Here is a 57,671-nt window from a genome sequence, read left to right as displayed (position 1 = left end):
CCACAGCGGGCTGGAGATTGTCATGTGCGGACTGGACGTCACCAATCGGGCGCTGCTGACGGCGGATTATCTGGCGACCCTGCCGACGCTGAATCAGACCGGTAAAATGCTCCATGCGCTGTTTAGCCACTATCGTAGCGGCAGCATGAGTAGTGGTCTGAGAATGCACGATCTCTGCGCTATCGCATGGCTGGTCCGCCCGGAACTGTTCACCCTACAGCCGTGTTTTGTGGCGGTGGAGACGCAGGGAACCTGGACCGCCGGCGCCACGGTGGTGGATATCGAAGGGCGACTGGGCCAGCCGGCCAATGCCCAGGTGGCGCTGGATATCGATGTCGACGGGTTTCAGCGCTGGGCGGCGGAGGTGATCGCCCTGGCGCCGTGATCGTTGATGGCGTGCGGTTCATACCTGTTGATGCGGATCCACCACGTTACACCACAGTTCGCTCGCTTCATCCGTCCACATCAGGAGTAACAGCGAAGCGAAGCGTTCTGCGGCGGCGGAAAGTGGGCGATTTTTTACACGGATCATGCCAAGCGTCCGTCTGATGACGGGTTCCACGAGCGGTACGCTTACCACTGTGCCCTTAGTATTTTGCGGCATAGCCAGACAGGGCAGTGCCGATACGCCAAGTCCCGCTTCCACCAGACCCAGGGAGGTGGATAAATGTCTCACTTCATAAAACCAGTCCAGCTTCCACGGCTTATCCGCCAGGCAACTTTCAATCAGCTGCCGATTACCGCTCGAACGCCTGACGCCAATTAACCTTTGCGAGGTGAGCTCCCGCCATTCCACCAGTTTTTTACTGGCCAGCGGATGATCCATTCTGCAGGCCAGGACAAAGGGTTCGTTGACCAGTGGACTAAATTCGATATCGGGATGTGTGATGAAGTTCATATTTATACCAAAATCGACTTCCCCCTTTCTCACCGAAGCCATGCAATTTTCTATACCTTGTTCATAAATTTGTACTTTGATATGCGGATAGCGCTGATTAAATTGAACGATAGCGCGAGGTAAAAAATAAAAGACGGCGGTGGGAATACAGGAAAGTGTAATCGTATCCTGGACATGAGAAGTCAGGTTGCTGACATCAAAGATGGCGGCATCCAGACTGGCAATCAGCGATTTTGCTTTCGGTAACAACATTGCTCCCGCCTGCGTAAGCTGGATTTTTCGGGTGGTACGCTGGAACAGGGCAGTATTGAGATTGCTTTCTAATTTTTTTATTTTTCGCGTCAATGCTGGCTGTGTCAGATTAAGGATCTCGGCGGCTTTACTAAACGAGCCAAGTTCAGCCACGGTAACAAAGGCTTTCATACCGGATAGTTCATTGTGCATTATGACTCCCTAAGCGTAAAGAGGCTTTAAACCTTATAGTAAGGCAGCGTTAATTATCATAGTGGTGATATTTGTTATTCATGTTTTGTAGGAATAAATCTTATTTTTTAATGTTATCAATCACCAAAACCCTTGCAAGTAGAATTCTCGGGTAAACGGTTTGGCGAACAATGAAATAATAAAGTTAATAAAAAACTTTAAATTCATTAAGTGTATTAAATACGCGCCTGACGTTTATTTGATTTCATCTTCTCTATTTGTAAGGAGCGTGTTATGAAAAAAATTCCGTGCGCACTCATGCGTGGCGGCACATCAAAAGGGGCCTTTCTGTTAGCGGACGATCTCCCTCAGGATACGCAGCAACGTGACGAGGCGTTATTAACCATTATGGGTTCTGGCCATGAGCTGGAAATCGATGGTATTGGCGGCGGGAGCCCGCAAACCAGTAAGGTGGCGATTGTCAGTCAATCAGCCAGTCAGCAGGCGGATGTGGATTACCTGTTTGTTCAGGTCATTGTCAATGAGCGGCGAGTGGATACTACGCCAAATTGCGGCAATATGCTCTGCGCCGTGGGGGGATTTGCCATCGAAAAAGGACTTGTCGCGGCAACCTCTCCGATAACACGGGTGCGCATTAGGAACGTGAACACCAATACCTTTGTTGACGCAGATATTCAGACCCCGAATGGACAGGTGGTTTATGAAGGAAGCACGCATATTGATGGCGTGCCGGGACACGCCGCGCCCGTTAGCCTGACTTTTCTGAACGCTGCAGGGGCAAAGTCCGGCCAGCTTTTCCCCACCGGCAATCGGGTGGATATTTTTGATAATATTCGCGTGACGTGTATCGATATGGCTATGCCGATGGTGATTATTCCGGCGCATAGCCTGGGCAAAACAGGATATGAGTCAGCAAATGAATTAGATCAGGATAAAGACTTTTTTCAACGTCTTGAATCAATCCGTAAACAAGCCGGCGCGGCAATGGGATTTGGCGACGTATCAAATATGGTAATCCCTAAACCTGTGCTGGTGGCGCCGCCACTGCAGGGCGGAACCTTAAGCGTGCGTTATTTTATGCCGCATAGTTGCCATAAATCGTTAGCGATCACCGGCGCCATCGGCCTGGCGAGCGCCTGCATTATTGCGGATACCGTGGTTAACGAAATGACCCGCATGGCGGGGGATGGCTTAATTAAAGTTGAGCATCCCAGCGGGAGCATTGATGTGAGTCTGAGTAATACTGATGGGCAGCCAGAAAGCATTCGCGCATCGGTTATTCGTACGGCCCGTAAGATCCTTTCGGGAATGGTTTACCTGCCTGATTAATCATCTTTCCAGACAATTTACAGGTTATTTGAACGGGAAACTCTCTCTTCACTGACGTTTTATCAATGTCTTAATATGATTAATTCTGGGATGGAATTAAAATGGATAAAAAATCGTTATGGAAGTTAGTCGTTACTATAGCCATACCGCTACTCATTAGTTTATTTCCCGCGCCAGAAGGGTTGACCGAGCTGGCCTGGATACTGTCAGGTATTTATCTGGCAGCGATCGTTGGGTTAGTGATTAAACCCTTTTCCGAACCGGTTGTCTTGTTAATCGCCGTTGCGGCCTCCATGGTGGTAATCGGTAATTTAGGTGATGGCACCATAAAAACATCGAGTGTCTTAAGCGGCTATGCTTCCGGCACCACCTGGCTGGTTTTCTCGGCTTTCACTCTCAGTGCTGCATTTGTCATTACCGGTCTGGGCAAACGCATCGCCTATATTCTCATTGGCAAGATAGGCAGCACCACGCTGGGATTAGGCTATGTCACCGCTTTTTTGGATCTGATCCTGTCGCCCGCGACGCCATCAAATACCGCGCGCGCCGGCGGTATCGTTTTACCGATCATAAATAGCGTGGCCGTGGCTCTGGGCTCGGAACCTGAACATAGTGCGAAGCGCGTTGGTCATTATCTGATGATGAACGTCTATATGGTCACCAAAACCACCAGCTATATGTTTTTTACGGCGATGGCCGGCAATATTCTGGCGCTCAAGATGATTGAAGATATTTGTCATATCAAATTAAGCTGGGGCGGATGGGCGCTGGCCGGCGTGTTGCCAGGCATCATAATGCTGTTAGTGACGCCGCTGATTATCTATAAGCTTTATCCACCTGAGCTGAAGAAGGTCGATAACAAAGCGATAGCCAAAGCCGGGATTGAAGCCTTAGGGCCGATGACGTTACGGGAGAAAATGCTCTCCCTCCTGTTTGTCATGGCGCTGGGCGGTTGGGTATTCAGTAAATCGCTGGGCGTGAACGAATCAACGGTCGCTATTTGTGTGATGGCCTTGATGTTGGTGTTAAAAATCGTCAGCTGGGATGACGTGATTAAGAACAAAGGTGGCTGGAACACCTTAATTTGGTACGGCGGGATTATCGGCTTAAGCTCATTGTTGTCCAGCGTGGGTTTTTTCTTATGGCTGGCGGATTTGCTGAAAAATAACATTTCTTTTGGCACACACAGCACGCTTGCCTTCATCATCATCGTTGCGTTGAGCATTGTGGTCCGTTATTTCTTTGCTTCCGGTAGCGCCTATATTGTGGCGATGGTGCCGGTTTTCGCTATGCTGGCTAATGTCTCTGGTGCGCCGATTATGCTCACAGCTCTTGCCCTGCTGTTTAGTAATTCCTATGGCGGAATGGTCACTCATTATGGCGGTGCGGCAGGTCCGGTTATTTTTGGCGTGGGATACAATGATATTAAGTCGTGGTGGATTATTGGCGGTATATTGACCCTGCTGACTTTCCTCTTACATATCACCGTAGGCGTGTGGTGGTGGGAGATATTAATGTACTGGAAAATAATCTAATTTGGATTTGAAGCGTTAAGCGCCTGTGAGTTATTTGCATCACCTGCTTTTAATAATGTATATCTTTTGAATAAGGAATTATCTATTGATGTCACCAGTCGCAATTACCTTGTCACTGCTGTTATTTTCAATTGTGATGTTTATTTGGGAAAAGATTCCGCTGGCTGTCACGGCAATGATTGTGTGCATTGCTTTAGTCGTAACCGGCATTTTTGATGTGAAAATGGCGTTTGCCGGATTTATTAATCAAAACGTCATTTTATTTGTGGCGATGTTCGTGGTCGGTGGCGCCCTGTTTGAAACCGGGGTCACCGATAAGATTGGCGGCATAGTGACGCGTTACGCCAGGTCTGAGAGGCAGCTCATCGTTATTATTATGCTGGTGTGTGGCATTCTTTCCGGGTTTTTATCCAATACCGGAACGGCTGCGGTATTGATACCGGTGGTCATCGGTACCGCTATCAAATCTGGCTATGCGCAATCTCGTCTGCTTATGCCGCTGGCGTTCGCTTCGGCGCTGGGGGGAAACTTATCCCTGATCGGCTCGCCGGGAAATTTGATTGCGCAGTCGGCGCTTGAGCAAGTTGGGCAACGCTTTGATTTTTTCGAGTATGCCAAACTCGGTATTCCCATGCTGCTTTGCGGGATCATCTACTTTTTGACTATCGGCTATAAACTGCTACCGGCAAAATCGGGCCATAGTAGTGCAAATGCCAGCAAGAGCAAAAAAGTTAGCTGCCCAAAATATAAGCAAGTGATTGCCGTGCTGGTCCTGGTATTTACTGTGCTGGGAATGATTTTCGAAAATATCATCGGCTTACCCATTGCGGTTATTGGCTCCGTTGGCGCTTTACTGCTGGTGATCAGCGGTGTGATTACGGAAAAGCAGGCTTATCAGTCTATCGACTCGCAGACTATTTTTCTGTTCGGCGGAACCTTAGCGTTAGCGAAAGCGCTTGAAACCACCGGCGCTGGAGAAATCATGGCGCGCTCTGTTATCGATCTGCTTGGCCAGCAGGCTTCGCCATTCTTACTGTTAAGCGCAGTATTGATTATCTCCTGCCTGTTAACCAATTTTATGTCAAATATGGCAACGGCCGCCTTACTTATCCCGATTGGTTTGTCTATTGCCAATTCAATGGGGGCTGACTCGCGGGCGGTGCTGATGGCCATCGTGATCGGCTGTTCATGCGCCTATGCGACGCCAGTAGGCACCCCGGCGAATATGATGATTTTTTCCGCAGGAGGCTATCGGTTTATCGATTATGTACGGGTTGGTCTGCCGCTAATAGTCATATCGATTATTGTGAGTTTTATTTTACTCCCCCTCTTTTTCCCCTTCTATCCGTAGGCGTAGAGAGGTAGGGAAACTTTATCATTTTGTCTACAGCAAAGGACGCAAGTCATGATTACATTACACGAGCATGGGGTTTATTTATCCCAGCAGCACGGTATTATTGCGGAACAATCATGTTCATTTCCCGTCGAAAAGGAAATTGCACGCAAGGGAACTATTTCGTGGTCAATTTTGTCATCCCACAGTCGTTCAGGCGATGAACGGAAGTTAAAAATTAAATTTGATTCCATGGCCTCCCATGATCTTACCTTCGTTGGCATTATTCAGACAGCGAAAGCGTCCGGGATGACGCGCTTTCCGCTGCCATATGTTTTAACCAATTGCCATAATTCACTTTGCGCGGTGGGCGGCACAATAAACAGTGATGATCATATTTTTGGCTTAACGTCGGCACAGAAATACGGCGGAATTTATGTTCCGCCACATATTTCCGTTATTCACCAGTATATGCGTGAGATGATGGCTGGCTGCGGTCAAATGATACTGGGGTCGGATAGTCATACCCGCTACGGCGCTCTGGGCACGATGGCGGTGGGCGAAGGGGGCGGGGAGTTAGTCAAACAGCTGCTCGGCAGTACCTGGGATATTGATTACCCTGAGGTTGTCGCAGTGTATTTAACCGGCAAACCGGCGGCTGGGGTCGGGCCGCAGGATATTGCATTAGCGATTATCGGCGCGGTGTTCAAGAGCGGCTATGTCAAGAATAAGGTCATGGAGTTCGTCGGCCCCGGCGTGGGCAGTATGTCGACTGATTTCCGAAACAGCATTGATGTGATGACCACCGAGACCACCTGTCTGTCCTCTATCTGGCAGACGGATGATGAGACGCACCATTTCTTACGCCTTCATGGCAGGGAGAAAGACTATCGGGCGCTGTCGGCAAAAGATATGGCGTACTACGATGGTTGCATTGAGGTCGATCTAAGCGCCATTAAGCCGATGATCGCGTTACCGTTTCATCCTGCCAATGTTTATGAAATCGCCACGCTTAATGAAAACCTGACGGACATTTTACGTGAAGTGGAAGTGGAGTCGGAGAAAATTTCTCTTGGCCGCGCAAAGCTGTCGCTGTTAAACAAAATTGAGAACGGCAAATTACGCGTCCAGCAGGGGATCATTGCCGGTTGCGCCGGAGGTAACTATGTCAACGTGGCCCAGGCGGCTCAAGCTCTGAAGCACCACGCCTGTGGGGATAATATTTTCTCGCTCTCTGTTTATCCCTCCTCGCAACCGGTGCTGATGGCGTTAAATAAAAAGGGGTTAATTAACGATTTAATGAGCTCAGGGGCAATTGTTCGCACGGCATTCTGCGGCCCTTGCTTTGGCGCCGGCGACACGCCGATGAATAATGGCTTAAGTATCCGGCACACGACGCGTAATTTTCCCAACCGTGAAGGCTCTAAACCGGGCAATGGCCAAATGTCCGCGGTGGCATTAATGGATGCCCGCTCGATTGCCGCTACGGCCATCAACGGCGGGTTGTTGACGTCTGCAGCAGAGCTCGATTGCTGGCAGGACGCGCCAGAATATGAATTTGATGCTTCGTCCTACAAGAGCCGGGTTTATCAGGGCTTTGTAAAAGGGGTGACGGATCAGCCAATGATCTATGGCCCGAATATTAAAGACTGGCCGGAAATGAATGCGCTAACGGAAAATATTCTGCTGGTGGTGGCGTCAAAGATAATGGATCCAGTGACCACCACTGACGAACTGATCCCATCCGGTGAAACGTCATCGTTTCGTTCTAATCCGTTAGGGCTGGCTGAATTTACGCTGTCCCGTCGCGATCCTGACTATGTTGGGCGCAGCAAAGCTATTGCCGCTATGGAGCAACAGCGCGTTAACGGTGAGGATCTGTATAGCAGCTGTCCGCAGCTGGGCAATATTTTCTCACAACTGCGACTGCTACCTGGCCAGGAACAGATTTCCGTTGAACAGACGGAGATTGGTAGCATGGTCTATGCCGTCAAACCCGGCGATGGCTCGGCGCGCGAACAAGCCGCGAGCTGCCAGCGGGTACTCGGGGGCCTGGCCAATATCTGTCAGGAATATGCGACCAAGCGCTATCGCTCGAATATCATTAACTGGGGAATGCTGCCGCTGCAGATGAAGCAGGCGCCAGACTTCGAGGTCGGCGACTTTATCTTCATTCCGGGAATAAAAAGCGCGCTGGCGGGCGAGCTGAGCGATATCACCGCTTATGTCGTCAGTGAGAAAAAGCCGATTCAGCAGATTAGCCTCTATATGGAGAAATTAACTGCCGACGAGCAGGCGATTATTCAAGCCGGCGGACTCATTAATTATAATAAAAAACAATTAACTACTGGTCATTAATTGGTTTTCTCCCGTGCTGGCAGCCTGCTCGCTGCCAGCCATTCTTTGTCGCCAAAACCCGCTTTTTTGTGCCAGCACAGGAATCGCAGCTGGATAATCATTTAATCTGCCTTTTATTTCGTGGGGCTAAGGCGCTCAATCAGGCCTGCGACCAGTGACGTTATTCTCATGGAGAGAGGCAATGACCTATGGACAGGCGTATTTAAGCGGCTGGAAAGAGACCTTTAATTTTAGCGGCCGGGCCAGCCGACAGCAGTTCTGGACGTTTTTTCTTATCAATCTACTGATCGCCAGCGCGCCGCTGGCCGTCTGGTGGCTGGCAACCAGCTTTAACCCTCAATACGGCATCCTCAGTTTTGTTGTTATTCCCTTTGCTGCGCTGTGGTTGCTGCTGATGACTCTCCCTCTGCTGGCGATCGGCTGCCGGCGGATGCATGATATCGGCCGCTCCGGGCTCTGGTTCGTGCTGGGGGTTATCATTCCGTGGTTTGCGGTTATTTCGCTGGCGCTATGCTGCCTGCGTTCAGCGCCGGCACCGTCTCGCTGAGATAATCAATCATCGCCCGCATTCTGGCGGGCATATGCTTATCTCCCGCCCAGAGCAGCCACAGATCGCCAGAGTAGCTGCTGATAAATTCCCATTCGGGCAGCACCTGCACGATGTCGCCATTCGCCAGCGCCTCGCGGGCGGTGAACAGCGGCAGGCTGCCGATCCCTAAATGCTGCCTGACCGCGTCGAGGCGCACGGCGGTATGGTTGGCGGCGTACCGCCCGTATGTTTGCACCGTTTCGGTTTTCCCTTCCCGACGGAACTTCCAGCGCGCGTCGGCGGGCGTTTCGCCAAGGCTGATGCAGCTGTGCGCGCGCAGTTCCTGCGGCGTGCGCGGCATACCGTGGCGCTGTAAATAGACCTCAGTGGCGCAGATAACGTGCGTGACTGGCATCAACGGTTTGCCATGCAGACCGGGCGAGGGGGTATCGGTGATGCGTAACGCCAGATCGATACCGTCATCGATAAAATCCAGAGGGCGATCTTCCAGCCGCAGGCAGACGTCAACCTGCGGGTAACGCTGAAAAAACGCCATCATCAGCGGATGGATCACGAAGCGGCCGACGGCTTTCGGTACGCTGAGCGTCAGCTTTCCCTGGGCGACCGTTTGGCGACTGCCGGCGGAATTCATCGCCTGTCGCGCCGCTTCAAGCATCTGCTGGGCATGCTGATACACCATTTCCCCGGCATCGCTCAGACGCAGCTTGCGGGTGGTACGCTGCAGCAGTTTGCAGCCCATCTCTCGCTCCAGCCGCGACACGCTGCGGCTAACGGCGGAAGGGGTAATGCCGCTCTGGCGGGCGACGGCGGAGAAGCTGCCCTGGTCGACGATCTGGACGAAAAGGGCAAGGTCGGGCAGGAGGCTGAGATTCATTTGTGCTCCCGGAGCAAGAGTGCATTGGCTGGTGATAGGATTATCGCTGTCGGTATTAATAATATACTGGGCGGACAGAGAGGAGAATCACTATGACTGAACGGGTTTATTACACCAGCGACGCTACCGATGGGCGCGCCCAGATCATCGCCTGCACCGCTGAAGCGGATGGCCGCTACGCCATCGAACTGGATCGGACGCTGTTTCACCCGCAAGGGGGCGGTCAACCGGCGGATCGCGGCTGGATTGCCGGACAGGCCGTTGAGACGGTGGTTGTGCGCGGCGACAGCGTGCTGCATATTCTGTCGCAACCGCTTCCCCTCGGTGAAGTGGAGATGAGAATAGATGCCTCCGCGAGACACCTGCATGCCCGCCTGCATTCCGCCGGCCACCTGCTTGGCCTGGCGGGCGAACAGCTTGGCTGGCAACCGGTGAAAGCGCACCACTGGCCTGGCGAGGGGCGGATCGCTTTCACCGGCGGGAACCACGCCGTGATACCCGACGCCAGCGCGCTGCTGAGCCAGGTGAAGGCATGGCAGGCGCAGGACCTCCCGCGTCAGGTGATCTTCGCTGAGGGTTCGCGCATGGTGGGGTTTGGCGAACTGCCCGCCTATCCCTGCGGTGGCACACATGTCGCCCGCCTGGCGGAGCTGGGCGACATTCTTATCAGTCAGATTAAGATGAAGAAGGGGCAGCTGGTGGTCAGCTATTCCCTGGCGTAAACGTTTCAGACCTGCTCAGGGGAGGTCTGTTTGCCGCGATAAATACGCTCCGGTCGACCAACCTTGCCGTAGCTGATTTCCGCTTCCAGAAAGTCGTTCTTCACCCCTTGTTCCAGATAACGGCGGGCGGTGGTTTTGCTGCTGCCAAGGATACGCGCCAGCGAGTCGGCGGTATGCACCACCGCCGGGTCGGCAAACAGCTGGAGTACGCGCTGAAAGGTGCTTTCATCAATCCCGCGTAGCGGTGCGCTGGCCGGTTCCGTCTGTTCCCGAGCCTGAATATTAAACAGCGCATCGACGTGGATCTGGCTGGCCTGTTCGCTGGAACGCAGCGAGCTGCGATAGCGAGCGAAGCGCTCCAGGGTGTGCTGCAGGCGCTGGTAGTGCACCGGCTTAATCAGATAGTCGAACACCCCCAGGCGCAGTGCTTCGCTGATGGTATCCATATGATTATCAGCGGTAATAAAGATAATCCGCCCCTTGTAATGGGTACTGACCGCATGGCGGATCAGGTCGATACCTTTGCCGTCAGGTAAGAAATTATCCAGCAGGATCAGCTGCGGTTGATACAGTCTGAGTTGTTTCCTGGCGCTCTCGAGTTTATCCGCAATGCCAATGACGTCGAACTGGGGAAACTGTTTGATGTTATCCACCAGGATCTCCGCCAGCATAGGTTCGTCTTCAACGATAAGAGTGGTGATGCTATCCATGATGTTCATCTCGGGTCAGGGGAATATAAAGAGTAAAGATGGTGCCAAAAGGTATGTTATTTTCGACGACGATGCTGCCGCCTGCCTGTTCCACGTAGCTGCGAACCAGCCAGAGTCCGATGCCATGATCTTTGCTGACGCTGCTGGTGACGCCGCGCTCGAAGATCCGATCGCGCAGCGTCTCGTCAATGCCGCATCCCTGATCGGCGACCTCGATAATCACCTCGTGGCCGTCACTGTTGATCAGGCACTCTATCTGCCTTGAGCCCTGCGGCTGTTGCAGGCTGGCATTGTAGGCATTATCAAGCAGATTCCCCACGATCGAGATCCATTCGTTGTGAGAAAGGGCGGTGGGTAATCTGTCGACGAAGCAGGCCGGATCGAAAATCAGCTCAAGTCCAAGCTCTTTGGCCCGGTAATATTTGCCGATCAACAGCCCGGCCAGGTGGTTGTCCTGGAAATTACGCGCGATAAAATCGATGACCTTCTGGTGACTTTCCGACTGCTGTTGGATCAGATCCAGCGCATGATCGTAGCGTTTAAGAAACAGCAGGCCGGCGATGGTGGAGATCAGATTGCGATGCTCATGCTGCACGGCGCGCAGGTTATCGGCATATTGTTGTACCTGGCTAAGCTGCAGGCTGAGGGTGTTGATATCGTCTTTACTACGAAAGCTGATCACCCAGCCCTGTGGCTCATTATTTAAGATCACCGCCATCCGGCTGGCGATCACTTTGATCTGATTGAAGGTGACGATCTCGTCTTTTTTATTGGTCTGCGGCGCATCGTAGAAGAAAGCCTCCTGCGAAATCACGCTGCTGATCCCTTTACCGATAAGCGTCGTTTCCGGTTGGCTCAGGTTGAGCAACCGGCGGGCAGTCTGATTAATCGCGGTGATCTTGTAACGGGAGTCGATGGCGATAAGCCCTTCGAACACGGATTCAAACAATACGCTTTGCTGGATCAACAGCTGCGACAGCTGTTGGGGTTCCATATTCAGCATCTGCTTTTTGATATGCAACGAGAAGCGGCGGGCGCAGTAGAGCAGGAGCAGTAACATGATCGCCATCGGGATCAGCAGCGAGCTTATCTGCAGGCTGAGCCAGTTCTCTAACTGTTCAATGGTATAGCCTACCGACACAATGCCGATCACCTTGCCGGTCTCGTCCTGAATCGGTGATTTACCGCGCAGCGAGGAGCCCAGCGAGCCTTTGCGCACTGACACGTAGCTTTTCGCGTTTAATAGTGCTTCATCGCTATCGCCGCCCTCCATCGATTTGCCGATTTCATCAGGGTTGACGTGATAGAGGCGCTGGCCGTTAGCATCACCGACGGTGATATAGGTGGCGTCGGAGAACGAACGCATGGGGTCGATAAGCGCTTTGATTCTGGCGAGGTCGCGTTTCTGAACCGCCTCGACCAGCTCCGGCATCGCCGAAATCTGCATTGCCTGAATCAGCGCCCGCTGCCCGACCTGGTAATGCAGACGCTCTTCGGTAATGTCGGTCAGATACCATGACATCGCCAGCATAACGATCGTCGAGGTGAATAAGATCAGCAGGAAGATGCGATTCTGAAACGATCGCCTGGCAAACCAGTGGGTGATTTTTCGGGTATACATAGCGCCAATAGACATTAAATGATTAGTTTCCCCGTTTCGCGGCCCGAGAACCCGCAGATGGCGCACAGAACCGCTAATTTCAGAAAAGTGATCGATGGCAAAGGGGCGTTGTTAATCCTGACCCGGAGGCGGGGCAACGGCCACGCCTCCGGGGAGGACGCCGGCCTACATCGCCAGCACGTACTTGAGCATCACCCCGGCGGCGATCGCCGAGCCGATCACCCCCGCCACGTTCGGGCCCATCGCGTGCATCAGCAGGAAGTTCTGCCCGTCCGCTTCCAGACCCACCTTGTTCGACACCCTTGCCGCCATCGGCACCGCCGACACCCCGGCTGAACCGATCAGCGGGTTGATCGGGTTCTTACTGAACCTGTTCAGCAGCTTCGCCATCAGCACCCCGGCGGCGGTCCCCACGCAGAAGGCGATCACCCCCAGCAGCAGGATCCCCAGGGTCTGCGGCTGCAGGAACTTGTCCGCCACCAGCTTGGCCCCCACCGACAGCCCGAGGAAGATGGTCACGATGTTGATCAGCGCGTTCTGCACCGTATCGCTCAGCCGCTCCACCACCCCGCTCTCGCGCATCAGGTTGCCGAAGCAGAACATCCCCAGCAGCGGCGCGGCGTCCGGCAGCAGGAGCGCCACCAGCAGCAACAGCACCGCCGGGAAGAGGATCTTCTCCCGCTTACTCACCGTGCGCAGCTGCACCATGCGGATCTTCCGCTCCTTATCCGTGGTCAGCGCCTTCATGATCGGCGGCTGGATCAGCGGCACCAGCGCCATGTAGGAGTAGGCGGCCACCGCGATGGCCCCCAGCAGCTCCGGCGCCAGCTTGCCCGACAGGTAGATGGCCGTCGGGCCGTCGGCGCCGCCGATAATGCCGATGGCCGCCGCCTGCGGCAGGGTGAACGAAATCAGGCCGAAGTAGTTCAGCGTCAGCGCCCCGAGGACGGTGGCGAAGATACCGAACTGCGCCGCCGCCCCCAGCAGCAGGGTCCGCGGGTTGGCCAGCAGCGGGCCGAAGTCGGTCATCGCCCCGACGCCCATAAAAATCACCAGCGGCGCGATGCCCGAGCCAATCGCCACCTTATAGAAGATGGCCAGCACCCCGGCGGAGTAGCCCATGTCCACCGCCAGGCTCTCCATCTGCCCCTGCACCGACGGCAGGGCCAGGGCCAGCGCCTCCTTAATGGCGTGGACGTCCGGCGCGCAGTGGAGCTTCGCGGCAATCACCGCCAGCTGCGCCGGGTCGTGGTGGGCCAGCAGGCTCTCCAGGGCGCTCAGCGCCAGGCCGGCCTCCGGGATGTTCGACAGCAGGCCGCCGAAGCCAATCGGCAGCAGCAGCAGCGGCTCGAACTTCTTCGCAATCGCCAGCCAGAGCAGCAGCAGGCTGACCAGCAGCATCACCGCCTGGCCGAACCCCAGGTGCATCAGCCCCATCCCCTGAATCAGGGCGTTCAGACTTTCCATTTCCGCTCCTCGTCGTTACGCCAGCTGCAGCAGGGTGTCGCCGACCGCCACCGCATCGCCGGCTTTCACCGCGATACCGCGGACGGTCCCGGCCCGGGCGGCGCGGATTTCGGTCTCCATCTTCATGGCTTCCAGAATCAGCAGCACCTCGCCTTCGGCCACCGTCTGGCCCTCGCCGGCAATCACTTTCCAGATAGTGCCCGCCAGCGGCGCGGTGACCGGGGTGCCGGCGCCGGCCGGGGCGGCGGCAGGAACCGGTGCGGAAGACGGGGTGGCCGCCGTCAGCTGGCTGACGTCGCCGCCGTCGCTGACCTTCACCACAAAGGCTTTGCCTTCCACTTCCACGGTGTAGATACCGGAGGCGGCAGCTTTTACCGGGGCAGGAGCAGGCTGCGCGGCTTCCACCTGCGGCACCGGTTCAAAGGCCGCCGGGTTATGGCGGTTTTCTAGGAACTTCAGGCCGGGCTGCGGGAACAGGGCCACGGTGAGCACGTCGTCGATGGCGTTCTCCGCCAGCTGAATATTCTTCTCCCGCGCCTGGCGCTTCACATCGGCTTCCAGCTGCGCCAGCTCCGGCTTCAGCAGGTCCGCCGGGCGGCAGGTGATGGCTTCAGCGCCGTCCAGTACGCGGGCCTGCAGGGCGGCGTTCACCGGCGCCGGGGTGCGGCCGTATTCACCTTTCAGAATACCGGCGGTCTCCTTCGCGATGGTTTTATAGCGCTCGCCGGTCAGCACGTTGAGCACCGCCTGGGTGCCGACAATCTGCGAGGTCGGGGTGACCAGCGGGATGAAGCCGAGGTCCTCGCGCACGCGGGGGATTTCCGCCAGCACTTCATCCAGACGGTGGGCGGCATTTTGCTGCTTCAGCTGGCTTTCGAGGTTGGTGAGCATCCCGCCCGGCACCTGGGCGACGAGGATACGGCTGTCGGTGCCTTTCAGCTGGCCCTCGAAGGCGTGGTACTTCTTACGCACCTCGCGGAAATACGCCGCGATGCTCTCCAGCTTGTGGATATCCAGCCCGGTGTCGTGCTCAGTACCCGCGAGGGTGGCCACCAGCGCTTCGGTGGCCGGGTGGCCGTAGGTGGCGCTCATCGAGGAAATGGCGGTATCGACGCCGTCGACGCCGGCTTCAATGGCCTTCAGCAGGGCCATCTCTGCCATGCCGGTGGTGGCATGAGCATGCAGGTGCAGCCTGACGTCATAGCGTTTCTTGATTTCGCTGACCAGCTCAAAGGCGGCGCCGGGGGTGAGAATGCCGGACATGTCTTTAATCGCGATGGAGTCGACGCCGGTCTCCAGCAGCTGTTCGGTGAGGTCGAGCCAGGTCTGCAGGGTGTGGGCCGGGCTGGTGGTGTAGCTCAGGGTGCCCTGGGCGTGGGCGCCGTGGCTGCGGACCGCCTGCAGGGCGGCCTGCATGTTGCGCGGGTCGTTCATGGCGTCGAAGACGCGGAAGACGTCCATGCCGTTTTTGACGGCGCGCTCCACGAAGCGTTCGACCACGTCGTCGGCGTAGTGACGGTAGCCGAGCAGGTTCTGGCCGCGGAGCAGCATCTGCAGCGGGGTTTTCGGCATCGCCTTTTTCAGCTCGCGCAGGCGGACCCACGGGTCCTCGCCGAGGAAGCGGATGCAGGCGTCAAAGGTGGCGCCGCCCCAGCACTCCAGCGAGCGGTAGCCGACGTCGTCAAGCTGAGCGGCGACGGGGAGCATATCGTCGAGACGCAGACGGGTGGCGAACAGGGACTGGTGGGCGTCGCGCAGGACGACATCGGTAATGGCAACGGTCATGAATTCCTCCGTGAATTAAGGGTGAAGACGGCGGTGGTGGTGAATGGCGGCGACAATCGCCGGCGTTAAGCGGGCGAAGTCGTCGGCGGGCGCAACGGCGGGCAGTGGCGTCGCTTTTGGCGCCGCAGCCGGTTCGGGGAAGAAGCGGTTGACGGCGGCGGACATGCCCTGGATGGCGAAAATCAGCAGAAACAGAAACGCCAGCACGAACCCCATGCCGAGGCACATCAGGGTGAAGCCTTCACCCAGCAGTACAGCTTCAGTCATTGAAAGACCCTAAAGTAAGGGCACGACGGCGTGTTTGAAGGTTAACCAAACGATACTTCCGGCTAAGGAGTAGGGGGGATTTCCCGAAGCCGCCCCCGGCTCTGGCCCCTAACTGGCATCGCTGTGGTTGACGCTCAAACATCGCCATCGTGCGTGTTGGTTACATCATCATGCCGAACACAATGCTGGCGATGACCAGCACAATACCGCCGCCCAGACGGGAGGAGATTTGCGCATAAGAGATAAGATTCATACGGTTACAGGCAGAGAGCACTTCCAGGTCGCCTGAGCCGCCGCGGTTAGCCATGCACAGGCCTGCGGTGATGGCGGATTCGATCGGGAAGAAGCCAATCATCCAGCCGCCGATGGCCGCCCCGATGACAGCACCCACGACGATTACCGCAGCGATGATGACGTTCGCGAAGGTAATCGCGTCGATAATTTCCTGCAGGTCGGTGTAGCACACGCCGACCCCGACCATCAGTACCCACAGCAGCTGCTTAGAGAAGAAGTCAGACAAGCGTTTGGCCCCGGCTTTGATCTCCGGCGAGCAGAGGCCGGAAGCGTTCAGCGCCGCGACGATCAGCACCATCCAGGCGAAATAGTGGATTGAGACACCGCCAATGCTTGGCAAAATTTTCTTGGCAATGACGTAGGCCAGCAGGAAACAGGTGGTGGCGAGCACCAGGCCGACTGCCGTTTCGCGATGGGTAATCTGGCCTGCTTTTTCATCATCATCAACTTTAAAGGAGGCTTTACGTACCAGTTCGCCTTCCCCGCTCAGCCAGGTGTGTTTTTTACCGATAATATCGAGCAGCGCGGCAAAAACGATGGCGAAGATATTGGCGATGGTCAGAATGGCAATCGCGGTGGAGTAGTACTCTTCACGGGAGCGGCCGGTGACGGAGTGATAAATTTCAGACAGCGGAACCGCGCCTGCGCCGTTGCCGCCGCCCATAATCGGCAGGACGTACAGCATCATGATGCGGTCTACGGAAATACCGAAGCACAGGCCGATGATAATCCCGAAGATAGATGCGCCGAGGATCCCCATAAGGATCGTCGGAATATAACCCAGCAGCGATTTCAACAGTAGTTTACGGTTAACCGAGAGAATGGCGCCAGTTATCAAAACTGCGATGAATAAGTTCAGGAAGTTGCTTTTATCCATCACATTAGTGATTGCATCAATTTCTTTTTGAGTAAAAATGCCTGCGTAAACGAAATAAGCGGCTACGAGGAAGATCATCACCGGCGCGCCGCCAATATATTTATTAAATATCGGCAGCCGTTTGCCAATCTCGCCAAAGATGGCGCCGATAATAAACATAATGGCAAAGCCGCCAACCAGGTCGGTGGGTAACGCATTAAAGAAGTGGGAAAGTAATAGCGTAATTAACGCAAACGCATAAAGAGGTAACGGCATGCCGAAGATTTTAAATCCCAGCAGGTCGCTTACGCCCTTTTTCTCCGTCGCCGGAGCCTGGCTCATGTTAGTCATAAACGTTATCCTGTTTATCAATGAAGTAATAAGACCAGCGCATAGTAATAAATAGATTCAGTGTTAAGGTGTGATAACCTTCACTGAATACTCGTGTTTTTAATTAATTTAATTATTTTTATTATGCTGAATGAATTAACAACATAAAAACCATAAAGCCAATTAAGCGACGGGAAAAATTGTGATTTAAATACAAGAATCGATAGCCGAACGCTGGCGAAATACAGGTCGTTTTGGAATAACGAAGCGCTAAAAAATGACTCTGATATTAAAACGCGTTCTGCTACGGAAGGATAAATCGCGGCGAGAGGCGATTGACCTCTTTCTCCGTCAGCATCAGCTCTCATTAGAGGCTGATTGCGAAATGGCCATTGTCGCCGAGTATCAGCAGCGGCTGGTCGGCTGCGGCGCCATCGCCAGCAACGTCCTGAAGTGCATCGCTATCGACCCCTCGCTGCAGGGGGAGGGGCTGAGCCTTAAGCTACTGACAGAATTACTCACCCTGGCCTACGAGCTGGGGCGCAGTGAACTGTTTTTATTCACTAAGCCCTGTAACGCCGCGCTCTTTGCCGGCGCCGGATTCTGGCCAATCGCGCAGGCCGGCGATCTCGCCGTGTTACTGGAAAATAGCCGCGAACGGCTGACCCGCTACTGCCGCCAGCTGGCGATGTACCGTCAGCCGGGACGCAAAATAGGCGCTATCGTGATGAACGCCAACCCGTTCACGCTCGGCCACCGCTGGCTGGTGGAGCAGGCGGCCCGTCAGTGCGACTGGCTACACCTGTTTGTGGTGAAAGAGGATGCCTCCCGTTTCACGTATCAGGATCGCTACACGCTAATCGAAAAAGGGATTGCCGGCATCGACAAGGTAACGCTGCATCCCGGTTCGGCATACCTCATCTCGCGGGCCACCTTCCCTGGCTACTTCCTCAAAGAACAGGGGGTGGTGGACGACTGCCACAACCAGATCGATCTCCAGCTGTTCCGCGAACATTTAGCCCCGGCGCTGAAGATAACCCATCGTTTTGTCGGCACTGAGCCGCTGTGTTCGCTGACCCGCCATTACAACCAGCGTATGAAAGCGTTGCTGGCAGCGCCAGGCGACGCGCCGCCTGTTGAAGTGGTTGAGCTGGCGCGGATCGAAAAAAACGGCGGGCCGATATCGGCTTCCAGGGTGCGCGAACTGTACCGGCAGCGCAACTGGCAGGCGGTGGCGGCGCTGGTGCCGCCGGGAACCCTCTCTTTTCTGATGCAACTGGCGGAAAGCGAACATCAAATCGCCTGATTTTTACGCCATAACAAAGGATTTGCCTCTATGGAAATGAAGATTGACGCCCTGGCCGGCACGCTGGAGTCCAGCGATGTGATGGTCAGGATTGGGCCGGCGACGCAGCCGGGCATTCAACTGGAGATCGACAGCATTGTGAAGCAGCAGTTTGGCGATGCGATTGAGCAGGTGGTCAGAGAAACCCTGACGCAGCTCGGCGTTAGCCAGGCCAACGTGGTGGTGGATGATAAAGGGGCGCTGGAGTGCGTTCTGCGCGCCCGGGTTCAGGCTGCGGCCCTGCGCGCGGCGCAACAGTCTCAATTGCAATGGAGCCAGCTATGAAACCACGTCGCAGTATGCTGTTTATCCCCGGCGCCAATGCCGCCATGTTAAGTACTTCATTCGTTTACGGCGCCGATGCGGTGATGTTCGACCTTGAAGATGCCGTTTCGCTGCGCGAGAAAGATACCGCTCGCCTGCTGGTGTATCAGGCGCTGCAGCATCCGCTGTATCAGGATATCGAAACCGTGGTGCGCATTAACCCGCTAAATACGCCGTTTGGTCTGGCCGACCTGGAAGCGGTGGTACGCGCGGGTGTGGACATGGTACGTCTGCCGAAAACCGACAGCAAAGAAGATATTCATGAACTGGAAGCCCACGTTGAGCGGATTGAACGCGAGTGCGGCCGGGAAGTGGGTAGCACCAGGCTTATGGCGGCCATCGAGTCGGCGCTGGGGGTGGTAAACGCGGTCGAGATCGCCCGCGCCAGCCCGCGTCTGTCGGCCATCGCGCTGGCGGCCTTCGACTACGTTATGGATATGGGCACCTCCCGCGGCGACGGCACTGAGCTGTTCTATGCCCGCTGCGCCGTGCTGCATGCTGCGCGGGTCGCCGGCATCGCCGCCTATGACGTCGTGTGGTCGGATATTAATAATGAAGAGGGCTTCCTCGCGGAAGCGAATCTGGCGAAGAACCTCGGCTTCAACGGGAAATCACTGGTCAACCCGCGCCAGATCGAACTGTTGCACCAGGTCTATGCCCCGACGCGAAAAGAGGTCGACCATGCGCTGGAGGTGATTGCCGCGGCGGAAGAGGCAGAGTCGCGCGGTCTGGGCGTGGTGTCGCTGAACGGCAAGATGATCGATGGACCGATTATCGACCACGCGCGCAAAGTGGTGGCGCTTTCAGCTTCCGGTATTCGTGATTAAGGGGAATAAGATGAAAGAGACAGTAGCAATGCTCAATCAGCAGTATGTGATGCCGGAAGGATTGACCCCTTACAGCGGCGTGACGGCGAAAAGCCCATGGCTGGCCAGTGAGACGGAAAAGCGGCGGCGTAAAATCTGCGACTCGCTGGAAACGGCAATCCGTCGTTCCGGCCTGCGAAACGGCATGACCATCTCGTTCCACCACGCGTTTCGCGGCGGTGACAAAGTGGTCAATATGGTGGTGGCGAAGCTGGCGGAGATGGGCTTTCGCGATCTGACCCTGGCGTCCAGTTCGCTTATCGACGCTCACTGGCCGCTGATCGAGCATATTAAAAACGGCGTGATCCGCCAGATCTACACCTCCGGCCTGCGCGGGAAGCTCGGCGAGGAGATCTCCGCCGGGCTGATGGAAAATCCGGTGCAGATCCACTCTCACGGTGGTCGCGTACAGCTGATCCAAAGCGGTGAGTTGTCTATTGACGTGGCGTTCCTCGGCGTTCCCTGCTGCGATGAGTTTGGCAATGCCAACGGCTTTAGCGGTAAGTCGCGCTGCGGCTCGCTGGGCTACGCGCGCGTTGATGCGGAACATGCCAAATGCGTCGTGCTGTTGACCGAAGAGTGGGTGGACTACCCTAACTACCCGGCCAGTATCGCCCAGGATCAGGTGGATCTGATCGTTCAGGTGGACGAAGTAGGCGATCCGGAAAAAATCACCGCTGGCGCCATTCGTCTGACCAGCAACCCGCGCGAGCTGCTGATCGCCCGCCAGGCGGCGAAAGTGGTTGAACACTCCGGTTACTTTAAAGAGGGTTTCTCACTGCAGACCGGCACCGGCGGCGCCTCGCTGGCGGTGAGCCGCTTCCTGGAAGACAAAATGCGCCGCAACGGTATCACCGCCAGCTTCGGCCTTGGCGGCATCACCGGGACGATGGTCGATCTGCATGAGAAAGGGCTGATTAAAACGCTGCTCGACACCCAGTCGTTCGATGGCGATGCGGCGCGCTCGCTGGCGCAGAACCCGAACCACGTCGAAATCTCTACCAATCAATATGCCAGCCCGGGTTCCAAAGGGGCCTCCTGCGAGCGCTTAAACGTGGTAATGCTCAGCGCGCTGGAAATTGACACCGACTTTAACGTCAACGTGATGACCGGCTCCAATGGCGTGCTGCGCGGCGCGTCAGGCGGCCATAGCGATACCGCCGCCGGCGCGGATTTGACCATCATTACCGCGCCGTTAGTTCGCGGCCGCATTCCCTGCGTCGTGGAAAAGGTGCTGACCCGCGTGACGCCGGGAGCCAGCGTGGATGTGCTGGTCACCGACCATGGCATTGCGGTAAACCCGGCGCGCCAGGACCTGATCGACAATTTACGCAACGCTGGTATTGCGCTGATGACCATAGAGGAACTGCAGCAGCGCGCGGAGTTGCTGACGGGCAAACCGAAAGCGATCGAATTTACCGATCGGGTGGTGGCGGTAGTCCGCTATCGCGACGGTTCGGTCATCGATGTGATCCATCAGGTGAAAAACAGCGACTAAGCGCAGAGGGGAAAGGCCATGAGCGACGTGTTAATTCAACCTCCGCGTGTGCTACGCGGAAAACCACTGAGCGCCGAAGAGGTGGTCAGCGCGGTAGAGCGCGCGCTGTTGACCGAAGTTCGCCTGACCCCTAAGCCCGGGCTGGTGGATATTCGTAACGCTGGCGCGCACCGGGATATGGATCTGGCCTCGTTTGAGGCCAGTACCGCGGTGGTGGCGCCGTGGATGGAGAAGTTTTTTATCATGGGCCACGATACCGCGGCGGTCGCGCCGGAGCAGGTGTTGATGATGCTGCGTCCGGTGGGAATGGCCTGCGAGAACGATATGCTGGAGGTCACCGGCGGGGTGAATACCCATCGTGGGGCGATCTTCGCTTTTGGCCTGCTCAGCGCGGCAGCGGGCAGGCTGGTCTCGAAAGGCGAGCCGATAGAGCAGCACCGGCTTTGCGACCAGGTGGCGCGCTTCTGTCGCGGCATGGTTATGCAGGAATTGTCCTCCGCCAGTGGGGAACGGCTGAGCAAAGGCGAGATGCATTTTCTGCGTTACGGCTTCTCCGGCGCCCGCGGCGAGGCGGAGAGCGGATTCCTGACTGTGCGCACCCAGGCATTACCGGTCTTTAACCGCATGATGGAGGAGACCGGCGACAGCAATCTGGCGCTACTGCAAACCCTGCTGCATCTGATGGCATGGAATGATGACACCAACCTGGTGTCACGCGGCGGGCTGGCCGGATTGAACTATGTCCAGCAGGAGGCGCAGCGGCTGCTGTGGCAGGGCGGCGTGCTGGCTGACGGTGGGCTGGAGGCGTTGCGCCAGTTTGATGACGATCTGATTGCCCGCCATCTTAGCCCCGGCGGTAGCGCCGATCTGCTGGCGGTGACCTGGTTTTTATCCGCGTTTCCCGCCGGCGCGCTTTTCCCGCTGTAACCCTCTGCAACATCGTCCTCGCCCGCACCGTGCGGGCGGGGCATCATCATTCGCATCCTGGTTCTCACTGCGTAAACGAGGAATTGCGGCACAATCATATAGTTTTTACTGATATCGTCCGCCGTTTGTCATAAATTTCTAATTATCGGCGTTTTTGAGTAGCGGCCCGCTGACGGGCTGGTTACTCTGAAAACAATTTACGTAATGTTAACAAAAGAGAATAGCTATGCATGATGCACAAATCCGCGTGGCCATCGCCGGCGCGGGCGGCCGGATGGGACGCCAGTTAATTCAGGCTGCGCTGCAGATGGATGGAGTGGCGCTGGGCGCGGCGCTGGAGCGTGAAGGATCCAGCCTGGTGGGCAGCGACGCCGGCGAGCTGGCGGGCGCCGGCAAAGCGGGCGTCACGGTGCAGAGCAGCCTGACGGCGGTAAAAGATGATTTCGACGTGTTGATCGATTTTACCCGCCCGGAAGGCACGCTGAACCATCTGGCGTTTTGCCGCGACCACGGCAAAGGGATGGTCATCGGCACCACCGGTTTTGACGACGCTGGCAAGCAGGCGATTAGCGATGCCGCGCAGGAGATTGCCATTGTCTTTGCCGCTAACTTTAGCGTCGGCGTCAATGTTCTGTTAAAGCTGCTGGAGAAGGCGGCGAAGGTGATGGGCGACTACACCGACATCGAAATTATCGAAGCGCACCATCGGCATAAAGTGGATGCGCCGTCAGGCACCGCGCTGGCGATGGGCGAAGCGATCGCCGGGGCATTGAACAAAGATCTCAAGGACTGCGCGGTCTACAGTCGTGAAGGCCACACTGGCGAACGCGTCCCGGGCACCATTGGCTTCGCGACCGTCCGCGCGGGGGATATCGTCGGTGAACATACAGCGATGTTTGCTGATATTGGCGAACGTATTGAGATCACCCATAAAGCCTCCAGTCGGATGACATTTGCTAATGGCGCGGTTCGCTCTGCATTGTGGCTGAAGGGCAAGAAAAATGGCCTCTTTGATATGCGCGACGTGCTGGAACTGAATAGTTTATAACGATTATTACCCATCGTGATGTGGTTATTGCTATCAATAAGTTATTGATGCAAGGGGCAATATTTTGTTGCCCTTTTTTATTTTTAGCTGTTTTTGTTTATTTTTCATCTGAGAAGGCTATAAGTTTGGATGTAGTTCGGATTTTTAGTGAACGAAATGTAAATTTTGACCATTTGGTCCACTTTTTTGCCGTTCAGCGCCAGGTTTTACACTCTTCGCCGTCCGCAAGCGTTTTCTCAGCCAGGTTTGTTGATCTTTTTGGCGTAAAAATCACGTGTTATGCGCCAGTGGCGTAAAATGACATTAAAAATCTCCGCTTTAAGTTGACTTTTATCCGACATCTCTCCAGAATGCCGCCGTTTGCCAAAAATCTGCGGGCAACAGATTTGCATTGATTCAGATCGTGTTTATGAATTAATATGCAAATAAAGTGAGTGGATATTCTCTGGAGGATGTTTTGATTAAGTCAGCGCTATTGGTTCTGGAAGACGGAACCCAGTTTCACGGTCGGGCCATCGGGGCAACCGGCACGGCGGTTGGGGAAGTCGTTTTCAATACTTCAATGACCGGTTATCAAGAAATCCTCACTGATCCTTCCTATTCCCGCCAAATCGTCACTCTTACTTATCCTCATATTGGTAATGTCGGCACCAACGCCGCCGATGAAGAATCTTCTCAGGTACATGCTCAGGGTCTGGTTATTCGCGACCTGCCGCTGATTGCCAGCAACTTCCGCAGTACCGAAGACCTCTCTTCCTATCTGAAGCGCCATAACATCGTGGCGATTGCCGATATCGATACCCGCAAGCTGACGCGTCTGCTGCGTGAGAAAGGGGCGCAGAACGGCTGCATCATCGCGGGCGACAGTCCGGATGCCCAGCTGGCGCTGGAAAAAGCGAAAGCGTTCCCTGGCCTGAACGGCATGGACCTGGCGAAAGAAGTGACCACCGCAGAAACCTACAGCTGGACGCAAGGCAGCTGGACCCTGGCGGGCGACCTGCCGGAAGCGAAAGCGGAAAGCGAGCTGCCGTTCCACGTCGTCGCGTATGACTTCGGCGCGAAACGCAACATCCTGCGCATGCTGGTTGACCGCGGCTGCCGCCTGACGGTGGTGCCGGCGAAGACTTCGGCGGCGGATGTGCTGGCGCTCAATCCGGACGGCATTTTCCTCTCCAACGGTCCTGGCGACCCGGCGCCGTGTGATTACGCTATCGACGCGATTGAAAAATTCCTGGAGACCGATATTCCGGTGTTCGGCATCTGCCTCGGCCATCAGCTGTTGGCGCTGGCGAGCGGCGCCAAGACCATTAAGATGAAGTTCGGCCACCACGGCGGCAACCACCCGGTGAAAGATATTGATAATAACGTGGTGATGATCACCGCCCAGAACCACGGTTTCGCCGTGGATGAGGCGACGCTGCCGGCCAACCTGCGCGTGACCCACAAGTCGCTGTTCGACGGCACCCTGCAGGGGATCCATCGCACCGACAAGCCGGCGTTCAGCTTCCAGGGCCACCCTGAAGCGAGCCCGGGGCCGCACGATGCCGCGCCGCTGTTCGACCACTTTATCGAGTTAATTGAGCAATACCGTCAGTCCGCGAAATAATCAGGAGTTAAAGAGCCATGCCAAAACGTACAGACATAAAAAGTATCCTGATTCTGGGCGCGGGCCCGATTGTTATCGGTCAGGCGTGCGAGTTTGACTACTCCGGCGCCCAGGCCTGTAAAGCCCTGCGCGAAGAGGGCTACCGCGTTATCCTGGTGAACTCTAACCCGGCGACCATCATGACCGACCCGGAAATGGCCGATGCCACCTACATCGAGCCGATTCACTGGGAAGTGGTGCGTAAAATCATCGAAAAAGAGCGCCCGGACGCGGTGCTGCCGACCATGGGCGGCCAGACGGCGCTGAACTGCGCGCTGGAGCTGGAGCGTCAGGGGGTGCTGGCTGAATTCGGCGTGACCATGATTGGCGCCACCGCCGATGCGATTGACAAGGCCGAAGACCGTCGCCGTTTCGATATCGCGATGAAAAAAATCGGTCTCGACACCGCGCGTTCCGGTATCGCCCACACGATGGAAGAGGCGCTGGCGGTAGCGGCTGACGTCGGCTATCCGTGCATCATCCGTCCGTCGTTCACGATGGGCGGCACCGGCGGCGGCATCGCCTATAACCGCGAAGAGTTCGAAGAGATTTGTACCCGCGGCCTGGATCTCTCTCCCACCAACGAGCTGCTGATTGATGAATCGCTGATCGGCTGGAAAGAGTATGAGATGGAAGTGGTGCGCGATAAGAACGACAACTGCATCATCGTCTGCTCTATCGAAAACTTCGACGCCATGGGGATCCACACCGGTGACTCCATCACCGTTGCGCCGGCGCAGACCCTGACCGACAAAGAGTACCAAATCATGCGTAACGCCTCGATGGCGGTGCTGCGTGAAATCGGCGTCGAAACCGGCGGCTCTAACGTTCAGTTCGCGGTCAACCCGAAAAACGGTCGCCTGATCGTTATCGAAATGAACCCGCGCGTTTCCCGCTCCTCGGCGCTGGCCTCCAAAGCCACCGGCTTCCCGATTGCTAAAGTGGCCGCCAAGCTGGCGGTAGGTTACACCCTCGACGAGCTGATGAACGACATCACCGGCGGCCGTACCCCGGCTTCCTTCGAGCCGTCCATCGACTATGTGGTCACGAAAATCCCACGCTTTAACTTCGAAAAATTCGCCGGCGCCAACGACCGTCTGACCACCCAGATGAAGTCCGTCGGCGAAGTGATGGCGATTGGCCGTACCCAGCAGGAGTCCTTGCAGAAAGCGCTGCGCGGTCTGGAAGTGGGCGCCACTGGCTTCGATCCGAAAGTGAGCCTTGACGATCCGGAAGCGCTGACTAAAATCCGCCGCGAACTGAAAGACGCCGGCGCTGAGCGTATCTGGTACATCGCCGACGCGTTCCGCGCGGGCCTCTCGGTTGACGGCGTCTTCAACCTGACCAACATCGACCGCTGGTTCCTGGTGCAGATTGAAGAGCTGGTCCGTCTGGAAGAGAAAGTGGCGGAAGTGGGCATCAACGGCCTCGACGCTGACTTCCTGCGCACCCTGAAGCGTAAAGGCTTTGCCGATGCGCGTCTGGCGAAGCTGGCGGGCGTGCGGGAAGCGGAAATCCGCAAACTGCGCGACCAGTATGATCTGCACCCGGTCTACAAGCGCGTGGACACCTGCGCCGCGGAATTCGCCACCGATACCGCCTATATGTACTCCACTTATGAAGAAGAGTGCGAGTCCAACCCGTCCGTTGACCGCGATAAAATCATGGTCCTCGGCGGCGGCCCGAACCGTATCGGTCAGGGTATCGAATTCGACTACTGCTGCGTACACGCCTCGCTGGCGCTGCGCGAAGACGGTTACGAGACCATCATGGTCAACTGTAACCCGGAAACCGTCTCTACTGACTACGACACTTCCGACCGTCTGTACTTCGAGCCGGTCACCCTGGAAGACGTGCTGGAAATCGTGCGTATCGAGAAGCCAAAAGGCGTTATCGTGCAGTACGGCGGCCAGACGCCGCTGAAGCTGGCGCGCGCCCTGGAAGCCGCAGGCGTACCGGTTATCGGCACCAGCCCGGACGCTATCGACCGTGCGGAAGACCGTGAGCGCTTCCAGCACGCGGTTGACCGTCTGAAGCTGAAGCAGCCGGCGAACGCCACCGTCACCGCCATTGAACAGGCGGTAGAGAAAGCGAAAGAGATTGGCTACCCGCTGGTGGTGCGTCCGTCTTACGTGCTGGGCGGCCGGGCGATGGAGATCGTCTATGACGAGCAGGATCTGCGCCGCTACTTCCAGACTGCGGTCAGCGTCTCCAACGACGCGCCGGTGCTGCTGGACCGCTTCCTCGACGACGCGATTGAAGTGGATGTTGATGCTATCTGCGATGGTGAAATGGTGCTGATTGGCGGCATCATGGAGCATATCGAGCAGGCAGGCGTTCACTCCGGCGACTCCGCCTGTTCCCTGCCAGCCTACACCCTGAGCAAAGAGATTCAGGATGTGATGCGCGAGCAGGTGCAGAAGCTGGCCTTCGAGCTGCAGGTTCGCGGTCTGATGAACGTCCAGTTCGCGGTGAAAGATAACGAAGTCTATCTGATTGAAGTCAACCCGCGTGCAGCGCGTACCGTGCCGTTCGTCTCCAAAGCCACCGGCGTACCGCTGGCGAAAGTGGCGGCGCGCGTGATGGCCGGTAAGACGCTGGCGCAGCAGGGCGTGACCAAAGAGATCATCCCGCCGTACTACTCGGTGAAAGAGGTGGTTCTGCCGTTCAACAAATTCCCGGGCGTTGACCCGCTGTTAGGGCCAGAAATGCGCTCCACCGGGGAAGTGATGGGCGTCGGTCGCACCTTTGCCGAAGCGTTCGCCAAGGCGCAGCTGGGCAGCAACTCGACCATGAAGAAACAGGGGCGCGCGCTGCTCTCCGTCCGCGAAGGCGACAAAGAGCGCGTGGTCGACCTGGCGGCGAAGCTGCTGAAGTTTGGTTTCGAGCTGGATGCAACCCACGGTACCGCGATTGTGCTGGGCGAAGCCGGCATCAACCCGCGTCTGGTGAACAAGGTGCATGAAGGTCGTCCGCACATTCAGGACCGTATCAAGAATGGCGAATACACCTACATCATCAACACCACCGCAGGTCGTCAGGCGATTGAAGACTCCAAGCTGATTCGCCGCAGCGCCCTGCAGTACAAAGTGCACTATGACACCACCCTGAACGGCGGCTTTGCCACCGCGATGGCGCTGAACGCTGACGCCACCGACAAGGTGATTTCGGTTCAGGAAATGCACGCGCAAATCACCAAATAAGCGCTCCGGCCTGGCCGGATAGCAACAAACCTGGGCTGACGACATCGTCAGCCCATTTTTTTGGGCTGCGGCCATCTTCAGAGAGTTCTGCTTTTAACCCCCTGTCGGGTCAGGCTAACTATAGTTAGCACCATAACGATACCTATTGATGAAAAGACAGGAGGATACAATGCGGAACAATATTCTGGTGGCATCCGCGCTGGCAGCGACGGCAATCATGTTCGTGGCCGGTTGCTCATCGAATCAGTCGATCAAAACCACCGACGGCAAGACCATTGTCACCAGCGGTAAACCGCAGGTGGATGATGATACCGGTCTGGTCTCCTACAAAAATGCCGAAACCGGACGCGTGGAGCAGATTAACCGCGATCAGGTGAAATCCATGGATGAGCTGGATAATTAAGGCCTGACGTTTTCCATTCAGGCGCGCGTTACGTACACCACCGCGACATAAATCACAGTTATCATTGTAAGCGGTTCGCTTAACTGTCTACACTCTTGCTGATTACGACAAGAGCTAACGCAGGCCAATCAATGATTCTGATAATTTATGCGCATCCTTATCCGCAGCATTCTCATGCGAATAAGCGAATGCTTGAACAAGCAGGGACGCTTGAAGGCGTAGAGATACGCTCCCTTTATCAACTCTATCCCGACTTTAATATCGATGTCGCCGCCGAGCAGGCGGCGCTCGCCCGTGCCGATCTGGTTATCTGGCAGCACCCGATGCAGTGGTATAGCGTGCCGCCGCTGCTGAAGCTGTGGATGGACAAAGTGCTGTCGCACGGCTGGGCCTATGGCCATAACGGTATTGCGCTGCGTGGTAAATCGCTGATGTGGGCGGTGACCACCGGCGGCGGTGAAAGCCACTTTGATATCGGTTCGTTTCCCGGTTTTCCGGTGCTGGCGCAGCCGCTGCAGGCCACCGCGCTTTACTGCGGGATGAAATGGCTGCCGCCATTCGCCATGCACTGCACCTTTATCTGCGATGACGAAACGCTGCAGGCGCAGGCCCGCCATTATCGTCAACGCTTAATCGACTGGCAGGAGGCACATCAGAATGGATAGCCATACGCTGATACAGGCGCTGATTTACCTGGGCGCCGCGGCGCTGATTGTGCCCATCGCCGTCCGCCTTGGGCTTGGGTCGGTGCTGGGCTATCTCATCGCCGGCTGTATTATCGGGCCGTGGGGGCTGCGGCTGGTGACCGACGCCGAGGCTATTCTGCACTTTGCCGAGATTGGCGTGGTGCTGATGCTGTTCGTCATTGGTCTGGAGCTGGATCCGCAGCGTCTGTGGAAGCTGCGCGCTTCGGTGTTTGGCGGCGGCGCGCTGCAGATGGTGGCCTGTGGGGTTTTGATCGGCCTCTTTTGCATGCTGCTGGGCCTGCGCTGGCAGGTGGCCGAGCTGATCGGTATGACCCTGGCGCTCTCCTCAACCGCTATCGCCATGCAGGCGATGAATGAGCGCAATTTGACGATGTCGCAGATGGGGCGCAGCGCCTTCGCGGTGCTGCTGTTCCAGGATATCGCGGCGATCCCGCTGGTGGCGATGATCCCGCTGCTGGCGGCCAGCGGCGGCGCCACTTCGCTGATGGCTTTTGCCCTCTCCGCGCTGAAGGTGGCCGCGGCGCTGGCGCTGGTGGTGGTTCTGGGGCGCTATCTGACCCGTCCGCTGCTGCGCTTTGTCGCCCGTTCCGGTCTGCGCGAAGTGTTCAGCGCCGTGGCCCTGTTCCTGGTCTTCGGCTTTGGGCTGTTGCTGGAAGAGGTGGGGCTGTCGATGGCGATGGGGGCGTTTCTCGCCGGGGTGCTGCTGGCCAGCTCCGAGTATCGCCATGCGCTGGAGAGCGATATTGAGCCGTTTAAGGGCCTGCTGCTGGGGCTGTTCTTTATCGGCGTCGGGATGTCGATTGATTTCGGCACCCTGGTTACCCACCCGCTGCGTATTGTGATTTTGCTGGTGGGTTTCCTGGCGATAAAAATGCTGATGCTGTGGCTTATCGCCAGACCGCTTGGCGTGCCTCGCGCCCAGCGCCGCTGGTTTGCGGTGCTGCTGGGGCAGGGGAGTGAGTTCGCGTTTGTGGTCTTTGGCGCCGCGCGGATGGCGGAGGTGCTGGACGGCGAATGGGCAAAGGCGCTGACCCTGGCGGTGGCGCTGTCGATGGCGGCAACCCCCATCCTGCTGGTGCTGCTGACCCGTCTGGAGAAATCGTCCAGCGGCCAGGCGCGGGATGCGGACGAGATTGATGAAGAGCAGCCGCGGGTGATTGTCGCCGGCTTTGGCCGCTTCGGGCAGATCGCCGGGCGACTGCTGCTCTCCAGCGGGGTGAAGATGGTGATCCTCGATCACGACCCGGACCATGTCGATACCCTGCGCAAATTTGATATGAAGGTCTTCTACGGCGATGCCACCCGGGTCGATCTGCTGGAGTCGGCTGGCGCCGAAAAGGCGGAGGTGCTGATCAATGCCATTGACGATCCGCACGTCAGCCTGGAGCTGGTGGCGAGGGTAAAAGAGCATTTTCCGCATCTGCAGATTATCTCCCGCGCCCGCGATGTCGATCACTATATCCAGCTGCGTCAGGCTGGCGTCGAAGCCCCGGAGCGTGAAACCTTCGAGGCGGCGCTGAAATCCGGCCGGATGACGCTGGAGGCGCTGGGGCTCGGCGCGTATGAAGCGCGCGAGCGGGCCGATCTGTTCCGTCGCTTCAACCTGCAGATGGTCGAAGAGATGGTGGCGATGGCGGAAAATGATGCGGCGTCGCGGGTGGCGGTCTTCAAGCGGACCAGCGATATGCTGACCGGCATCATCAACGAAGATCGTCATCATCTGTCGCTGGTGCAGCGTCACGGCTGGCAGGGGACGGAAGAGGGCAGGCACACCGGGGATATCGCCGATGAGCCGGAAAATAAGCCCTCCGCCTGACGTTAATCAGTAACATTTTGTTTTCGTTTGGATCCTGTTCTGGCGGCCCACGGCACGAACGTGGGCTTGCCAGCAAATCAGAAAATTTTCTTATTCTTTACCCTCCGGCCAGTCGACGAAGTTGTACGCTTTCCGTATAGTGGCGACAATTTTTTGTACTCAGGAATGAATGAATGATCAGTCTGATTGCGGCGTTAGCGGTAGATCGCGTCATTGGTATGGAAAACGCCATGCCATGGAACCTGCCTGCCGATCTCGCCTGGTTCAAACGCAACACATTAAATAAGCCGGTAGTGATGGGGCGTCTGACCTGGGAATCCATTGGGCGCCCGTTGCCGGGGCGTAAAAATATCGTGATCAGCAGCAAGCCAGGCAGCGACGATCGCGTGCAGTGGGTCTCCTCCGTTGACGAAGCGATTGCCGCCTGCGGCGATGTGGAAGAGATCATGGTGATCGGCGGTGGTCGGGTTTATGAGCAGTTCCTGCCGAAGGCGCAGAAGCTCTATCTGACCCATATCGATGCGGAAGTGGAAGGCGATACTCATTTCCCGGATTACGATCCGGACCAGTGGGAATCGGTGTTCAGCGAGTTTCATGACGCCGACGCGCAGAACTCCCACAGCTACTGCTTTGAGATCCTCGAACGCCGTTAAGCGGGAAGGATAGCAATGAAAAAACCCCGGTCGCGTCTGGCGTGACCGGGGTTTTCTTTGGCGTGAATTCAGCGCGGATGCCGCTGCCACTATTTTTTCTACGCCAGGTTTCCCGTCGCGGGGTGCGTTTTTCCGGAGCGCTGCCCGGGATGACAAATGGCACGTAAACGTAGGTCGGGTAAGGCGTTAGACGCCACCCGACACAAACGAGGCTCCGCGCCCGCAGTTCTTGCCCGGCGGCGCTGCGCTTGCGCGGGCCTGGGGGACGGCGCCTGTTTCTTCAGGACGCGACGGCTTCGCCTTCGTCGAGGCTTTTCTGCCGGTTCGACGGCTGGGTAAAGTACTGCTTATCCTCCCAGCGCAGGCAGGTGAGTTCCCCCCCCCAGCAGCAGCCGGTATCCAGCGCGTAAATGCCCTCCGGCGTACCGCGTCCCTCCAGCGACGCCCAGTGGCCAAAGGCAATGCTGTAGGCACTGCTGACCGGTCCCGGAATGGCAAACCACGGCTTCAGCGGCGCCGGGGCGTCCTCGGGCGCTTCTTTCGAGTACATATCCAGCTGGCCGTTCGGGAAGCAGTAGCGCATGCGGGTGAAGGCGTTAGAGATAAAGCGCAGGCGCGCCAGGCCGCTCAGCTCGTTGCTCCAGTGATTCGGCATGTCGCCGTACATGGCATCGAGGAAGAAAGGGTAGGAGTCGCTGGAGAGCACCGCTTCTACATCGCGTGCGCACTGCTGGGCAGTCTCCAGATCCCACTGCGGGGTGATGCCGGCGTGGGCCATCACCAGCTTTTTCTCTTCGTCCACCTGGAGTAGCGGCTGACGACGCAGCCAGTTGAGGAGCTCATCGGCATCCGGTGCTTCCAGCAGTGATTTCAGACGATCTTTCGGCTTGTTGCGGCTGATGCCGGCGAAGACCGCCAGCAGGTGTAAATCATGATTGCCCAGCACCAGTCGCACGCTGTCGCCCAGAGATTTGACATAGCGCAGAACCTCCAGCGACCCCGGGCCACGGGCCACCAGATCGCCGGTCAGCCACAGCGTATCGATCGCCGGGTCGAATTCAACCTGCGCTAATAATGCGATCAGTTCATCGTAGCAACCGTGAACGTCGCCAATAAGGTATGTTGACATTGTTTTAATGAATGAGCGTTGGAACTGCGAGACGGAAAACAGGGATCTCGATACGGAACGGCGCGCCGTCGATATCGATCATCTCATAATGACCCTGCATGGTTCCCAGCGGCGTTTCAATGACCGCGCCGCTGGTATATTGATATTCACCGCCGGCGGGAATATGCGGTTGCTCGCCGACCACCCCTTCACCCTGAACTTCAGTCTCACGACCGTGGCCGTTAGTGATGAGCCAGTAGCGGCCAAGCAGCTGAACCTGACTCCGCCCCAGATTGCGAATGGTGACGGTATAAGCGAAGACGTAGCGCTCTTCTTCCGGAGAAGACTGCGATTCGATATAGACGCTTTGCACCTGAACGCAAACACGAGGCGAATTGATCATGGTTAGCTCTCCTTCGATGGCAGATTGTCAGACAGCCAGTTGGCCATCTGGCAGTACTGCGCCACGGAAATATTTTCTGCACGCATGGCCGGGTCGATGCCCAGCTCGGTCAGCACGTCCACGCTGAACAGATTGCCGAGACTGTTGCGGATGGTCTTGCGGCGCTGGTTGAACGCTTCGGTGGTGATGCGGCTCAACACCCGGATCTCTTTGACCGGATATGGCATCGTGCTGTGCGGCACCAGGCGGACCACCGCGGAATCGACCTTAGGCGGCGGGGTAAACGCGCTCGGCGGCACTTCGAGTACCGGGATCACCTGGCAATAATATTGCGCCATCACGCTTAACCGACCATACGCCTTACTGTTCGGTCCGGCAACCAGACGATTCACCACTTCCTTCTGCAGCATAAAGTGCATATCGGCAATGGCATCAGTATAGCTGAACAGATGGAACATCAGCGGGGTCGAAATATTGTACGGCAGGTTGCCGAAGACGCGCAGCGGCTGACCCATTTTCTCCGCCAGTTCGCCGAAGTTCATGGTCATCGCATCCTGCTGATAGATGGTCAGCTTCGGCCCGAGGAACGGATGCGTCTGCAGGCGGGCCGCCAGATCGCGGTCCAGCTCGATAACGGTCAGCTGGTCAAGGCGTTCACCGACCGGCTCGGTCAGCGCGGCGAGACCGGGGCCGATTTCAACCATCGCCTGGCCTTTCTGCGGATTAATCGCCGAGACGATGCTGTCGATCACAAACTGATCGTTGAGGAAGTTCTGCCCGAAGCGTTTACGGGCTAAATGGCCCTGATGGACTCGATTATTCATTGGATATTAACAATCATTTTGATGGCGAGATTAAGCGCCGTGATAAAACTGCCGACGTCCGCTGTTCCCTGGCCCGCTAATTCCAGCGCGGTGCCGTGGTCGACGGAGGTACGAATAAAAGGTAAACCGAGCGTAATGTTCACGCCGCGGCCAAAGCCCTGGTATTTTAGCACGGGCAGGCCCTGATCGTGGTACATCGCGAGTACCGCATCGGCATGGTCAAGGTATTTGGGCTGGAAAAGGGTGTCAGCCGGCAGCGGACCGCTGAGGTGCATCCCCTTCGCGCGCATCTCTTCCAGCACCGGAATGATGGTGTCAATCTCTTCCGTTCCCATATGACCGCCTTCGCCAGCGTGCGGGTTAAGCCCGCAAACCAGCACATGCGGCTGAGCAATGCCAAATTTCGTGCGCAGGTCGTGATCGAGAATCGTGATGATCTCGCGCAGCAGGTCGGGCGTTATCGCCTCGCTGATGGCTTTCAACGGCAGATGGGTCGTCACAAGCGCCACCCGCAGCTCCTCGGTCGCCAGCATCATCACCACTTTGCTGGCCTGCGCGCGCTCTTCGAAGAACTCGGTATGACCGGTGAAGGCGATGCCGGCGTCGTTGATGTTGCCTTTGTGCACCGGGCCGGTCACTAACGCCGCAAATTCGCCGCTCAGGCAGCCGTCGCAGGCGCGCGCCAGCGTCTCGACTACGTAGGCGCCGTTTTGTACGTTCAGCACGCCGGGCTCCGCCGGGACGCTCAGCGGTACGTTAAGCAGCGTCAGCGTACCGGCACGCTGCGGAACGGGCGGTTGCGCAGCATCGTATGGCAGGAGAGATAAAGGAAGACCGAGCCTCTGGGCTCGGTCAGTTAACAGGGCGCCGTCGGCGCAGATCACCAGCTCAACTGGCCAGTCGCGCTGGGCAAGCTGCACGACCAGGTCAGGGCCAATCCCGGCGGGTTCGCCGGGAGTGATAACAACTTTACGGGTTTCAGGCATCGATATTAGTTGCTCAGAATTTTAACATACGCACTGGCGCGCTGTTCCTGCATCCAGGTTGCCGCTTCTTCAGAGAATTTGCGGTTCATCAGCATACGGTAAGCACGATCTTTCTGCGCGGCGTCGGTTCTGTCGACCTGACGGCTATCCAGCAGTTCGATCAGATGCCAGCCGAAGGAGGAGTGCACCGGTCCGCTGGTCTGCCCTTTGTTCAGACGCATCAGCGCATCGCGGAACGCCGGGTCGAAGATATCCGGCGTGGCCCAGCCTAAATCACCGCCCTGGTTCGCCGAGCCTGGATCTTCAGAATACGCTTTCGCCGCTTTAGCGAAGGTGGTTTTCCCGCTCTTAATGTCGGCGGCAATCTGCTCCAGCTTAGCCTGAGCCTGCGCATCGTTCATGATTGGCGATGGCTTCAGCAGAATATGACGGGCATGCACTTCGGTGACGGAGATGTTCTGGGTCCCACCGCGCAGGTCATTCACTTTCAGAATGTGGAAGCCGACGCCGGAACGGATCGGACCGACGATATCCCCTTTCTTCGCGGTGCTTAACGCCTGGGCGAAAATGCCCGGCAGCTCCTGGATACGACCCCAACCCATCTGGCCGCCCTTCAGCGCCTGTTGGTCGGCGGAGTAGGTGATCGCCAGTTTACCGAAGTTGGCGCCGTTGCGTGCTTGCTCAACGATGGCATTCGCTTGCTCCTGAGCCGCGGCGACTTCATCAGAGGTCGGGTTCTCCGGCAGCGGGAGCAGGATGTGGCTCAGGTTAAGCTCGGTGCTGGCGTCGTTCTGGTCGCCGATCTGTTTGGCCAGCGCTTCCACTTCCTGCGGCAGCACGGTGATGCGACGACGCACTTCATTGTTACGCACTTCCGAAATCAGCATCTCTTTACGGATCTGGTTACGGTAGGTGTTGTAGTTGATGCCTTCATAGGCCAGACGGCTGCGCATCTGATCCATGGTCATATTGTTTTGTTTGGCGATGTTGGCGATGGCCTGATCGAGCTGGTCGTCAGAGACCTTCACGCCCATCTTCTGCCCCATCTGTAACACGATCTGGTCCATGATCAGTCTTTCGAGGATCTGATGGCGCAGGGTCGCGTCATCCGGTAGCTGTTGGCCAGCCTGACCAGCATTGAGCTTAACCGATTGCATCAAACCATCGACGTCGCTTTCCAGTACGACGCCATTATTGACGACGGCCGCTACTTTATCGACCACCTGGGGGGCAGCGAAACTGGTATTCGCGATCATGGCGATACCGAGAAGCAGCGTTTTCCAGTTCTTCATACTTTTTCCATTTCGATTAACCGCAAATGCGGATGATGTTGTAAACCAGCCGCATCACAGGGAGCTCTGGTATGGTAAAATGTTCGAACGCAGCATCTGCTGGGTGCCGAGGCCGTAATTAGAGCTCAGACCGCGCAATTCGATATTGATTCCGAAGGTGTTGTCGTATTTGCTCTCGCCGCCATTGTTGTTGCTATCCCAACCGTTGACTTTACGTTCGTAGCCAAGACGGATGGCGTAGCAGCAGGAGTTATACTGGACACCCAACATCTGGTTTGCTGCTTTCCGGGTATTAGTATCGTAGTAGTAGGCCCCGACCACGGACCAGCGATCGACGATCGGCCAGCTGGCGGTCATCCCCACCTGCGAGATACCCTCTTTATATTGCGCCGCAGTGGAATATGACGGCAGCGTGGCCTGAATATATTCCGGGCTGGCGTAACGATAGTTAAGCTGGACTAAGCGGTTTTCATCGCGACGGTATTCAATGGTGCCGTTGCCGGTTGCAACGTTATCCAGACGCGTATCATACTGGATCCCGCCGCGCAGACCCCAGTTATCGGCAATGCGCCAGTAGGTGTCGCCGGCCCATACCAGTGAACCCGTGGTGTCGTTGTTCTCCCAGTTGATGTTGTCATCACCGGTGCGTGACTCGGTGAAATAGTAGATTTGACCAACGGAAATGTTAAAACGTTCCACCGCGGCGGCGTCATACACGCGCGAGGTGATACCGGTAGTGACCTGATTGGCCGACGCGATGCGGTCCAGACCGCTATAGGTACGGTCGCGGAACAGGCCGGTGTAGTCCGACTGCAACAGCGTGGAGTCGTAGCTGCCGATTTCACTCTGATCGCGGTACGGCACGTACAGATACTGCATGCGCGGTTCCAGCGTTTGGGTGAATCCCTCCTGCAGGTCGCGCTCAAAGACCATTTTGCCGTCGATTTTAAACTGCGGCATCACGCGGCTAACGGACTCTTTGTAGTCCGTACCGTTGGCGGCGTTGTACTTATCAAGATTGCTCTGCTGGTAGTGGGTCGCCAGCAGCTTGGCTTCGGTATTCAGACTCCCCCAGCCGTTGGACAGCGGCAGGTTGATCGTCGGTTCGAAGTGAACGCGGGTCGCTTCCGGCATGTTGTTGTTCGAGTTAACAAAATGGGCGACCTGGCCGTACAGATGGGTATCGAACGGACCGACATCGTTCTGGTAGTAGTTGATGTCGAGCTGCGGCTCAGCCGAGTAGGAGTTGCTCGACTCCCGATCGAAGACCTGGAACTGCTTGGTTGAGACCGTGGCGTCAAAGTTCTGATTGACATACCCGGCGCTGAATTTCTGCGTCGCATAGCCGTCGGTACTGGAACCATACTTCGAGCTGAAATCGTTGAAGTAGTCAGGATCGCTGACCTTGGTGTAGTCAGCGTTCAGACGCCACACCTGATCGATAACCCCGGAGTGGTTCCAGTAGAACAGCCAGCGGCGGCTGTTGCTGTCGCTGGAGTGGTCGTCTTCGTAGACTTTATCTGACGGCAGGTAGTCAAACTCCGTTAAGCCGCTGCCGAGCTGGGTCAGATAGCGGAATTCGTTTTCCCACATCACGCCGCCGCGCTTGTTCATATAGTGCGGGGTGATAGTGGCATCGAAGTTTGGCGCGATGTTCCAGTAGTACGGCAGGGAGAATTCCACGCCGTTTTTGGTGCTGTATTTCGCGTTCGGGATCAGGAAGCCTGAACGACGCTTATCGCCCACCGGCAGTTGCAGGTAGGGGCTATAGAAAATCGGCACGGAGCCAAGCTTGAAGCGGGCGTTCCAGATCTCGGCAACTTGCTCTTCGCGATCGTGGATAACTTCGCTGCCCACGACGCTCCAGGTGTCGGAGCCCGGCAGACAGGAGGTAAAGCTGCCGTTTTCCAGAATGGTATAGCGGTTTTCGCCGCGCTGTTTCATCAGGTCAGCGGTGCCGCGTCCCTGGCGTCCGACCATTTGATAATCGCCCTGCCAGACGTTGGTATCTTTGGTATTCAGATTCGACCAGGCTTTTGGCCCTTTGAGGATCACCTGGTTATCGTCGTAGTGCACGTTGCCCAGCGCGTCCACCGTGCGCACCGGCTGCGCCTGGCCCGCGGCCTGCTGCTGATGCAGCTGAACTTCGTCGGCGCGGAGGCGGCTATTCCCCTGGTTAATATCGACGTTGCCGGTAAAGACGGCGTTGTCCGGGTAGTTGCCCTTCGCATGATCGGCGTTAATCGTCACCGGCAGATCGCCAGGCCGACCTTCCACGAGCGGACGATCATAGCTTGGCACGCCAAGCATACATTGCGTTGCGAGATCGGCAGCGAGGCCTTGTTGGCTATACAAGGCGCTGGCAATCATCGTAGCCAGGAGGCTGGGAATACGTTTTTTCATACGTTGTATTTATTGTTCCATCATCTTGTGGCAGCGGCTTGCAAACGGTCAGAGCCTAACTTACTCAACTTTATCACGCTAGTGTTAATCCTGCCCGTTTCGAGCCCGAGCGTTAGGCACCCTGTTGAATGACGAGTATGATAAAGCAAATTATAGGCTATGTCCCACAATTGACCGAGGCGCGAGTGCCGGGTAACGTGCGGTCATATTCGTGCTTAACGGCGACAAACAGTTGGGGAGTCTATGCAGTATTTGGGTAAAGTGATTGGCGTGGCAGTGGCTTTGCTGATGGGCGGTGGGTTCTGGGGCGTGGTGCTCGGCTTCCTGGTCGGCCATATGTTTGACCGGGCGCGCAGCCGCCGGTTGAATCTCTTCGCCAATCAGCAGGAGCGTCAGTCGCTCTTCTTTTCCACCACCTTTGAAGTGATGGGTCATCTGACCAAGTCCAAGGGCCGCGTTACCGAAGCGGATATTCACGTCGCCAATGTGCTGATGGATCGCATGAATCTGCACGGCGCTTCGCGCACCGCGGCGCAGCAGGCATTTCGCGACGGCAAGGCCGACAATTATCCGCTGCGCGAGAAGATGCGCCAGCTGCGCAGCGTCTGCTTTGGCCGCTTCGATCTGATTCGGATGTTTCTGGAAATTCAGCTGCAGGCGGCGTTCGCTGACGGCGAACTGCACCCTAACGAACGTGAAGTGCTGTTCGTCATCGCCGATGAGCTTGGCATCTCCCGCGCCCAGTTCGATCAATTCCTGCGAATGATGCAGGGCGGCGCCCAGTTCGGCGGCGGTTCGCAGCAGCAATCTTATGGTCAGCACGGCGGCAACGCCGGCTGGCAGCAGGCGCAGCGCGGTCCAACGCTGGAGGACGCCTGCAACGTGCTGGGGGTGAAACCGACTGACGACGCGGCGACAGTGAAGCGCGCCTATCGTAAGCTGATGAACGAGCACCATCCGGACAAGCTGGTGGCGAAAGGGCTGCCGCCGGAGATGATGGAGATGGCCAAACAGAAAGCCCAGGAGATCCAGAAGGCCTGGGAGCTGATTAAAGAGCAGCGCGGTTTCTGAGTTTTCCAGCCCCTCCCACCCGGCGAGGGGGTTAGCGTTTGGCCTGTGCGCGGCGATACAGCCGCCGCGGATGGCCGATTTTTCCGTACAGCATCTCCACCTCCAGAAAACCGGTCTCAACGCCGTGTTCAAGATAGCGGCGGGCGGTGGTTTTGCTGAGCCCGGCGGCGCTGACCACCTCATCAACGGAAAAGCAGTGCGCTTCCCGGCCGCTAAACAGACCCTGCACCAGCGCCAGCGTTTTCTCTTCAATCCCTTTGCTGCCACTATCCATACGGTAGTTCTTCGCCTGCAGTTGATAGAGGGAATCGACGTTCTGCTGATCGACGATTTTCCACTCCCGCTGCTGATCGTAGAACTGGATAAAACGCTCCAGCGACTGGCTCAGCCGCTTCCATGATACCGGCTTAAGAATATAGTCGAAGGCGCCGTTGCGGATGGCCTGGCTGCAGGTTTCCATATCGCTGGCGGCGGTGATAAAGATCACCGAGCATTGGCTGGTCGCCAGCGCCGGGTCGGTCATCAGCGTCACCCCTTTGCCGTCCGGCAAATAGTTATCCAGCAGCACCAGCTGCGGCGGCGTGGCGTGGAGCAACTGACGGGCCTGAGCGAGGGAGGCCGCCATGCCCGCCAGCCGCAGGCGCGGGTGTTTCTGCACAAGCTCGGCGTGCAGGCGCGCCAGCTCGCTCTCATCTTCAATGATTAGCACATCGACCAGGTCATGATGCATCGTGGGCCTCCGGTTGCGGACAGGCGGGCGCGTCGGCCGGGATAAACAGGGTGAAGATCGTTCCCCGCGGCGCGTTATCGGCGACTTCGATGGTGCCGCCCGCCTGAGTGACATAATGTTCAATAAGATACAGACCAATGCCGTGATCGCCACGGGTTTTGGTGGTGACGCCGCGTTCAAAAATGCGCTCGCGGATATCGGGGCGGATGCCGACGCCGCGGTCGGCCACTTCGATAATCAGCTCCCGGGCGTTGAGCTGGATCAGGACTTCCACCGGCTCATGCGGAAGCTCGGCGCGCTGCGTGGCTTCGATGGCGTTATCCAGCAGGTTGCCGATGATGGAGATCAGTTCGGATTCCATCAGCGACGGCAGCGGACGGTCAATGCGGCAGGCCGGGTCGAAGCTCAGCGCCACGCCTTTTTCGCGGGCGCGAGTGGCTTTGCCGAGCAGCAGACCGCACAGCGTCGGCGAGTGGAAGTGCGAGGAGATAAAGTCCAGTAACTCCTGAGCATGCTCCGACTGGGCCTGAATATAGCGGATCGCTTCGTCATAATGGCCCATATGCAGCAGGCCGGAGAGGGTGGTCATCCGGTTGAGCTGCTCGTGGCGCATGATGCGAAGATTGTCGACATAGCGCTTCACCTGGCTCAGCTGGGCGGTGAGGGCATTGATTTCATTGCGGTCTCGGAAGGTAATCACCCAGCCCTGCAGGGTATTCTCCAGCATAATGCGCACCCGACTGGCGAGCACGGTCAACTGGTTGAAGCGGCACAGCTCATCATGGGTGTCGCGCTCAAGCATGTCGCCGCTGGCGAAAAAGGGCTGCGGGGAAATCACGCTGTCGATGGACTGGCCGCGCAGCTGACGGGCGGGCTGGCTGAGTCCCAGCAGGCTGCGGGCGGCATGGTTAATCACCTCAATGCGCCGCTGGCGATCGATGACGATCACCCCCTCAAAGATCGACTCCATCATCGCCTTTTGCTGGCGCACCAGCAGGCCTATCTCCCGCGGCTCGAGCGAAAAAATCTGTTTCTTGATGCTGCGGGTAAAGTACCAGGAGAAGATAAACAGGGCGGTGAGCAGCAGGACGGCGGCGATAAAAATATTGATCACTTTGCTCAGGGTAATGCTGTCGAGATAGCTGGTGAGGTAGCCGACGGAGACAATGCCGATCACCCGCCCCGCGTCATCGATGATGGGCGTTTTACTGCGCAGCGAGACGCCCAGGCCGCCTTTGCGAATGGTGGTAATGGACTTTCCCTCCAGTACCGCCTGGTTGTCGCCGCCGACCAGCCGCGTGCCGACCCACTCCGGATGGACGGAATGAAACAGATGCATCCCCTGGCGGTCGCCGATGACGATAAAGCTGGCGTCGCTATGGGCGGCGATTTGCTGCATAAATGCCTGAATCGCCTGTGGGTCATGCCGGCTGACCTGCTGACGTAAATTTGGCATCAGGGCTATCTCTTCGGCCTGAATTTTGGCCCGGGCGCTCATTTCCTGATAAAGCTGGCGGCTGGCGTCAAAGTAATAATAAATACCCAGCGCGATAAACAGGACTGAGAAAAAAGCGACCAGCGAAATAAACAGCTTATATTGAAAAGATAATTTCATAGGTCCCGGACGACGTATTCACCATACCGGCACTCTATCATTTTTCTGTCACGTGACGTAAATGTTAAGGGAAAGTTGTGATCAGCGGCGCAGGCGCCGGCTACCGCCAGTGGTCGCGGCGGAAATAACGCGTGGCGGGAAATAAAAACCATAAAAACCACGATAATAAATCAGAGATATATCACCCCTGCGCGGATCAGCGAATAGAAACCATAAAAACCATAGTGACCATTAAAACTTCTTTTTTAATTCGGGGAGCTTCACATTAACGACGCCGCTGTCCCTTTACGCTGAAAATGAATAATAACGACAGGGCTGAATTTATGAGCACCACAGACAACGCATTCTCTGCAACCCTTGAACCGATCAATACGCCGAAAACCACGCTCAGGCAGCGCTGGTGGCACATCATGGATAACTGGAAGGTAGGGATCGTCCCGCTGCCGCTGTTTCTGCTGGCCGGGGGGCTGATCGCTCTCGACTGCCTTGGCGGTAAACTGCCGAGCGATATCGTGGTGATGGTGGCTACGCTGGCTTTCTTTGGCTTCGCCTGCGGCGAGTTTGGCAAACGTCTGCCGGTGCTGGGAAAACTCGGCGCGGCGGCGATCTGCGCCACTTTTATTCCTTCCGCGCTGGTCCATTACGGCCTGCTGCCGGACGTGGTCGTTGAATCCACCACCAAATTCTATAAATCCACCAACATCCTCTATCTCTATATCTGCTGCATTATCGTCGGCAGCATCATGAGTATGAACCGCACCACCCTGATTCAGGGCTTCCTGAAGATCTTCTTCCCAATGCTGTGCGGCGAGGTGGTCGGCATGCTGGTGGGCATCGGCGTCGGCACGCTGCTGGGCATGGAGCCGTTCCAGGTGTTCTTCTTTATCGTGCTGCCGATCATGGCCGGCGGCGTAGGGGAAGGGGCGATCCCGCTGTCGATGGGCTACGCCGCGCTGATGCATATGGAGCAGGGAGTGGCCCTGGGCCGGGTGTTGCCGATGGTGATGCTCGGCAGCCTGACGGCGATCGTCATCTCCGGCTGCCTCAACCAGCTCGGCAAGCGCTTCCCGCATCTGACCGGCGAAGGGCAGCTGATGCCGAACCGCAGCCATGAAACCCGCAGCCTCGGCGAGAGCGAAGGCGTGAGCGGCAAAACCGACGTCGGGACGCTGGCCTCCGGCGCGCTGCTGGCGGTGCTGCTGTATATGATGGGGATGCTCGGCCACAAACTGATTGGTCTGCCGGCGCCGGTGGGCATGCTGTTTCTCGCGGTGCTGTTAAAGCTGGCTAATGTGGTTTCTCCGCGCCTGCAGGAGGGATCGCAGATGGTGTATAAATTCTTCCGCACCGCGGTCACCTACCCGATCCTCTTTGCCGTCGGCGTGGCGATCACCCCGTGGCAGGAGCTGGTGAACGCCTTCACCTTCACCAACCTGCTGGTGATCGTCAGCACCGTCTCCGCGCTGGTGGCGACCGGTTTCCTGGTCGGTAAAAAGATAGGGATGCACCCGGTCGATGTGGCGATTGTCTCCTGTTGCCAGAGCGGGCAGGGCGGCACCGGCGATGTGGCGATCCTGACCGCCGGCAACCGCATGAGCCTGATGCCGTTCGCGCAGATCGCTACCCGGATTGGCGGGGCGATAAATGTCTCGCTGGGGTTGCTGTTCCTCAGCCACTATCTGGCGTGATATAACGCTACGCTCAGCGATAAACCTGCTATTTTCCGCTACAGAACGCCGAAAATATCTGCGTTCTGTATCCTAAATGCTCCGCATTTAGCGTTACAATCAGCGCGCGATCGGCTATCGCAACCATCATCATGACAGTCCAGGCGCTGTCGCATTTATCATATGTAGGAGAGGAATTAATGTCAGTGGATACTCCCGCCCAGGCGGGCGTCAGCATCGACGCATTGCTGGCGGCGAAAGAGCAGCGTGCAGCCCGCCAGGCCGACTGGTTGGCCCATTATCAGCAGCCTGTTATTTCCCTGACCCTGGTGACCCCCGGGGCGGTGAAGGACAGCATTCGCTATCGCAACATGATGGGCGTAGCCCTCCAGGCCTGCGATCAACTGCTGTGGAAGCACCGCTGGCAAACGCTGGATCGTCAAGTGCTGTGGCTGCCGACCGGGCCTGAAGCGCTGTGGTGCGTGGCGCACCCGGCCAGCGAAATCAAAGCGATGTGCAGTACGCTGGAGCAGAGCCATCCGCTGGGACGCTTGTGGGATATCGATGTGATCTGTCCGCAGAGCGGGCAGGTGGGACGCCAGTCGCTGGGCGAGTCGCAGCGCCGCTGCCTGCTGTGCGATGAGCCGGCGCACGCCTGCGCGCGCAGCCGTCGTCACGACACCGATCTCGTCGTTGCCCGCGTTGAGCAGATGATTGACGCGTGGTTTGCCCGCGATTAACGGGTCAGTATTCCCCGGCGGCAAAGCGCCGCCGGGTAGGTCCTAAAAGTCGATCGGCGCGCGGAAGGTCATCGCGTTGCCGTAGGCGGGGTGGGTAATGGTGAGCGTCTCGGCGTGCAGCAGCAGGCGCGGGGCCATCGCCAGCGCCTCAGGCGTGGCGTAAAAGCGGTCGCCAAGGATCGGATGCCCCAGCGCTAGCATATGCACGCGCAGCTGGTGCGACCGTCCGGTAATCGGCTTCAGGCGCACGCGGGCGGTGTTATCTTCCGCGTACTCCAGCACCTCATACTCGGTCTGCGCCGCTTTGCCGGTTTCATAACACACCTTCTGCTTTGGCCGGTTCGGCCAGTCGCAAATCAGCGGTAAATCCACCAGGCCCTCCGCCGGCTGCGGATGGCCCCAGACGCGGGCGATGTACTGCTTCTTCGGCTCGCGCTCGCGGAACTGACGCTTCAGTTCGCGTTCCGCCGCCTTATTCAGCGCCACCACAATCACGCCGCTGGTGGCCATATCAAGGCGATGCACCGATTCGGCCTGCGGGAAGTCGCGCTGAATGCGCGTCATCACGCTGTCTTTATGTTCATCAAGACGACCCGGCACGGACAACAAGCCGCTCGGCTTGTTGACCACCATGATGTGCTCATCCTGATACAGGATCACCAGCCAGGGATCCTGCGGCGGATTGTAGTTTTCCATCGCCATTTTGCGTTCCGTTACTGGTGAGTGACGACGATCAGACGCAGCGCGTCCAGACGCCATCCGGCCTGTCCCAGCGCCTCCAGCACCTGCTGGCGGTTACTTTCAATCGCCGCCAGTTCGTCGTCACGGATGTTCGGGTTGACCGCCTTCAGCGCTTCCAGACGGGAGAGCTCCGCCGTCAGCTTATCGTCGGCTTCGCTACGCGCCGCGTCGATCAGCCCCTGCGCCGCCTTGGCGATCTGCGCTTCGCCCTGCTGCAGAATGGCGTGAACGTCCTGTTGAACCGCGTTGACCAGCTTGCTGCCGGTGTGGCGATTGACCGCGCTCAGCTGGCGGTTGAAGCTTTCAAACTCCACCTGGCCGGCGAGGTTGTTGCCGTTTTTATCCAGCAGCATGCGAACCGGGGTCGCCGGCAGGAAGCGGTTGAGCTGCAGCTGCTTCGGCGCCTGCGCTTCGACCACGTAGATCAGCTCCAGCAGCAGAGTGCCGACCGGCAGCGCCTTGTTCTTCAGCAGGGAAATGGTGCTGCTGCCGGTATCGCCGGAGAGGATCAGGTCGAGGCCATTGCGGATCAGCGGGTGCTCCCAGGTGATGAACTGCGCGTCTTCACGGGACAGCGCCACGTCACGCTCGAAGGTGATGGTGCAGCCGTCCTCCGGCAGACCCGGGAAGTCCGGGACCAGCATATGGTCGGAAGGGGTGAGGACGATCAGGTTTTCGCCGCGGTCGTCCTGGTTGATGCCGACGATATCGAACAGGTTCATCGAGAAGGCGATCAGGCTGGTGTCGTCATCCTGCTCTTCGATGCTCTCCGCCAGGGCCTGAGCTTTCTCGCCGCCGTTGGAGTGGATCTCCAGCAGACGGTCGCGGCCCTGCTCCAGCTGCGCTTTCAGGGCGTCATGCTGCTGGCGGCAGGACTTGATCAGATCGTCAAAGCCGTCGGTGGATTCCGGCGCCGCAAGGTAGTTGATCAGCTCGTCATGGACGCTGTCGTAAACGGTCCGTCCGGTCGGGCAGGTATGCTCGAAGGCGTCGAGACCTTCGTGGTACCAGCGCACCAGCACCGACTGCGCGGTCTTTTCCAGGTACGGGACGTGGATCTGGATATCGTGCGCCTGGCCGATACGGTCGAGGCGGCCGATACGCTGCTCCAGCAGATCCGGGTTAAACGGCAGATCGAACATCACCAGATTGCTGGCGAACTGGAAGTTGCGTCCTTCGGAACCGATCTCAGAGCACAGCAGCACCTGGGCGCCGGTGTCTTCTTCGGCAAACCACGCCGCGGCGCGGTCGCGTTCTATAATCGACATTCCTTCATGGAACACGGCGGCGCGGATACCTTCGCGCTCGCGCAGCACCTGCTCCAGCTGCAGCGCGGTGGCGGCCTTGGCGCAGATCACCAGCACCTTCTGCGAACGGTGGCTGGTCAGGTAGCCCATCAGCCACTCGACGCGCGGGTCGAAGTTCCACCAGGTGCCGGTATCGCCTTCAAATTCCTGATAGATCTGCTCCGGATAGAGCATGTCGCGCGCGCGCTCTTCCGCGGTTTTGCGGGCGCCCATGATGCCGGACACTTTGATGGCCGTCTGGTACTGGGTCGGCAGCGGCAGGCGAATGGTGTGCAGCTCGCGTTTCGGGAAACCTTTGACGCCGTTACGGGTGTTACGGAACAGCACGCGGCTGGTGCCGTGGCGGTCCATCAGCATCGAGACCAGCTCCTGGCGCGCGGCCTGGGCGTCTTCGCGATCGCTGTTGGCGGCCTGCAGCAGCGGCTCGATATCCTGCTCGCCGATCAGATCGCCGAGGGTATTGAGTTCGTTATCGCTCAGCTTGTTGCCCGCCAGCAGCAGGGCGACGGCGTCGGCCACCGGACGGTAGTTCTGCTGTTCTTCGACAAACTGCGCGAAATCGTGGAAGCGGTTCGGATCCAGCAGGCGCAGGCGCGCAAAGTGGCTCTCCATCCCCAGCTGTTCCGGCGTCGCGGTCAGCAGCAGAATGCCCGGCACGCGCTCGGCCAGCTGTTCAATGGCTTGATATTCGCGGCTCGGCGCCTCTTCGCTCCACACCAGGTGGTGCGCTTCATCGACCACCATCAGGTCCCACTCGGCGTCGCACAGATGCTCCAGACGCTGCTTGCTGCGGCGCACGAAGTCTAAAGAGCAGATCACCAGCTGTTCGGTTTCAAACGGGTTATAGGCGTCATGCTGCGCTTCGGCGTAGCGCTCGTCGTCAAACAGCGAGAAGCGCAGGTTGAAGCGGCGCAGCATCTCCACCAGCCACTGGTGCTGAAGGGTTTCCGGGACCACAATCAGTACGCGCTCGGCGGCGCCGGAGAGCAGCTGCTGGTGCAGGATCATCCCGGCTTCGATGGTTTTACCTAAGCCCACTTCATCGGCCAGCAGGACGCGCGGAGCGTGACGACGACCCACGTCGTGGGCGATGTTCAGCTGATGCGGGATCAGGCTGGTGCGCTGGCCGCGCAGGCCGCTCCACGGCATGCGGTACTGCTCGCTCTGGAACTTGCGCGCGCGGTAGCGCAGGGCAAAGCGGTCCATGCGGTCGATTTGGCCGGCGAACAGGCGGTCCTGCGGCTTGCTGAACACCAGTTTGCTGTCGAGCAGCACTTCACGCAGGGTGACGTTCGCTTCCTGGGTATCGAGGCGGGTGCCGGTGTAGGACAGCAGCCCGTTCTCTTCATGCACTTTGTCAACGTGGAGCTGCCAGCCTTCGTGGCTGGTAATGGTGTCGCCCGGGTTAAACATCACGCGAGTGATCGGGGAATCGTTGCGTGAGTACAGACGGTTTTCGCCGATGGCGGGGAAGAGGAGAGTGACCATGCGCGCATCCAGCGCTACCACCGTCCCTAATCCTAGTTCGCTCTCTGTGTCGCTAATCCAGCGTTGACCAAGTGTAAAAGGCATATATGTTCGGCTCTTTAGTTCTTTAATTGCAGGCAATAGTTGATCATCCCCATGTACAACCGGAGATGCGTCAAAATTGGGGCCAGGAATGGAAAGGGCGCTATATTACTGGATGGCAGAACGTTCGTCACGTCCTCCTCACGGTTCATTTTCAGGCTTCTGCGCCCGCAGAATGGGTGTGAAAAAATCAAAATAGCCCCAGCTGTCCTGTCACTATTGTAGCAAAGTCGTCGTTGACGAAGGGCAGGATCCCTTCCGCCACCGGCTGCAGCTGCTTTGACAAATAGTGGTCGTAATCGAGCGGCGATTGCTGATAATCCACCGGTTCCGGGCCGCCGGTGGTCCAGACGTATTTGATGGTGCCGCGCTGCTGATACTGCTGCGCCCGACCCCGCTTCAGGTTGTGCTCATCGGCAAGCCTCGCGGCGCGCACATGAGGCGGCACGTTGCGCTGATACTCCGCCAGCGGCCGGCGCAGGCGTTTGCGATAAACCAGCTGCTCATCGAGCTCGCCGTTCATCAGCCTGGCGATAGTCTCCCGCACATAATCCTGATACGGCTGGTTGCGGAAGATGCGCAGGTACAGCTCCTGCTGAAACTGCTGGGCTAGCGGCGTCCAGTCGGTGCGCACCGTTTCCAGCCCTTTGAAAACCATGCGCTGGCCGTCGCCCTCCTGAATCATGCCGGCGTAACGCTTCTTGCTGCCGGTATCGGCGCCGCGGATCGTCGGCATCAGAAAACGGCAGAAGTGGGTTTCGTATTCCAGCTCCAGGGCGCTGGTAAGCTGGCTTTTGCCAAGCTCTTGCGCCCACCAGGCGTTGACATCGTTCACCAGCGTCCGGCCAATCTCCGCCGCCTGCGCTTCGCTGTGCGGGCGCTTAAGCCAGACGAAGGTGGAGTCGGTGTCGCCGTAGATAACGTCATAGCCTTTGGCTTCAATTAACGCTTTGGTCTGACGCATGATCGCGTGGCCGCGCATGGTGATCGACGAGGCGAGACGCGGGTCGAAGAAGCGGCAGGCGCTGGTGCCCAGTACGCCGTAAAAGGCGTTCATGATGATCTTCAGCGCCTGGGAGAGCGGCTTATTGTGCCGGCGCTTGGCTTCATCGCGGCCATGCCAGATCTGGCTGACAATCCCCGGCAGGCAGTGCTTGTCTCGCGAGAAGCGGGCGCCGAGGAAGCCCTCAATGCTGTGCTGGTCATCGGGCTGCGCCAGACCCTCCACCAGGCCGACCGGATCGATTAAAAAGGTGCGAATGATCGACGGATACAGGCTCTTGTAGTCCAGGACCAGCACCGAGTCATACAGGCCGGGGCGGGAGTCCATCACATAGCCGCCGGGGCTCGCCTGCGGCGGCACGTCGCCGAGGTTCGGCGCCACGTAGCCCAGGCGGTGCATGCGCGGAAAATAGAGGTGGCTGAAGGCGGCGACCGAGCCGCCGTGGCGATCGGCGGGCAGGCCGTTGACCGTCGCTCGTTCGAGCAGAAACGGCATGATCTCCGTTTTGTGGAAGATCCGCGTCACCAGCTCGCAGTCCTGTAGGTTATAGATGGCCAGCGCCGGTTTATCGTCATGGAAGCGGCGATCGATCTCGTCCATCCGATCCCACGGGTTGTCGATGGCTTTGCCTTCGCCCAACAGCTCGCGCGCCACCGCCTCCAGCGAAAAGGAGGAGAAATTCCAGAACGCCGATTTCAGCGCCTCGATACCGTCGATAATCAGCCGGCCGTTGGCCTGGGCGAAGAAGACGCCGTTCTTAAAGCCGTGCTCGCGCCACTCCAGCTCGCTGTTGCCGCGGCCGAGCCGCAGCGGGATACGATAGCGTTCGGCATGTTTTTGCAGGACGCGCAGATCGAACTGCACCACGTTCCAGCCGATCAGCACGTCGGGGTCGTGATCGGCAAACCAGGCGTTGAGCTTTTCCAGCAGCAGGGGGCGACTGGCGACGTAGACCAGATCGAAATCGACGTCTGGCGGCGTTTCCGGTTCGGGGCCCAACATGTAGACCACCCGCTGACCGCAGCCTTCCAGGCCGATGCAGTACAGCTCGCCGTGACGGCTGGTTTCGATATCCAGCGACACCCATTTCAGCGGCGGGCGATAGTCAGGATGGGGTTTCATGCGCGCGTTGACCAGATGCGGGCCACGCGTTTCGCCTTCCACCCACACCGGGGCGGTAATAAAACGCTCCATCAGGTAGCGCTCCGGCGGACGGATATCGCCCTCATAGAGGGTGACGCCGCTGTCGCGGAGAATCTTCTCCAGACGCATCAATTGACGATGGGCGCGGCAGTAGAGGCCGACCACCGGCTGGCGGTGGAAATCTTTCAGGGCCAGCGGGGCGAAGCGGAAGCCTTTCTCACCCTGCAGCAGTCGCTCAGCCTGCGCCCGCTGCGCGGCGGGGATAAAGGCGACGGACTCCTGCGGCGGCAGCGTGACCTGCAGCGGGCCGTCGTCGGTGGCCAGCCAGAAGGACAGCTCGGTGCCTTGCGGAGTGTCCCGCCAGTGACGGGTGAGTAAAAAACCTGCTCGTGGCTGGGTCACGGGTGCTCTCAACGATAAAAAACCAGGCCTGATTATAGCCTGGTTTCTCAGTGGGTGCTGGGGTTTTATACAGGTACTCGGCGCTAAGGTGGCGCCGGATTTCGGCTTGCGCGCTTATCCGGGCTACCCGACGCGGCAGAGCCGTAGCCCTGCCAGGCGCAGCGCGAGCAGGGTGATTATTGGCCGTAGTAGGCTTTAGCCCCGTGCTTACGCAGATAGTGCTTATCCAGCAGGGTCTGCTGCATATCCGGCAGCTGCGGCGCCAGCTGGCGGCAGAAGATGCCCATATACGCGATCTCTTCCAGCACGATGGCGTTATGCACCGCGTCTTCGGCATTTTTACCCCATGCGAACGGGCCGTGGGAATGAACCAGCACGCCAGGCATCTGCGCCGGGTCGATCTCGCGCTGGCGGAAGGTTTCAACAATCACCTTGCCGGTTTCCCATTCGTATTCGCCATTGATCTCCGCATCGGTCATCAGCCGGGTGCAGGGCACCGGACCATAGAAATAGTCGGCGTGGGTGGTGCCGGTCGCCGGAATAGCTTGCCCGGCCTGCGCCCAGATGGTGGCGTGGCGCGAATGGGTATGCACAATGCCGCCCAGCGTCGGGAAAGCCTGATACAGCAGGCGATGGGTCGGGGTATCCGACGAGGGCTTCTTCTTACCCTCCACCACTTCGCCGCTCTCCAGACTGACCACCACCATATCGTCGGCGGTCATTACGCGATAATCCACGCCGGAGGGTTTGATAACCAGAACGCCCTGGTCGCGGTCGACGGCGCTGACGTTGCCCCAGGTTAAGGTCACCAGATTATGCTGCGGCAGCGCTAAGTTGGCTTCCAGAACCTGGCGTTTAAGATCTTCTAACATAGTGTGCTCCGAATAGCAGGCGAGTCGGGTATCCCTCACCCCGGCCCTCTCCCGGCGGGAGAGGGAGGAAGGCGGCATCGCGCCCGGCCGGTACCCTCTCCCCGGCGGGGAAAGGGGTAGGGTGAGGGGACGACCTTTTAGCGTTTTGAACCGTAATAGACTTCATTCCAGCGCAGCGCGTCTTTGAAGGCCGGCAGACGGGTATCGTTGTCGATGACGGTCAGCTCGATATCATTCAGCTCGGCGAACTGGCGCATATCGTCGAGGTTCAGCGCATGGCTGAAGACGGTATGGTGCGCGCCGCCGGCGATGATCCAGGCTTCCGAAGCGGTACGCAGATCCGGCTGCGCTTTCCACAGGGCGTTGGCCACCGGCAGCTTCGGCAGATCGTGCGGCGTCGGGACGGTTTCAATGGTGTTGACCAGCAGACGGAAGCGGTCTCCCAGGTCGATCAGGCTGGCGACAATCGCCGGGCCGGTCTGGGTATTGAAGATCAGGCGCGCCGGATCCGCTTTGCCGCCGATGCCCAGCGGCTGGACGTCGAGGATCGGTTTCTCGGCGGTGGCGATCGTCGGGCACACTTCCAGCATGTGCGAGCCGAGCACCAGATCGTTGCCATTGTCGAAGTGGTAGGTGTAATCCTCCATAAAGGAGGTGCCGCCCTGCAGACCAGTTGACATCACCTTCATGATGCGAAGCAGAGCGGCGGTTTTCCAGTCGCCCTCGCCTGCAAAGCCGTAGCCCTGCTGCATCAGGCGCTGTACGGCGAGACCCGGGAGCTGTTTCAGGCCGTGGAGATCTTCAAAGGTGGTGGTAAAGGCGTGGAAACCGCCCTGTTCGAGGAAGCGTTTCATCCCCAGCTCAATGCGCGCGGCGTCCAGCACGTTCTGGCGCTTGTCGCCGTGAACCTGCGCCGCCGGGGTCAGACGGTAGCTGCTCTCGTATTCATCGACCAGCGCGCTGATATCGCCGTCGCTGACGCTGTTGACCACCTGCACCAGATCGCCGACCGCCCAGGTGTTCACTGAGAAGCCAAACTTGATCTGCGCCGCGACTTTATCGCCGTCGGTCACCGCCACTTCACGCATGTTATCGCCGAAACGGCACACTTTCAGATGACGGGTATCCTGTCTGGAGACCGCCTGGCGCATCCAGCCGCCGATGCGCTGGTGGGCCTCTTTATCCTGCCAGTGGCCGGTCACCACGCTGTGCTGCTGGCGCATACGGGCGCCGATGAAGCCGAACTCGCGGCCGCCGTGCGCGGTCTGGTTCAGGTTCATAAAGTCCATATCGATGCTGTCCCACGGCAGCGCGGCATTGTACTGCGTATGGAACTGCAGCAGCGGCTTGTTGAGGATGGTCAGGCCGTTGATCCACATTTTTGCCGGCGAGAAGGTATGCAGCCAGACCACTAACCCGGCGCATTTGTCATCGTAGTTGGCGTCGCGGCAGATATGGGTGATCTCGTCCGGAGTAGTGCCCAGCGGCTTGAGGACCAGTTTGCACGGCAGTTTGGCTTCCGCATTCAGGCTGTTCACCACATGTTCGGCATGCTTCGTCACCTGGCGCAGGGCTTCCGGGCCGTAGAGATGTTGGCTGCCAATAACGAACCATACTTCATAGTTATCAAAAATCGTCATTTTCGTATCCTTAATGGGTGAGCGCTGCCTGAGATTGCGGGGCTTTTTCCGCCTTTGCAGCCGAAGGGAGATAGTGTTGTTCGGCGCTGACCGACCACTGCTGGTAGCGCTGATAGAGTTGTTCGAAACGTTGCGCCTGCGCCGGGCGTGGCTGCAGGGTGGTTTCCACCTGGCTTGCCATCCGCTGCTGGGCGGCTGGAATATCCTCATAGACGCCGGCGGCGACGGCGGCGAAGATACCCGCCCCCAGCGCGCAGCACTGATCGGAGGCGACAATCTGCAGCGGACGGTTCAGCACGTCGCAGCAGGCCTGCATGATGACCTGGTTTTTCCGCGCGATACCGCCGAGCGCCATGACGTTGTTAACCGGGATCCCCTGCTCGGTGAAGCACTCCATAATGGCGCGGGCGCCGAAGGCGGTGGCGGCGATCAGTCCGCCGAATAGCGCCGGCGCGTCGGTGGCCAGGTTAAGGTCGGTGATCACCCCTTTCAGGCGCTGGTTGGCATTCGGCGTGCGGCGGCCGTTGAACCAGTCCAGCACTACCGGCAGATGATCGAGCGATGGGTTACTGGCCCAGGCTTCGGTGAGCGCCGGCAGTAACTGTTTTTGGCTGGCTTTGATTTGTTCGCGCAATTCCGGATGCTGCCGGGCCAGCTGTTCCAGCGGCCAGCCGAGGATGCGCCCAAACCAGGCGTAAATATCGCCGAAGGCGGACTGGCCTGCCTCCATACCGATAAAGTGCGGGACCACGCTGCCGTCGACCTGGCCGCAGATGCCTTTGACCGTGCGGTCGCCGACGCTCTCTTTATCGGCAATCAGAATGTCGCAGGTGGAGGTGCCGATGACTTTCACCAGCGCGTTAGGCTGCGCGCCAGCGCCAACGGCGCCCATATGACAGTCGAAGGCGCCGCCGGAGATGGCCACGGTCTGCGACAGACCCAGGCGCTGGGCCCACTCTGCGCTTAGCGTGCCGACCGGCACATCGGCCGTCCAGGTATCGGTGAACAGCGGCCAGGCCAGATGCTGGTTAATGATGGGATCAAGCTCATCGAAGAAGCTGGCCGGCGGCAGCCCGCCCCAGCTCTCATGCCACAGCGATTTATGCCCGGCGCTGCAGCGGCCGCGGCGCAGATCCTGCGGACGCGTAGTGCCGGAGAGCAGGGCGGGCACCCAGTCGCAAAGCTCCACCCACGAGGCGGTTGCCTGGGCGACGGCGCTATCTTCCCGGGTGACGTGGAGGATTTTTGCCCAGAACCATTCGCTGGAGTAGATCCCGCCGATATAGCGCGAGTAATCCTCTTTGCCCGGCTGGTGGCACAGGCGGGTGATCGCCTCGGCTTCCTCGACCGCGGTATGATCCTTCCACAGGACAAACATGGCGTTAGGGTTGTCAGCGAATTCTTCGCGCAGCGCCAGCACGTTGCCCTCGGCATCAACGGGAGCCGGGGTTGAGCCGGTGCTGTCGACGCCAATGCCCACGACGTCGGCGCGCTGTTCGGCGCTCAGGGAGGCAAGTACGCTTTTCAGCGCCGCTTCCATGGACTCGATGTAATCTCGCGGGTGGTGGCGGAAGCGGTTGTTCGCGCCATCGCAATACTGTCCTTCCCGCCAGCGCGGATACCACTCCACGCTTGCCGCCAGTTCTGCGCCGGACGCGCATTCCACCGCCAGGGCGCGGACTGAGTCACTACCAAAGTCGAGGCCAATCGCAATTGCCATCTTGTTACTCCATGCAGAAATCATTCATGCAGCAACAGTAGATATCCCCGGCAAAATCCGTCAGGCCGGATTCGCTAATCTTATGGATTATTTTGCTGTCACCTCGCAAAGTGTGACGCCGTGCAAATATTCGATGTGGACTTTCCTGCCGTATTTATAGACACTTTTGTTACCCGGCATATCCCGGTGGAATGCACGCTGCTGGCGCTTTTTTCGCTTGCTGTGCGGCTTTTTAGCGAAATTTCCACCGCCGTCGCAGTCGTGACAGGGCCGAGAGCGATAAAATGATGAATATGGACAATTGGTGTCACTAATACCTTCGGGAGAACCACGCGTATGGCCGAAACGCAAAACGATCCGCTGCTGCCGGGCTACTCTTTTAACGCTCATCTGGTCACCGGCCTGACGCCGATTGAGGCGCAGGGATACCTGGATTTCTTTATCGACCGCCCGCTGGGTATGAAAGGCTATATCCTCAACCTGACGATCCGCGGCGAGGGGGTGATCAACAACCACGGCGAGCAGTTTGTCTGCCGGCCGGGCGATATGCTGCTGTTCCCGCCGGGGGAGATCCATCACTATGGCCGCCATCCCGACGCCAGCGAGTGGTATCACCAGTGGGTCTACTTCCGCCCGCGCGCCTACTGGCACGAGTGGCTCAACTGGCCGACGATCTTCGCCCAGACCGGCTTTTTCCGTCCGGACGAGCAGTGGCAGGCGCGCTTTGGCGAGCTGTTCGGCCAGATCGTCGATGCCGGGCAAGGGGCGGGGCGCTATTCCGAACTGCTGGCGATTAATCTGCTGGAACAACTCCTGCTGCGGCGGATGGAGGCGATCAACGAATCGCTGCATCCGCCGCTGGATAACCGGGTGCGCGACGCCTGCCAGTACATCAGCGACCATCTGGCGGACAGCCATTTTGATATCGCCAGCGTCGCCCAGCACGTCTGCCTGTCGCCCTCGCGCCTGTCGCACCTGTTTCGCCAGCAGCTGGGGATCAGCGTCCTCGGCTGGCGGGAGGACCAGCGTATCAGCCAGGCCAAACTGTTGCTGAGCACCACGCGGATGCCGATCGCCACCGTCGGGCGCAACGTCGGCTTTGAAGATCAGCTCTATTTTTCCCGCGTGTTCAAAAAATGCACCGGCGCCAGCCCGAGCGAATTCCGCGCGGGATGTGAATAAAAAGTAAAGAAAGTGAAATGATGACCCGCTTAAATGTCACAGCCAGTAAACTATTAAGACAATTGGTGGCTTGACGACGGCGCGATGGCTTCGGAGAATCCGGGCTTCGTTTTTTAACCGGGTACATTATGCAAGCATTGCTCGAACACTTTATTACCCAATCCACGGTCTACTCGCTGTTAGCCGTGATGCTGGTGGCCTTTCTCGAGTCGCTGGCGCTGGTGGGGCTTATCTTACCCGGAACGGTGATGATGGCCGGCCTTGGGGCGCTGATTGGCGGCGGTGAGGTTAACTTCTGGCAGGCGTGGCTGGCGGGGATCGTGGGCTGTCTGCTGGGCGACTGGATCTCATTCTGGCTCGGATGGCGCTTTAAAAAGCCGCTGCACCGCTGGTCGTTCATGAAGAAAAACCGCGCCCTGCTGGAGAAAACCGAGCATGCGCTGCACCAGCACAGCATGATCACCATCCTGATTGGCCGCTTTGTTGGGCCGACGCGTCCGCTGGTGCCGATGGTCGCCGGGATGCTCGACCTGCCGGTGGCCAAATTCGTGCTACCGAATATTATCGGCTGCCTGCTCTGGCCGCCGCTCTATTTCCTGCCTGGCATTCTCGCCGGGGCGGCGATTGATATTCCGGCCGATGAAAACAGCGCCAGCTTTAAATGGCTGCTGCTGGGGGCGGCGCTGCTCGCCTGGCTGGCAGGGTGGCTGTGCTGGCGGCTGTGGCGGAGCGCGAAAACGTCTGGCGATCGGCTGACCCGCTGGCTGCCGCGCGGGCGTCTGCTGTGGCTGACGCCGCTTATGGTCGCGCTGGCGGCAACGGCGTTAACGTTTGTCTTCCGCCATCCGCTGATGCCGGTCTATCTGGCGATCCTGCACAAGGTTATTGCGCGCTGATCCCCATCAGATGCGAGGCGCTGCTGTGGCCGCTTAACAGCTCGGCGGTAGCGCCATCCCAGACAATGCGCCCTTCGGCGACCACAATCGAGCGCGGCGCAATGCGCGCGGCATCTTCCACGCTGTGCGAGACCATCAGCAGGGTGAGCTGCTGCTGCTCGCAGACATCAGCCACCAGCGCCAGCATCTCCTGGCGCAGCGCCGGGTCGAGCGCTGAGAAGGGTTCATCCAGCAGCAGCACCGGCTGCTGACGCACCAGACAGCGGGCCAGCGCCGCGCGCTGCCGTTGACCGCCGGAGAGCTCTCCCGGCAGGCGTTCAAGCAGGTCATCAATTCCCATCTGGGCGGCAATCGCCGTGACTTTCTGCTGCTGTTCGCGGCTCAGTTTCAGGCCAGGGTGGATCCCGAGGCTGATATTCTGCCGAATGGTCAGATGGTTAAACAGGTTATTCTCCTGGAACAGCATCGAAACCGGACGCTGCGCCGGCGGCGTCGCGTGATGCGTCTCGCCGTTAATCTGCAGGCTGCCGCTGGCGGGCGGCAGAAAAC

The 57,671-nt window shown here is 58.1% G+C and carries 47 protein-coding genes (2 of these 47 running past the window's edge); 24 read left to right on the top strand and 23 right to left on the bottom strand.

Features of this window, described 5'->3' with window-relative positions; translation table 11 throughout:
- A protein-coding gene (gene rihC, locus K5R89_RS04575) for a ribonucleoside hydrolase RihC (RefSeq protein WP_087827549.1) crosses the window boundary here: on the top strand, positions 1-385 show its end. 530 nt of this gene lie to the left of the window's left edge; only the last 385 of its 915 coding nucleotides appear in the window; its start codon lies beyond the left edge, outside the window; the stop codon is at positions 383-385.
- An 18-nt stretch (positions 386-403) separates the two neighbouring features.
- Here the strand turns inward: rihC and K5R89_RS04570 are convergent, their stop codons facing one another.
- Positions 404-1,342 (bottom strand): LysR family transcriptional regulator, encoded by a 939-nt coding sequence (locus K5R89_RS04570; protein ID WP_048336374.1) that lies wholly within the window; start codon positions 1,340-1,342, stop codon positions 404-406.
- A 273-nt stretch (positions 1,343-1,615) separates the two neighbouring features.
- On the opposite strand from K5R89_RS04570, the gene K5R89_RS04565 reads away from it, so the two are divergent.
- The 5 genes from K5R89_RS04565 to K5R89_RS04545 all read left to right on the top strand — a co-directional run bounded on the left by K5R89_RS04565 (position 1,616) and on the right by K5R89_RS04545 (position 8,444).
- Complete coding sequence (locus K5R89_RS04565) at positions 1,616-2,671, top strand: 4-oxalomesaconate tautomerase (protein ID WP_101978442.1); 1,056 nt, start codon at positions 1,616-1,618, stop codon at positions 2,669-2,671.
- A 101-nt stretch (positions 2,672-2,772) separates the two neighbouring features.
- Positions 2,773-4,206 (top strand): anion permease, encoded by a 1,434-nt coding sequence (locus K5R89_RS04560; RefSeq protein ID WP_087827547.1) that lies wholly within the window; start codon positions 2,773-2,775, stop codon positions 4,204-4,206.
- A gap of 88 nt (positions 4,207-4,294) precedes the next feature.
- Complete coding sequence (locus K5R89_RS04555) at positions 4,295-5,557, top strand: SLC13 family permease (RefSeq protein ID WP_048336377.1); 1,263 nt, start codon at positions 4,295-4,297, stop codon at positions 5,555-5,557.
- Between the two features lie 54 nt (positions 5,558-5,611).
- A complete protein-coding gene (locus K5R89_RS04550; RefSeq protein WP_048336378.1) occupies positions 5,612-7,897 on the top strand; it encodes a hydratase in 2,286 nt (761 codons plus the stop codon).
- A gap of 181 nt (positions 7,898-8,078) precedes the next feature.
- Entirely contained in the window at positions 8,079-8,444 is a 366-nt protein-coding gene (locus K5R89_RS04545; protein WP_049014574.1) for a DUF805 domain-containing protein, read from the top strand.
- Here K5R89_RS04545 and K5R89_RS04540 read toward each other — a convergent pair.
- Complete coding sequence (locus K5R89_RS04540; protein WP_087827546.1) at positions 8,392-9,321, bottom strand: LysR family transcriptional regulator; 930 nt, start codon at positions 9,319-9,321, stop codon at positions 8,392-8,394. The genes K5R89_RS04545 and K5R89_RS04540 overlap by 53 nt on opposite strands.
- Positions 9,322-9,413: 92 nt before the next feature.
- Here K5R89_RS04540 and K5R89_RS04535 point away from each other — a divergent pair, with 92 nt between their 5' ends.
- Positions 9,414-10,043 (top strand): hypothetical protein, encoded by a 630-nt coding sequence (locus K5R89_RS04535; RefSeq protein WP_082226081.1) that lies wholly within the window; start codon positions 9,414-9,416, stop codon positions 10,041-10,043.
- Between the two features lie 5 nt (positions 10,044-10,048).
- Here K5R89_RS04535 and K5R89_RS04530 read toward each other — a convergent pair whose 3' ends face one another.
- The 6 genes from K5R89_RS04530 to citS form a co-directional block, all read right to left on the bottom strand.
- Positions 10,049-10,753 (bottom strand): response regulator, encoded by a 705-nt coding sequence (locus tag K5R89_RS04530; RefSeq protein WP_048296651.1) that lies wholly within the window; start codon positions 10,751-10,753, stop codon positions 10,049-10,051.
- Positions 10,746-12,374, bottom strand: coding sequence for a sensor histidine kinase (locus K5R89_RS04525; RefSeq protein WP_086075196.1), 1,629 nt, complete (start codon positions 12,372-12,374; stop codon positions 10,746-10,748). The genes K5R89_RS04530 and K5R89_RS04525 overlap by 8 nt, the downstream gene beginning before the upstream one ends.
- A gap of 165 nt (positions 12,375-12,539) precedes the next feature.
- On the bottom strand, positions 12,540-13,841 hold the full coding sequence (locus K5R89_RS04520) for an oxaloacetate decarboxylase subunit beta (RefSeq protein ID WP_023291143.1): 1,302 nt from the start codon (positions 13,839-13,841) through the stop codon (positions 12,540-12,542).
- 15 nt (positions 13,842-13,856) lie between these two features.
- On the bottom strand, positions 13,857-15,626 hold the full coding sequence (gene oadA / locus K5R89_RS04515; protein ID WP_087827545.1) for a sodium-extruding oxaloacetate decarboxylase subunit alpha: 1,770 nt from the start codon (positions 15,624-15,626) through the stop codon (positions 13,857-13,859).
- 15 nt (positions 15,627-15,641) lie between these two features.
- On the bottom strand, positions 15,642-15,893 hold the full coding sequence (locus K5R89_RS04510) for an oxaloacetate decarboxylase subunit gamma (protein ID WP_048296656.1): 252 nt from the start codon (positions 15,891-15,893) through the stop codon (positions 15,642-15,644).
- Positions 15,894-16,053: 160 nt separating this feature from the next.
- The gene (gene citS / locus K5R89_RS04505; protein WP_064155367.1) at positions 16,054-17,394 is read right to left on the bottom strand and encodes a citrate/sodium symporter CitS; all 1,341 of its coding nucleotides are present in this window, start codon (positions 17,392-17,394) and stop codon (positions 16,054-16,056) included.
- Between the two features lie 256 nt (positions 17,395-17,650).
- Here citS and citC point away from each other — a divergent pair, with 256 nt between their 5' ends.
- The 12 genes from citC (at position 17,651) to folA (ending at position 31,808) form a co-directional block, all read left to right on the top strand.
- Positions 17,651-18,679, top strand: coding sequence for a [citrate (pro-3S)-lyase] ligase (gene citC, locus K5R89_RS04500; protein WP_217219910.1), 1,029 nt, complete (start codon positions 17,651-17,653; stop codon positions 18,677-18,679).
- 30 nt (positions 18,680-18,709) lie between these two features.
- Complete coding sequence (gene citD / locus K5R89_RS04495) at positions 18,710-19,003, top strand: citrate lyase acyl carrier protein (protein ID WP_023291940.1); 294 nt, start codon at positions 18,710-18,712, stop codon at positions 19,001-19,003.
- Positions 19,000-19,869, top strand: coding sequence for a citrate (pro-3S)-lyase subunit beta (gene citE, locus K5R89_RS04490; protein WP_023291941.1), 870 nt, complete (start codon positions 19,000-19,002; stop codon positions 19,867-19,869). Before citD ends, citE begins: the two co-directional genes overlap by 4 nt.
- A gap of 10 nt (positions 19,870-19,879) precedes the next feature.
- Positions 19,880-21,406: a citrate lyase subunit alpha gene (gene citF, locus K5R89_RS04485; RefSeq protein WP_032429096.1), complete on the top strand. Its 1,527-nt coding sequence runs from the start codon at positions 19,880-19,882 to the stop codon at positions 21,404-21,406.
- A gap of 18 nt (positions 21,407-21,424) precedes the next feature.
- Positions 21,425-22,333, top strand: a complete 909-nt coding sequence (gene citG, locus K5R89_RS04480; RefSeq protein ID WP_032453157.1) for a triphosphoribosyl-dephospho-CoA synthase CitG — start codon at positions 21,425-21,427, stop codon at positions 22,331-22,333.
- A gap of 226 nt (positions 22,334-22,559) precedes the next feature.
- The gene (gene dapB, locus K5R89_RS04475) at positions 22,560-23,381 is read left to right on the top strand and encodes a 4-hydroxy-tetrahydrodipicolinate reductase (RefSeq protein ID WP_023291944.1); all 822 of its coding nucleotides are present in this window, start codon (positions 22,560-22,562) and stop codon (positions 23,379-23,381) included.
- A gap of 457 nt (positions 23,382-23,838) precedes the next feature.
- Positions 23,839-24,987 carry a glutamine-hydrolyzing carbamoyl-phosphate synthase small subunit gene (gene carA, locus K5R89_RS04470; protein WP_023291945.1) on the top strand — a complete coding sequence of 383 codons (1,149 nt, stop codon included), beginning with the start codon at positions 23,839-23,841 and terminating at the stop codon, positions 24,985-24,987.
- Between the two features lie 17 nt (positions 24,988-25,004).
- Complete coding sequence (gene carB, locus K5R89_RS04465) at positions 25,005-28,229, top strand: carbamoyl-phosphate synthase large subunit (RefSeq protein WP_004204267.1); 3,225 nt, start codon at positions 25,005-25,007, stop codon at positions 28,227-28,229.
- Between the two features lie 169 nt (positions 28,230-28,398).
- A complete protein-coding gene (locus K5R89_RS04460; RefSeq protein WP_002888059.1) occupies positions 28,399-28,632 on the top strand; it encodes a YgdI/YgdR family lipoprotein in 234 nt (77 codons plus the stop codon).
- A 131-nt stretch (positions 28,633-28,763) separates the two neighbouring features.
- Positions 28,764-29,297 (top strand): glutathione-regulated potassium-efflux system oxidoreductase KefF, encoded by a 534-nt coding sequence (kefF, locus tag K5R89_RS04455; protein ID WP_004204269.1) that lies wholly within the window; start codon positions 28,764-28,766, stop codon positions 29,295-29,297.
- On the top strand, positions 29,290-31,155 hold the full coding sequence (gene kefC, locus K5R89_RS04450) for a glutathione-regulated potassium-efflux system protein KefC (protein WP_023291948.1): 1,866 nt from the start codon (positions 29,290-29,292) through the stop codon (positions 31,153-31,155). Before kefF ends, kefC begins: the two co-directional genes overlap by 8 nt.
- Before the next feature lie 173 nt (positions 31,156-31,328).
- Positions 31,329-31,808 (top strand): type 3 dihydrofolate reductase, encoded by a 480-nt coding sequence (folA, locus tag K5R89_RS04445; RefSeq protein ID WP_004204271.1) that lies wholly within the window; start codon positions 31,329-31,331, stop codon positions 31,806-31,808.
- 280 nt (positions 31,809-32,088) lie between these two features.
- Here the strand turns inward: folA and apaH are convergent, their stop codons facing one another.
- Genes apaH through lptD form a run of 6 tightly spaced genes read right to left on the bottom strand, consistent with a single transcriptional unit; the run spans position 32,089 to position 38,824 of the window.
- The gene (apaH, locus tag K5R89_RS04440; protein WP_023291949.1) at positions 32,089-32,937 is read right to left on the bottom strand and encodes a bis(5'-nucleosyl)-tetraphosphatase (symmetrical) ApaH; all 849 of its coding nucleotides are present in this window, start codon (positions 32,935-32,937) and stop codon (positions 32,089-32,091) included.
- Between the two features lie 4 nt (positions 32,938-32,941).
- Positions 32,942-33,319, bottom strand: coding sequence for a Co2+/Mg2+ efflux protein ApaG (gene apaG, locus K5R89_RS04435; protein ID WP_004204274.1), 378 nt, complete (start codon positions 33,317-33,319; stop codon positions 32,942-32,944).
- Between the two features lie 2 nt (positions 33,320-33,321).
- Positions 33,322-34,143, bottom strand: coding sequence for a 16S rRNA (adenine(1518)-N(6)/adenine(1519)-N(6))-dimethyltransferase RsmA (gene rsmA, locus K5R89_RS04430; protein ID WP_023291950.1), 822 nt, complete (start codon positions 34,141-34,143; stop codon positions 33,322-33,324).
- The gene (pdxA, locus tag K5R89_RS04425; protein WP_087827539.1) at positions 34,140-35,129 is read right to left on the bottom strand and encodes a 4-hydroxythreonine-4-phosphate dehydrogenase PdxA; all 990 of its coding nucleotides are present in this window, start codon (positions 35,127-35,129) and stop codon (positions 34,140-34,142) included. Before pdxA ends, rsmA begins: the two co-directional genes overlap by 4 nt.
- 5 nt (positions 35,130-35,134) lie before the next feature.
- Entirely contained in the window at positions 35,135-36,421 is a 1,287-nt protein-coding gene (surA, locus tag K5R89_RS04420) for a peptidylprolyl isomerase SurA (protein ID WP_023291952.1), read from the bottom strand.
- A 54-nt stretch (positions 36,422-36,475) separates the two neighbouring features.
- Complete coding sequence (gene lptD, locus K5R89_RS04415; protein WP_032429098.1) at positions 36,476-38,824, bottom strand: LPS assembly protein LptD; 2,349 nt, start codon at positions 38,822-38,824, stop codon at positions 36,476-36,478.
- Positions 38,825-39,067: 243 nt separating this feature from the next.
- On the opposite strand from lptD, the gene djlA reads away from it, so the two are divergent.
- The gene (djlA, locus tag K5R89_RS04410) at positions 39,068-39,895 is read left to right on the top strand and encodes a co-chaperone DjlA (RefSeq protein WP_008807470.1); all 828 of its coding nucleotides are present in this window, start codon (positions 39,068-39,070) and stop codon (positions 39,893-39,895) included.
- A 31-nt stretch (positions 39,896-39,926) separates the two neighbouring features.
- Here the strand turns inward: djlA and K5R89_RS04405 are convergent, their stop codons facing one another.
- Positions 39,927-40,625: a response regulator gene (locus K5R89_RS04405; RefSeq protein ID WP_023291954.1), complete on the bottom strand. Its 699-nt coding sequence runs from the start codon at positions 40,623-40,625 to the stop codon at positions 39,927-39,929.
- Positions 40,615-42,240, bottom strand: coding sequence for a sensor histidine kinase (locus tag K5R89_RS04400; protein ID WP_048336386.1), 1,626 nt, complete (start codon positions 42,238-42,240; stop codon positions 40,615-40,617). Before K5R89_RS04400 ends, K5R89_RS04405 begins: the two co-directional genes overlap by 11 nt.
- Before the next feature lie 323 nt (positions 42,241-42,563).
- Here K5R89_RS04400 and K5R89_RS04395 point away from each other — a divergent pair, with 323 nt between their 5' ends.
- Together K5R89_RS04395 and citX are read left to right on the top strand one after the other, a co-directional pair.
- Positions 42,564-43,928 carry a 2-hydroxycarboxylate transporter family protein gene (locus K5R89_RS04395; RefSeq protein ID WP_044520990.1) on the top strand — a complete coding sequence of 455 codons (1,365 nt, stop codon included), beginning with the start codon at positions 42,564-42,566 and terminating at the stop codon, positions 43,926-43,928.
- Positions 43,929-44,107: 179 nt separating this feature from the next.
- The gene (gene citX, locus K5R89_RS04390; RefSeq protein WP_004204286.1) at positions 44,108-44,647 is read left to right on the top strand and encodes a citrate lyase holo-[acyl-carrier protein] synthase; all 540 of its coding nucleotides are present in this window, start codon (positions 44,108-44,110) and stop codon (positions 44,645-44,647) included.
- Positions 44,648-44,689: 42 nt separating this feature from the next.
- Here citX and rluA read toward each other — a convergent pair whose 3' ends face one another.
- The 6 genes from rluA to araB form a co-directional block, all read right to left on the bottom strand.
- Positions 44,690-45,349 (bottom strand): bifunctional tRNA pseudouridine(32) synthase/23S rRNA pseudouridine(746) synthase RluA, encoded by a 660-nt coding sequence (gene rluA / locus K5R89_RS04385; RefSeq protein ID WP_023291957.1) that lies wholly within the window; start codon positions 45,347-45,349, stop codon positions 44,690-44,692.
- A gap of 11 nt (positions 45,350-45,360) precedes the next feature.
- A complete protein-coding gene (gene rapA, locus K5R89_RS04380) occupies positions 45,361-48,267 on the bottom strand; it encodes an RNA polymerase-associated protein RapA (RefSeq protein WP_032453828.1) in 2,907 nt (968 codons plus the stop codon).
- Between the two features lie 187 nt (positions 48,268-48,454).
- Positions 48,455-50,812 (bottom strand): DNA polymerase II, encoded by a 2,358-nt coding sequence (gene polB / locus K5R89_RS04375; protein WP_049015401.1) that lies wholly within the window; start codon positions 50,810-50,812, stop codon positions 48,455-48,457.
- 176 nt (positions 50,813-50,988) lie between these two features.
- Positions 50,989-51,684: an L-ribulose-5-phosphate 4-epimerase gene (gene araD, locus K5R89_RS04370; RefSeq protein ID WP_017901201.1), complete on the bottom strand. Its 696-nt coding sequence runs from the start codon at positions 51,682-51,684 to the stop codon at positions 50,989-50,991.
- A 137-nt stretch (positions 51,685-51,821) separates the two neighbouring features.
- Positions 51,822-53,324 (bottom strand): L-arabinose isomerase, encoded by a 1,503-nt coding sequence (gene araA, locus K5R89_RS04365; RefSeq protein WP_023291959.1) that lies wholly within the window; start codon positions 53,322-53,324, stop codon positions 51,822-51,824.
- Positions 53,325-53,334: 10 nt separating this feature from the next.
- Positions 53,335-55,044 (bottom strand): ribulokinase, encoded by a 1,710-nt coding sequence (gene araB / locus K5R89_RS04360; protein ID WP_221853859.1) that lies wholly within the window; start codon positions 55,042-55,044, stop codon positions 53,335-53,337.
- Between the two features lie 336 nt (positions 55,045-55,380).
- Between araB and araC the strand changes: the two genes are divergently transcribed.
- Both araC and K5R89_RS04350 read left to right on the top strand, forming a co-directional pair.
- Positions 55,381-56,226 carry an arabinose operon transcriptional regulator AraC gene (araC, locus tag K5R89_RS04355; protein WP_004204301.1) on the top strand — a complete coding sequence of 282 codons (846 nt, stop codon included), beginning with the start codon at positions 55,381-55,383 and terminating at the stop codon, positions 56,224-56,226.
- Positions 56,227-56,354: 128 nt separating this feature from the next.
- Positions 56,355-57,122, top strand: a complete 768-nt coding sequence (locus K5R89_RS04350; protein WP_101978461.1) for a DedA family protein — start codon at positions 56,355-56,357, stop codon at positions 57,120-57,122.
- Here K5R89_RS04350 and thiQ read toward each other — a convergent pair.
- A protein-coding gene (thiQ, locus tag K5R89_RS04345) for a thiamine ABC transporter ATP-binding protein ThiQ (protein ID WP_023291962.1) crosses the window boundary here: on the bottom strand, positions 57,109-57,671 show its 3' portion. Its footprint extends 139 nt past the window's final position; only the last 563 of its 702 coding nucleotides appear in the window; its start codon lies off the right edge, out of view — the gene reads right to left on this strand; its stop codon occupies positions 57,109-57,111. The two genes, K5R89_RS04350 and thiQ, sit on opposite strands and share 14 nt — an antisense overlap.

Origin of the sequence: Klebsiella sp. TF21-TM, assembly GCF_019753495.1 — a bacterium.
Taxonomy (GTDB): Bacteria; Pseudomonadota; Gammaproteobacteria; order Enterobacterales; family Enterobacteriaceae; genus Klebsiella; species Klebsiella quasipneumoniae.
This window is presented reverse-complemented; position numbering and strand designations above follow the sequence as displayed.

What these genes read in the sequence shown, in the direction of transcription:
- K5R89_RS04400 (WP_048336386.1), bottom strand. Translation starts at nt 42,240, where the DNA reads ATGAAATTATCTTTTCAATATAAGCTGTTTATTTCGCTGGTCGCTTTT.
- surA (WP_023291952.1), bottom strand. Translation starts at nt 36,421, where the DNA reads ATGAAGAACTGGAAAACGCTGCTTCTCGGTATCGCCATGATCGCGAAT.
- carB (WP_004204267.1), top strand. Translation starts at nt 25,005, where the DNA reads ATGCCAAAACGTACAGACATAAAAAGTATCCTGATTCTGGGCGCGGGC.
- rluA (WP_023291957.1), bottom strand. Translation starts at nt 45,349, where the DNA reads ATGGCGATGGAAAACTACAATCCGCCGCAGGATCCCTGGCTGGTGATC.
- K5R89_RS04540 (WP_087827546.1), bottom strand. Translation starts at nt 9,321, where the DNA reads ATGAATCTCAGCCTCCTGCCCGACCTTGCCCTTTTCGTCCAGATCGTC.
- K5R89_RS04560 (WP_087827547.1), top strand. Translation starts at nt 2,773, where the DNA reads ATGGATAAAAAATCGTTATGGAAGTTAGTCGTTACTATAGCCATACCG.
- oadA (WP_087827545.1), bottom strand. Translation starts at nt 15,626, where the DNA reads ATGACCGTTGCCATTACCGATGTCGTCCTGCGCGACGCCCACCAGTCC.
- araD (WP_017901201.1), bottom strand. Translation starts at nt 51,684, where the DNA reads ATGTTAGAAGATCTTAAACGCCAGGTTCTGGAAGCCAACTTAGCGCTG.
- kefC (WP_023291948.1), top strand. Translation starts at nt 29,290, where the DNA reads ATGGATAGCCATACGCTGATACAGGCGCTGATTTACCTGGGCGCCGCG.
- araB (WP_221853859.1), bottom strand. Translation starts at nt 55,044, where the DNA reads ATGGCAATTGCGATTGGCCTCGACTTTGGTAGTGACTCAGTCCGCGCC.
- citE (WP_023291941.1), top strand. Translation starts at nt 19,000, where the DNA reads ATGAAACCACGTCGCAGTATGCTGTTTATCCCCGGCGCCAATGCCGCC.
- K5R89_RS04405 (WP_023291954.1), bottom strand. Translation starts at nt 40,625, where the DNA reads ATGCATCATGACCTGGTCGATGTGCTAATCATTGAAGATGAGAGCGAG.
- K5R89_RS04545 (WP_049014574.1), top strand. Translation starts at nt 8,079, where the DNA reads ATGACCTATGGACAGGCGTATTTAAGCGGCTGGAAAGAGACCTTTAAT.
- citS (WP_064155367.1), bottom strand. Translation starts at nt 17,394, where the DNA reads ATGACTAACATGAGCCAGGCTCCGGCGACGGAGAAAAAGGGCGTAAGC.
- pdxA (WP_087827539.1), bottom strand. Translation starts at nt 35,129, where the DNA reads ATGCCTGAAACCCGTAAAGTTGTTATCACTCCCGGCGAACCCGCCGGG.
- K5R89_RS04350 (WP_101978461.1), top strand. Translation starts at nt 56,355, where the DNA reads ATGCAAGCATTGCTCGAACACTTTATTACCCAATCCACGGTCTACTCG.
- K5R89_RS04520 (WP_023291143.1), bottom strand. Translation starts at nt 13,841, where the DNA reads ATGGAAAGTCTGAACGCCCTGATTCAGGGGATGGGGCTGATGCACCTG.
- citX (WP_004204286.1), top strand. Translation starts at nt 44,108, where the DNA reads ATGTCAGTGGATACTCCCGCCCAGGCGGGCGTCAGCATCGACGCATTG.
- djlA (WP_008807470.1), top strand. Translation starts at nt 39,068, where the DNA reads ATGCAGTATTTGGGTAAAGTGATTGGCGTGGCAGTGGCTTTGCTGATG.
- citF (WP_032429096.1), top strand. Translation starts at nt 19,880, where the DNA reads ATGAAAGAGACAGTAGCAATGCTCAATCAGCAGTATGTGATGCCGGAA.
- kefF (WP_004204269.1), top strand. Translation starts at nt 28,764, where the DNA reads ATGATTCTGATAATTTATGCGCATCCTTATCCGCAGCATTCTCATGCG.
- araA (WP_023291959.1), bottom strand. Translation starts at nt 53,324, where the DNA reads ATGACGATTTTTGATAACTATGAAGTATGGTTCGTTATTGGCAGCCAA.
- K5R89_RS04550 (WP_048336378.1), top strand. Translation starts at nt 5,612, where the DNA reads ATGATTACATTACACGAGCATGGGGTTTATTTATCCCAGCAGCACGGT.
- K5R89_RS04570 (WP_048336374.1), bottom strand. Translation starts at nt 1,342, where the DNA reads ATGCACAATGAACTATCCGGTATGAAAGCCTTTGTTACCGTGGCTGAA.
- K5R89_RS04530 (WP_048296651.1), bottom strand. Translation starts at nt 10,753, where the DNA reads ATGGATAGCATCACCACTCTTATCGTTGAAGACGAACCTATGCTGGCG.
- citD (WP_023291940.1), top strand. Translation starts at nt 18,710, where the DNA reads ATGGAAATGAAGATTGACGCCCTGGCCGGCACGCTGGAGTCCAGCGAT.
- K5R89_RS04460 (WP_002888059.1), top strand. Translation starts at nt 28,399, where the DNA reads ATGCGGAACAATATTCTGGTGGCATCCGCGCTGGCAGCGACGGCAATC.
- K5R89_RS04535 (WP_082226081.1), top strand. Translation starts at nt 9,414, where the DNA reads ATGACTGAACGGGTTTATTACACCAGCGACGCTACCGATGGGCGCGCC.
- K5R89_RS04555 (WP_048336377.1), top strand. Translation starts at nt 4,295, where the DNA reads ATGTCACCAGTCGCAATTACCTTGTCACTGCTGTTATTTTCAATTGTG.
- folA (WP_004204271.1), top strand. Translation starts at nt 31,329, where the DNA reads ATGATCAGTCTGATTGCGGCGTTAGCGGTAGATCGCGTCATTGGTATG.
- K5R89_RS04395 (WP_044520990.1), top strand. Translation starts at nt 42,564, where the DNA reads ATGAGCACCACAGACAACGCATTCTCTGCAACCCTTGAACCGATCAAT.
- araC (WP_004204301.1), top strand. Translation starts at nt 55,381, where the DNA reads ATGGCCGAAACGCAAAACGATCCGCTGCTGCCGGGCTACTCTTTTAAC.
- K5R89_RS04525 (WP_086075196.1), bottom strand. Translation starts at nt 12,374, where the DNA reads ATGTATACCCGAAAAATCACCCACTGGTTTGCCAGGCGATCGTTTCAG.
- rsmA (WP_023291950.1), bottom strand. Translation starts at nt 34,143, where the DNA reads ATGAATAATCGAGTCCATCAGGGCCATTTAGCCCGTAAACGCTTCGGG.
- K5R89_RS04565 (WP_101978442.1), top strand. Translation starts at nt 1,616, where the DNA reads ATGAAAAAAATTCCGTGCGCACTCATGCGTGGCGGCACATCAAAAGGG.
- K5R89_RS04510 (WP_048296656.1), bottom strand. Translation starts at nt 15,893, where the DNA reads ATGACTGAAGCTGTACTGCTGGGTGAAGGCTTCACCCTGATGTGCCTC.
- citG (WP_032453157.1), top strand. Translation starts at nt 21,425, where the DNA reads ATGAGCGACGTGTTAATTCAACCTCCGCGTGTGCTACGCGGAAAACCA.
- rapA (WP_032453828.1), bottom strand. Translation starts at nt 48,267, where the DNA reads ATGCCTTTTACACTTGGTCAACGCTGGATTAGCGACACAGAGAGCGAA.
- lptD (WP_032429098.1), bottom strand. Translation starts at nt 38,824, where the DNA reads ATGAAAAAACGTATTCCCAGCCTCCTGGCTACGATGATTGCCAGCGCC.
- citC (WP_217219910.1), top strand. Translation starts at nt 17,651, where the DNA reads ATGACTCTGATATTAAAACGCGTTCTGCTACGGAAGGATAAATCGCGG.
- apaH (WP_023291949.1), bottom strand. Translation starts at nt 32,937, where the DNA reads ATGTCAACATACCTTATTGGCGACGTTCACGGTTGCTACGATGAACTG.
- apaG (WP_004204274.1), bottom strand. Translation starts at nt 33,319, where the DNA reads ATGATCAATTCGCCTCGTGTTTGCGTTCAGGTGCAAAGCGTCTATATC.
- dapB (WP_023291944.1), top strand. Translation starts at nt 22,560, where the DNA reads ATGCATGATGCACAAATCCGCGTGGCCATCGCCGGCGCGGGCGGCCGG.